The following is a 51,347-nucleotide window of genomic DNA, read 5'->3' on the forward strand; positions in this document are numbered from 1 at the left end:
GACCATGTGCTTCGTCGTCGGTGTGATAGACCGTCACCAGAAGCTTGTCGGCTGGAAGACCGTATTCCTTGGTGATCAGGTTCCAGGCAAATTCAATCGCGTCTTCCTTGAAGTAATCGCCAAACGAGAAGTTACCGAGCATTTCAAAGAAGGTGTGGTGACGTGCGGTACGCCCGACATTTTCAAGGTCATTATGTTTGCCCCCGGCGCGCACGCATTTCTGCGAGGTCGCTGCACGGGAATAGTCACGCTGTTCCTGACCGGTGAAAACGTTCTTGAACTGAACCATCCCGGCATTGGTGAACATCAGGGTAGGGTCATTGCGCGGCACCAGCGGGCTGGAGGAAACGGTTTCATGGCCGTTCTTGCGGAAGAACTCCAGAAATGTGGTGCGGATATCGTTGACGGTCTGCATATCTCTCCAACCCGGAAAACGCGGAACAATAGCATCCGCCTCATTGGCGGACGGACTGCCCTATTTAGCGGCTCGGCCCTGCGCTGTCCAGTCAGGCGAAAGAAGTCCGCGATATTTGCCGCAAGTTTTCCGAAATTAGACGATCAGATGACGCCCTCATGGCTTTGGCCTGCGAGAGATTCCAAACCGGTCAAAGCAAAAAGGTGAATCGGTTTCGGTTCATTGCTTCGACAAACCCGGTCGGTTCAAACCCAAGCCGCAGCAATAATTTCCCGGATGGTACGTTTTGGGGATGGGCAAATGCCGTCAGTTGCCTGATCGCGGTGTTATCACGTGCGTATGCAAGTGCAAACGCAGCCAATTCATGGCCAAATCCCTGCCCCCATGCGACGGGCGCAAAGTAATATCCAAGTTCCGGCCCCCAACCGGGATCGAACGGATCGGTATAAAGCCCGCCCCAGCCGATGATATCACCCGTGCCGCGCACCCGAACCACCCAAGGCGCGAAACCGTCGCGGCGTCTGAACCACTCATGGACCAGAACGCGCTTGCGACAGGCGGCAAAGCTTTCATCACAATGGGTAAACCGCATGGCGTTGCGATCCCCCAAAAAGGCATAAAGTTCGGGGATATCTGCCTGCGTTGAGGCCGCAAGTTCGAGACGATCTGTCTGAAGGGTCACGCCCGGACTAGTCGTTTGCACTGTCCTGGATCGTTTTGCCAAGGTTTTCCATGTCACGCCCAAACCCTTCTGCGGTTTCGCATGCGCCAAGGGTCAAGCCAAAACCAACAACCATCATGACAGCGACAAAACGTTTGATAATCGTTTCCATAGTTCCTGGATGCTCCGTTGACGTCAGACTTTCGGGCATATTACCCGCTATTTGGGACCGTATTTTGACCTGTGGTGAACAGCGGCGCAACTGTTATCCCCCTTGCCCGGCAACGTGATTGAAACCCCATTTTACAGAAAAAAGGACGCCAAACGGCGCCCTTTTAGATAATCGGATTAAGTGATCGGAGCGGTGAACGTGTCATGCTCCGGCCTCTATTGCGTCGCATTACACCGGGGGGCGACGTCCGCGAAAGGCATTGACCAGCAGCGAAACAACGAAAAGCACCAGAAAAACAAAGAACAGTATTTTCGCGATGCCAACGAACGTGCCCGCAAGACCACCAAACCCAAGAACGGCGGCGATCAAGGCCAGCACAAGACAGAAAATTGCCCAACCAATCATTTCTCATCTCCTAGAAGATATTGCTCGTGTCCCGGATTGTTTTTCCGGTCTTTTGCATTCATAGACGGTGTCTGGATCGGCCCGGCTGACAGGCTTTTTGGCCTGTCAGCCGGGGGCGCACAAATCGACAGATACCCATTGGGGAGGAAGTAGGTATCGCGTCGCGCAGCCAATTGCCGATCACATCAACAGCAGGCGTCGTTCAGAGCAGAATATGCTTAGTTAGATTCTTCCTGAATGGCTTCGCCAGCGTCCTCGACATCTTCGCCAAAGCCTTCGGCGGTCTCACAGGCAGCAAGGCCAAGACCCATGCCCGAAATCATCAGAATCGCGAAAATCTTTTTCATCATGTTCGACATATTCATTCTCCAGTTTTCTCGACGGTGAAGTTCGTCACACCAAGTCAAACGGAAGAAACCGAAAGTTGTTCCGCAAAAAGTTTGACAACTTGCTGTTCTGATAGAAACAGGGTGGGCAGAAGCCTTTGTTTTCTGCCCATTCTGGCCGATCGTGACTATTTTGGGGCACGACGGCCAGATAGGGTTTTGGTCGTCACTTTATCCAGCCAGCGACAGAAACCGGACAATTTCATCAATGATATCCTGATGGATTTTGCCACGATCTGTGCCTTCTGGGTCCGAGCAAATCGGGTCATCATCCATTTGCGCCAAAAGTTCTGCTGCACCGGGAACACATTCCGCCAGAAATGTCAGATGATTGGCTGGCGAAAAAACTGCCAGTTGGGCATTGCCAAGCCGTGCGAGGATATTGCTTCCATTGGGGCCAACATCGGCAGCACGCCAGCCGTGTTCGCGACCAAGACGGATAAACAGGATATCTTCATCAATCCCATCAAGGCTTTCGGATTTCACCGCATCAGTCATGCCGGGTTCGATTGCGACAATACTTGAAATCCGCGGATCAGAATGGGTTGTTTCAAAATCATCGGGCAAATGATCCAAACGGACCCCACCTTTGGCAAGGAATGCACAATCCTGGGCATTATCCTGAAATTCCGCGCAATAATCGCCATAGGCATCGCGATCAAACTGCACCCCCGCAAGGTTGAGAACCGTTGTTCCGCCAAGCGAAAAGCCAACTGCCGAAATGCGATCCGTATCGATGTAAGGTGCAAATTCCGGGTTCGAAAGGACCTGATCGAGGGTGGCGGTGATGTCCATCGCCCGCACGCCAAGTTGCACGGTGCGGCGCGGTGATGAATCCCCCGATGTGGTTCCGGGATGATTAACAGCAAGCACAATTGCCCCGCGCAAGGCCAGCGCCGATGACAGCCACCCAATGCCATCCATGTTCCCCCCCGAACCATGCGACAGCAAGACCAGCGGGTATTTACCCGGCGCAATTGCCGCACCGATATAGGCATCGACACTTTGCCAAATCGCACTTTTGCCCACTGGTGCGCGATAAATATGCGTGCCCGCCGGATACCAGATCGATGCGGCAAGCGGTCTAGAACGATGCGCGGCACTGACATCAAACCGGTCATATCCGGCCCATTGTTTGGGGGCGTTGTCACCTGCATGTGCCGATACCGGCACGAGACTTGCGAAAAGGCCAAGGGCAACGATCATCGCAGAAGTTACGTGTTTCATGATTTCAATCCTTGTTTTAGGGTTAACCAGATTGAAATTGCTGCTGTTTTTGCGATGTGGCGTCCTCGAACCGGTTTAAGGACGTGCAAAACCGGTTTTTGAACCTGCCATGTCACCAGAAAACATCCGGCAACCACAGGAACCCACCCGACATGATCGCATTACCCGTCCCGATGATTGTTGCACTGTTGCTGGGTTTCGTGTTTGTGCGCGCAGTGATCTCGGATCGAATGCCCGGAATGCTCGCGGCCCTGCTGCTGACATGTGCGGTGCAAAGTTTGCTGGTTTCACTGGTGCACTATTACGGGATGAGCGAACTTCGCATGATCCAGCCAATCACCGCGGCGATCATCCCGGCCCTGACATGGGTTGCCTTTCTTGACAGCAGCATTCGTGCACACTTCCGGCGCATGGATTGTATCCATTTTGGCGTGCCCGTGATCATGGCTGTTGTGGTGACACTCGCGCCTGTATTGATTGACCCCCTGTTGGCGGGAATCTTTGCCGGATATGGAAGTGCGATCTTGCTTGCCTTGCATCGTCAGGGCGATGACCTTGCCAATACACCGCTTGGCGCGGGACATGTTCCGGCCCTGATCTGGCGGGTAATTGCCGTTGCGCTGATCATTTCGGCCATCAGTGACGCCCTGATCACGGCAACGCTCAATTATGGTCTTCCCGATGCGCCGGGCATTATCCTGAGCGTGTTCTCGTCACTTGCGCTTTTGACGATCGGGTTTCTCGCCCTGTCACCCGACATTGCGATGCGACGGCCTGAAAATTCTGGAACGCCCGCCGCAGAAACCAGCGACACCAGCCCTGCCCCCAGCCCTGCCCCCAGCCCTGCCCAAAGTAACATTCCGGTACAAACGATCATGGCTGAACTTGAGACACTGGTCGTAGAGCGGCAATTATATCTTGATGCGGATTTGACCCTGGCCCGTCTGGCCCGGCGGCTTGGCTATCCGTTAAAACAGGTCTCAACAGCCATCAACGCCGTCACGGGTGAAAATGTTTCGCGTTACATCAACAAGTTCCGGGTTGACCATGCGTGCGGCGAACTTGCCAAAGGCGAAACCGTCACCACCGCCATGCTGGCAAGCGGATTTAACACCAAGTCCAACTTCAATCGCGAATTTTTGCGCATTACCGGCGAAACACCAAGCCAGTGGCTGCTTAAGACCCGGCAACACTAATTCAGATCCACCGACTGCCCACCATCGCCAAGGGAAACACCCAGGGCCTTTTGCAGGCAATGCGCAGACATGAAAAAACGGGCGCACAAGGCGCCCGTTCTGTTGATTTGGTCCGGTCTGACCTATGCGTCGTCATTCACCGGATTGTCTTCGTTCATATTGGTCATGGCCTCGGCGATCAGACCGGCACTTTCGCGGATGCTGGTTTCGATCTCGTGGGTCATTTCCGGATTTTCGCGCAAAAAATTCTTGGCGTTTTCACGGCCCTGACCGATCCGGGTCGAGTTGTAAGAGAACCACGATCCTGATTTTTCAACGATGCCCGCCTTCACGCCAAGATCGAGGATTTCCCCCATCTTGGAGACACCTTCGCCATACATGATGTCGAATTCGACCTGCTTGAAGGGCGGTGCCATCTTGTTCTTGACGACCTTCACACGCGTCTGGTTGCCAACGACCTCGTCACGGTCCTTGATCTGGCCGATACGGCGAATATCAAGACGGACAGAAGCATAGAATTTAAGCGCGTTACCACCGGTGGTGGTTTCCGGGCTGCCAAACATCACGCCGATCTTCATACGGATCTGGTTGATGAAGATCACCATGCAGTTCGACCGCGAGACCGAACTGGTCAGCTTGCGCAGCGCCTGACTCATCAAACGCGCCTGCAGACCGACATGGGTGTCGCCCATTTCACCTTCAAGTTCGGCACGCGGCACAAGGGCCGCGACCGAATCGACAACCAGAACATCAATCGCGCCAGAACGCACCAGCGTATCGGCGATTTCAAGCGCCTGTTCACCGGCATCGGGCTGCGAAATCAGAAGATCGTCGGTATTTACGCCCAGTTTGCGGGCATATCCCGGATCAAGCGCATGTTCCGCATCGACAAATGCGCAAGTCCCGCCAAGCTTCTGGGCTTCGGCGACCGTGTGCAGGGCCAATGTGGTTTTACCCGAACTTTCCGGACCATAAATTTCAACAATACGGCCCCGTGGCAGACCACCGATGCCAAGCCCGATATCAAGACCAAGCGAACCGGTTGAAATTGCGGAGATATCAACGGCGCTTTCCCGCTGACCCAGCTTCATAATCGAACCTTTGCCAAATGCCCGTTCGATCTGCCCAAGGGCGGCTTCGAGTGCCTTCTGCTTATCCATAGTATCCTTATCCACCAAATGCAGCGCGGTCTGAATCATTGCTCGAACTCTCTTATTCCACAGGGCCGGGTCGGATGCAACGCAGGCGGTTCCCCGGACCTAGATGCGGAACGCCACCGCTAGAATGTCTTGCCTGTTGCCGCAGACTGCACCTGCGTTCTTTTTGACAACACAAATGAGAACATAATGCGAACAATCTCATAGAATTTCAGATGTTGCAAGTTTGTTCTCATCTCCAAGCGCGTAAAATGCGTTTGGCAACCTTCGGTGAAAAATCCCCTGGCACCGCAGTCCATGCACCCGATTTTACAATCAGGCTGTACGGCCATGCTGATCACGCCAAAGGGCATGTGCATCAAGATCAGTTGAATGCGGAATTTTGGACGTATTGCATATTTATATGGACCGCCTGCACATGGTGCTTGGCCCGACAATGTGTATGGTAAATCTATCGCGTCCCAACGCGTATCCTTCAGGGGATGGGAGGTGATGCTATCAAGGGCTTTGCGGTTTTGAGAGCCGCCGCAAGGTAAATTGAACGGCACCCTCCCGACACCTGTTTTAAATCCACAATCCCGTTTACATCTGTAACATATCCGGTCAAATCCAATGAGCTGCCCACCGCAACCGGGTATGACGCAGGTATCATCACGTTGTGATTTTCAGGTGCTCGTGCTTGTGGGCCTGTCCATGCGGATCATCCCCGTGAGGATGGGATTCAACATGCAACTCGCCGGGAACAGAATAAAGCTGCCCGTGACGCACCCCCGGCTGGGCCAGAACCTTGTCGGCAAACGCCCGAATTTCCGAAAGCTTGCCACGCAGCGTCACACTTTCAAGACAGGTGTCATGATCAATGTGGAAATGCACGGTCGAGACGGTCAGGTTGTGATGTTCGTGCTGGGTGCTCATCAAACGTGATGCCAGCATGCGTTCTTCATGATCATAAACATAGTTCAGCACCGCAATGCCCACACCATCGGCATTTTCTTCAAGCTTGGTATTCTGAAGCTTTTCACGGATCAGATCCCGAAACCCTTCTGACCGGTTGGTATAACCGCGACTGTCGAGAAAGGCGTCAAAGGCCTCCATCAAGTCATCTTCAATGGATACGGTTATACGGGTCATGGCGCTGTCCTGATCTTCTTGTGCGGCGTTGGGCAAACTCTATCCGATTGACGCTAAAGTCAAAAGAGGCAGTTGAGCGTTTTCATCCTAATTGGCAAACAACAGGGCCACCCCGGCAAAGGCCAGACAGGTTCCCGCGACCGCCTGCCAACCGACAGGTTTGCGCAAAACGGCCCCTTCATAGACAATCAGCAAAACCGGCGGCAAAGCCATCAGCGTCGATGCAATGCCGACGTTGGCATTCTGCACGGCCAACATCGAAAGCCACACCCCCACGGCTGGCCCGATCAAAGCGCCCAGAAACAACCATTTGCCCACATCGGGAGCAATGCATGCGGTAACAGTCCGTCGAACACGGCCCAGAACCAAAGCAACACCCCACATCGCCAAAACTGCAACCAGCGTTCTGATCCAGGTCGCCGACAGCGCGGAATAGCCATCAATCAATGCATATTTCGCCGTAATCAGATTGGCAACCTGCCCAACCGCCCCACCAAAACCAAACAGAATCCCGACAACATACTGACGCCCGCCGAGCCCCAGCGGACGGCCCTTTTTGCCCAGAATGACCAAAAGAACACCGCCGACCCCACAGGCAATGCCAGTGATTTCAATCGGGCGCAGGGTTTCACCAAACAAAAGCCAGGCCAGAAGTGCCCCCATGATCGGGACTGTCGACATCAACAACATCGACAGCCGCGCGCCAATCATGACGAAGGCCTGAAACAGCATGGCATCGCCGATCACAAGCCCCAGAATGGATGACAACGACAACCAGCCCATCTGTTCCCAGCTAACACTGCTTGGCCAAGGATGCCCTTCAAGAATCCAGTGCAGAACTGTCAAACACACAATCGAACAGGCCAGCCGCCCGCGATTGACTGTTTGCGCGCCAGCCTTTCCACCGATATTGGAAAAGATCATGCTTGATGTCGCCCAACAGAGCGCAGCGGTAAAGGCGGCAGCTTCGCCAAACAAAGGGATCATGGGGCGCGTTTCCGAGTTTTGTTCTATTGCCGGTTTTTCACCGGATTGGTCGCGGGGCACAACCGGTTATCCATAAGCGTGATTTTGCTGGTGTTTGCAATTGCGATTTTTCCTGCGCACCGTATGTTCATGAAAACATCCCACCAAGGATACAATGATGAGCAAGGCGCAGCAGGACGACAGCACCGGAAAACCGTTCAAGGGCATTCGTCGTCATCTTCAGGACGGCGAAGTGGTGATCATGGATTTGCCGATTTCACCGGTGTCGGTTCTGATCCCCGGACTGATCAAAATCATCTGGATCGCGGTCCTGATCTACGCATCGTATCACTGGCGCGAAATCTATGATTTTCTGATGCCGGAATTCAAAAGCCTTCTGACCGGCCCCGAAGCGTTTGCCGCCCTTGATCAGATTTGGGAAGACTATCAGTTCGTCTTTTCCTTTGCCCTGATCGGTCTGATCCTGGCGGGCATCATGATTGTGTGGAAAATCATGCGCCGTGCTCTTGGGGTCTCAACCCAGGCAGCGATGGACAGCATTCTGCTGCCACTCACCGCCATTCGCGATCTGTTTTTCTTTGAACGGGTGATCACCAACAACCGGATCGTGACGCGCAGTGGCGTCCTGCGCAAAGATCAGGATGACCGTGGGTTTGAAGCCATCAAATCTACAAAGATCAGCAAAAGTGTCGTTGGCAATATTTTTGACTATGGCGATCTGCATATCACCGACCGCCTCGGGCACAGCTTTACACTTCATCAGGTCACCCGCCCCGAAGATGTTGCCAAAACCCTGTCGGATTTCTTTGGCCGGGTACACGCCAAACGCGATCAGACAGCCCCCATCGACATCACCCATCGAGGCCGCGATGATTTGATCGAGGACACTCAATCAAATTCGCTTTCAGGCCCGCAAGGGTGACGTGTTAGGATACACCTTCACAATATTGCGGTTATGCTGCCACGCCTATTGCTGCATTGCATTAATGTAAAATTGCGGTCCGTTCCGATGATAGGCCGCAACGGCCTGATCTAGTGAAGACAATTGGCCGGATTTTTCGCGGCTAATCCACATATAAAATTTCTCGATACCTTGCTCATGCACAAATTCTGGCGGTATCTGGCTTTCATATAAATTGAAAGTGGCGCCATCCATCAGGATAGCATCAAGCCGTTCATTCAACAGCATGGCAACCATGACATCGAAACTGGGCAATCGAACCCGGTTGGTAACATTCTTTGAAAACTGGTTGTGCCATATTGCGCCAAGCAAGATGCCCAGACTGGTATCTTTTAAATCAGCAAGGGTCCTGATGTCATCATGACGGCTGATAAGGAGCCGTTGCGTTCCGCCGATTGCAGTCGGAATACGGATAAAATCGCCGTCCTTACCCGGATTGTATTGCGCAATCCGCAAAATTTCCCCGTCTATTCCTCCGCTCAGGAGGGTTTCTGTCGACCGTTTGTTCGGCAAATATTTTATCGAAGCGCATATGTCGTGATATGCCATCACCAGCATGAACATTTGACCGGCATTTCGACCTGTCACGTCATCCGGAGCACCGAAGCGCAAACATTCCTCAGCCTTTGTTGCCTGGCCCGGCATCATCACATACAGAAACCACAAGACTATTCCAAAGAATAGCTTCATCAAATATCTCTCACTCTGGTATTTCCTTTTTACTACCCGGGCGAAAATATGATGCTGCAAGAATGCACTCAGGGGTGCGAATTGTCATATCTACGCGTTCTGATGTGCTGTTTTTTTATCACTCCTTTATAAACACTTATACGGAATGATAGGAACCCAAGAAGAAATTTTTACAACAAGTTATTTCCGCACCATTAATGAAAAATAGCTGGCCACAGCGAGCCGCACACTGACAGTTCTCAGGTTCACTCATTCACGCTTGGGTACCCGAAGTCATCTTCCGGAACGGAGTACTGACAATTGCGTTAAATACCCGAATTTATGTTCGCGATGGCTGCTTCACCGTGTGATGGATAAACACGGTAATATTTGCATTCCAAATGCACATTTTGGTGTGTAGAATAGCATCATGCAGCTTTCACGTTTCACAGACTATGCCTTGCGGGTCACGATGCACCTGGCGGTTGCCAACGGGCGCTTGATGTCGACCCGCGAAATTGCCGCAATCCATGACGCCAAATACAATCATTTGGCCAAGGTCACACAATGGCTGGCGACTGAGGGATATATCGAAACCATCCGGGGACGTTCGGGGGGCATCACCCTGGCCAAGCGGCCCGAGGATATTTACGTTGGCACGCTTGTGCGCAAGCTTGAAAGTCAGTCATCGCTGGTGGAATGCATGCGCGAGGATGGCGGCGACTGTCGTTTATCCCCGGCCTGTGGTCTTGCAAGTATTCTGAAAGACGCCGAAGAGTCGTTTTTCAAGACCCTTGATCAGTTCACACTGGCAGATGTTTTGAAGCGGCAAAGCGGTCTTTTTGACCTTCTTCTTGGCATGAACACAGAAAAACCATCTTAAAATCAATGAATTAACCCCAACATTTCCAGCAGAAACAAAACCGTCTTAAAATAAGTATTTACAATGCATGTTTTAATTAATATACGCATTTTAGATGCTTATTAAGAGGCTGCCATGACCCACGCCAATGATCTTGACCCAGAACAAATCACGACCCTGCTGTCTGTTTTTTATGGACGCGTGCGCAAGGATCCCGAAATTGGTCCGGTCTTTAACCGGATCGTCGATGACTGGGATGAACACCTGACGCGGCTCGAGGACTTCTGGTCATCCCTGATGCTTGCATCCGGGCGTTACAAGGGTAATCCGCTTGCCATGCATGCCCTTCATGGCGATCTCATCACCCCGACCATGTTTGACAGCTGGCTTGCAATCTGGGCCCGAACCACAGATGAACTTCTGCCCCCTGATATCGCCAGCATCATGCAAACCAAGGCGCACCGAATTGCCGAACGGCTGAAAACCGTGATGTATGAACCGTCCCACGGGGAGGCAACGGTCACCCCCTGCCCGCACAATGTTGTCGATGCATCCCCGGACGCCCCACCGGGATAGGTCACGGCTGCCAATACAGTTTGCGCTGATTGAAAACGCCCCTCACGCCCCCTCTTGCCACCCTGTTGCAACTCCTCCCTCCCCGGCGCGCATTGGAGTGCCGGAACCCTTCCCCGTTGCTTCACCACGACTTCAAGGAGACATTAGCCATGTCAAAGCCCCTTTCACCGCGCACCATCGAACTGGTCAAATCGACAGTGCCTGCACTTTCTGCACGCGGGACGGACATCACCACAGTAATGTACGAAAAACTGTTTCGTGATGCGCACATCCGTGCCCTGTTCAACCATTCCAATCAGGGTGAAAACGGATCACAGGTTCATGCCCTTGCTACGGCGATCCTTGCCTATGCGCGCAATATCGACAATCTTGATGCGCTGGTTCCTGTGGTCGAACGGATCGCGCACAAACATATCGGCTATCACATCCTGCCAGAGCATTACGACTATGTCGTCCGTGCCCTCATTGGCGCAATTGCCGATGTTCTGGGAGATGCCGTAAATGACGAAATTCTTCAAGCATGGGGTGAGGCCTACTGGTTCCTTGCCAATATCCTGATCGACCGGGAAGCCAATATCCGCAACGACCTTGAAAGCCGCAAGGGTGGCTGGAACGGATGGCGCAACTTTGCAATTTCTGGCAAACAGCGCGAAAGCGATGTTATCACGTCATTCACCCTGTCGCCGGTTGACGGCATGCCGGTTCTGGCCCACAGACCGGGTCAGTATCTTACGCTGCGCCTGAAGCTTGGCGATGGTCGCACGATCAAGCGTAACTATTCAATTTCCTGTGCACCGAACAACGATCAATATCGGATTTCGGTAAAACTTGAAGCCAATGGTCTTGGCGGCTCACGCTTCTTGCATGAAGAGGCACAGCTTGGCGATATCATTCAACTTACCCCGCCTGCTGGTGACTTTTTCCTGCCTGATGAACCAGAGCGCCCTGTTGTTTTGCTATCGGCCGGTGTTGGCCTGACACCGATGGTCAGCATGGTCGAAACCATCGGCGCGCATTACCCGGATATCGAAGTGCATTATGTCCATGGTGCGCTCAACAGCAGCACCCATGCCATGGATAAACATGTTCGCACCATCGCCCGCCAACACGGCAAAATGTCGGTCATGACTTTTTACAGCAACCCCACACCCCAGGATGTTTGCGGCAAAACCCATGATCAGGACGGTTATATTTCCCCGGACTGGTTGGCCGAAAACACGCCGCTTGGCAATGCGGATGTCTTTCTGTGCGGCCCCAAACCGTTTCTGCGCGGGATGGTCGCAGCACTCGGGTCACGTGGTGTGCGTTCTGAACGTATCCATTACGAATTTTTCGGCCCTACGGACGAAGACATTGCAGCTTGACCAACAAGAAAAGGTGCCCGGACCCGGGCCCCTTTTCCTGTCCTTGCAACCAACGCGGTTCGGCGTGGTTCGAAAATCTTATGATTTGATTTCAAAAAGATCGTCTCGTTCGGCACGGAAAATATAAGTCCCGCGATTGAACTGCGGCAACAGCGGTTCAAACTCTTTGCGAAGCCAGCTATAGGTCGTGAGTGTCTCAAGCTCGATCATGCGATATCCATCCGGGACGCCGTCAGACTGATTAAGCGAGAAATCATCAATCAACAGACCATCCAGACGGCCCATACGCAACATCCGAAGCATCATGTTCGCCCCACCGGGGACTGTAACGATCTCGGCATGGCCAGTCAGTTCTTCCATGCCCCAGTCATCGCCAAGCCAGACACCAATTTCCTGATTCTTGAGATCGCTTAAGGCATTTACGGTTTGGTCTGCTGTAATCAGGACGCTTTTGGGACGCCCGACGACAACGCCACCCGTGACAAGCGGGATGCCCGCAGTCGTGCGGATGCTGTCCACACTGGAAAACACACCGTCAATCTCACCTCGTTTTAACGAGATTTTCGTGCGCTTGTTGGGCAACCAAACCGGTTGCACACACAGCCCTGCCTTGGCCATTGCCGCACGATAGAGTTCGCCAGAACGCACATGATCGGCCATCTCCGGCAAGGCGATTTTCAAACAGATGTCTTCATTCGCCTTTGCCGTTGGCAATAATTCAAATGACAGGAAAAGCGCTGTCAGAAAAATGACAGCAAACACGCACGAACGTACAATCGCATTTTGTTTGCGAAATAACATTTACCACCCCCAAGGCAGCCTCAAACCCGGTCGTTTGCAGGATGGGCTGCTTTGCATTTATCAATGCCCGCCGTCATTTGTTGCGGTCAGGTCATCTTTTTACGTCTTTTTGCACGGCGTTTTGCCGCGAAGGCAGAACTATAAGGTCAGCGACGGGGCCGTGGCAAGCGCAAGCAAAACCGGGGGCGGCAGCAGATAACCCTTAGTCATAGTGCAGCATTTTATACTGCAGACTAAGCCAATGAAATGATTTGGGGTTTGCAAAATCATGTCGCACCGCACACTGGCGCCATATCTGATTTTATTCGCAAGCAGTGCGGTCAATCTGGCGACAGGGCGCGTTTTTACGCCGTGACCTGATCTTGCGGAGGAATTCCGTGGTGCCTGCATTGAACTGCGCCAACACGTCGGCATGTTCAGCATCCAACCAGCTATGCACGATCAGTTTCCTGACCCGAATGGATGTATAACCGTCCGGCACACCGCCAACCAGCTGCAACGAGGAACTGTTGATCAGCAATCCGTCGACACGGCCGTGTTCAAGCATATCAATCATCATTGGCGGCCCACCCGGACACTCCACCAAATGGGGGTAGTCCCTAAGCATCTGTTCAGACCAGGTTACCCCAAGCCAAACACCAATTCTTTCGCTGGTAAGGTCTTTGAGCGTGGTAACGGTCCCCTCCGGGACAACAAGCAGCCCATCCGGGTTTCCCACCTGTACCCCGCGCACGACAGGAACACCAACTTGCTCAGCAAAGATGTCGAGGCCTGCGAAAACACCATCGATATCGCCAGAGGGAATTGAACGAATTGCCCTGGCATTGGGCATGCGCACCGGATCGACACATACACCTGCCCCGTGCATGACTGCGCGGTACATATCAAATGGAATTGAATCCTTTGATGCCTCGGGAAAGGCGATCCGCAAACAATCATCGTTCCCGGTATTTGCCTGCGCGCTTGGTAGTAGCTGCAAAGACAGGAAAATGGCCAAAACAATAATGATGACCGTGACACAATTGCGCACAGTTTTCATCTGAGACCTGAAAGCCATTCAATTCCCCTGCGACGGTATTTGTTTTTTAATTATTCCGCCCCAACCCCATCTACCGGCCACGCCTTAGCACCCCCTAAGCAAACCGATAGACCGTATTTCCCAGACCTTGTCCCGATCTGTTTGGCACAGAGCTTAGGCTCAGAACAGGCAGTTGACCAGCATTTGCCGCCGTCATAGGGAAAATATTGCAAGGCGTTGCAAACACTTGATCTTGCCTATCATGCCAAGCTTCCATGACCACCGCGCATTGGCTTTGCACGGGCCCTTGGGGAACAACCATGCCGCTCATCAGTTACATTATCAAAGCGTGTTGCGCCAAACGCCAACATCCGGGACCGGACCCCATACCCCTTTGATCGTGGAACACCCTTTATGCCCTTTCACCTCGCTGATCAGTCTCTTGGCCTGATCTTTGTTATCTTTGCCATTTGTACGCTGGTGATTGGCGTTGCCGGAACGCGGCTGGCCGGCATTGCGGTCAAGCTTGCCGAACGCACCGGCATGGGACAAATCATCGCAGGTGCCCTGTTTGTTGGCATGTCAACCAGCCTTCCGGGCAGTGTTTTATCCGTGACCACCGCGTGGCAAGGGCATACCGACCTTGCCATTGGCAATGCGCTTGGCGGGATTGCAGCCCAGACGACGTTTCTGGCAATTGCCGATCTGGTCTATCGCAAAGGTAATCTTGAACATGCCGCAGCCAGTGCAACGGGTTTGGCCCAGACCACCTTGCTTGTCAGTATGCTTTCCGTGCCGATACTGGCCTATGCCGGGCCGGAATGGATGATCTTTCACATTCACCCGGCTTCCATCCTGTTGTTTGTGATTTACGGGTTTGGTCTAAGCTTACTGTCGGAAATTCGTGATGAACCGATGTGGCATCCCAAGAAAACCGACCTGACCCAAGAAGACGCCAAACAGGATGCACAGGACCACCACCCGGAAACCAGCACCCGTCTTTGGACTGAATTTCTTGCCTTTGCCCTTTTAACCGCACTTGCCGGTCATGTGATTGGTCAAGCCGGTCTGGCAATTGTTGATAAGACCGGCATCAGTGAAACCGCTGTCGGCACCTTCCTGACGGCGATATCCACATCCTTCCCGGAATTTGTTTCGGCCATTGCCGCTGTGCGTATGGGGGCAGTCAATCTGGCTGTTGGCGACATCATCGGCGGCAATGCCTTTGATGTGCTGTTTCTGGCCGCATCCGACTTTGCCTATCGCGAAGGATCCATCTATGCGGCGTTTACCAACCAGCACCTGTTTACCATCGCGCTGGTCATTCTGATGAGTGGGGTTTTGCTGTTGGGCATGCTCAACCGCGAACGACGCGGCATTGGCAATATCGGCTGGGAAAGTGTCGCGATGCTTACGCTTTATGGCGGATCGATATTTTATCTGGCGGGGTAAACCGCATCCGTTCAGCCCAAGCCGCTGCTTCTCGCCGTTTAGAGAACTTCCTTAACCTTGCTCGCAAGGTCATTTACCAAGAGCTTAAAAAGGAGGAATCGTCCTTCACTAAGTTGATCATGACTGGATCCTCTGGTCTCGTCGAAACAAATATCACTTTTATATCCAGCGATACGTAATGCCAAACCCATCACAATCAACAAATTAATCACAATAAAAACATTATATTAATCGAATAATACGTTATATATTTCAATAGTCGTGATTGATTTATAAATAAATACAATAAATATTAAATTGTATATTTATATAAACAGGCGCATGATGGATTTTCTGATCCATTATTTTTTTGCGTCTACCGCAAAATTCTAACAAATCACAGACAATAACTTGATGTCCTGTGCATTCTTCTCGTTCAGCTTAATCCAACAACCCGACGGTTAAAAAGCTTTTGCGGTGCATTGATACATCGCGACGCGCTTACCAGCGGGCACTCCGCAAATTCAAACTTCATTAATATTGGCCTTTGCATGACCACGCAAAAGACGACGAGGCAGGAAAATCCATGCCGCGACGGCGTACCAATGTTCAGTCACGGAAACCTATATGACCACCACATTGCCCACTTCATCAAAAGCCGAAAACATCATCCATTTACCTGTCAGTTCTTCCATCGCGACACCTTCTGATCGCAGAAGCCCGCGCTCAAAAGACCTTCACACGCCGACAGCGCTTATTTATTGCGAAGGCAACTTTGGTTTGCCCGATGGGAAGACAGCAAACGGCCTGGTGCGTCATTCCGAAAAATACGAAATTATGTCGGTTATCGATAGCACACACGCAGGCCGCGATGCCGGTGAAATTCTTGATGGACACTCGAACACAATCCCTATTTTCCGAGACCTGGACGCAGCACTTGCAAGCCATCAGTCAACACCTGACTATTTTATCTATGGCATGGCACCTGCAACAGGGATGCTGTCCACCGCAGAACGTCAAATTGTTCTTGGTGCGTTGAAAAATGGGATGAATGTCGTCAATGGGCTTCATGAATTTCTAAATGATGACCCCGAATTCGTCGCCGCAGCCCGCGCCCAAAATGTTGAAATCATCGATATCCGAAAACCACGCCCGAAAAACGATCTGCGTTTATTCACCGGCAATATCAATAAGGTTACCTGCCCCCGGATTGCGGTTCTTGGCACTGACTGCGCGATTGGCAAACGCACAACGGCAAGCATCTTGACCCATACCTTGATTGCACGCGGTATCAATGCTGTCATGATACCGACTGGCCAGATCGGCATCATGCAGGGGTCGCGATATGGTGTCGCCCTTGATGCCGTGCCGTCACAGTTTTGCTGTGGCGAACTCGAAGCAACCATTATCGATGCCTTCAATGGCGAAGATCCTGACATCATTATTGTCGAAGGACAGGGTGCATTGAGCCATCCGGCCTTTTGTACCTCGGCCTTTATTTTGCGCGGCAGTGTGCCGGACGGCGTTATTTTGCAACACGCCCCAAAGCGCAAACATCGTTGCGATTTTGATCAAATGCCAATGCCAGAACCGAAATCGGAAATCAGCCTGATAGAGGCGTTTTCAGACACCAAAGTCATCGGACTGACCATCAATCATGAGAACATGACCGACAACGAGATTTCCAACAGCATCCTGTACTATCAGGAACAACTTGGTATTCCTGTGACAGATGCGCTTGTCCGTCCTGTCGAAGAACTTGCTCAAATGATCTTGTCTTCGTTTCCTGCACTACAAAGGAAGCTGTCCCTCAGCGCTCAATGAGTTCGCCGAGAATTGAGATTGATCTCGACAAGATTTTTTACAATGCAAAGACATTGGTCACACGCCTGAAGGCGCATGGTATTTCTGTTACCGGGGTTACTAAAGCCTGTTGCGGTGCGCCGCAACTGGCAAAGGTGCTACTACGCGCAGGCATCATCCTTATGGTCGAACTCGGAGACCTGCGCGAGGGGCTTATGCCTTGCGACGTTGGGAAAACCATTCATATCTTATCGGGTTTGCCAAACATCACCTTCATGGGCCTTGGTGCAAACCTTGCCTGTAGAAACGGTATATCCCCTGATAATGACAAGATGGGAAAGCTATCTGCTTTGGCAAACCGTATAGACGGCACTGCAGATACTGCCATCCATCCTATGTCTATCGTGTCTGGGGGCAATTCCAGCAATCTCGACTGGGTGTTCTCGGGCGGAAACACTCGCCGGATCAACAATCTGCGACTGGGGGAGGCAGTATTACTGGGGTGTGATCCCCTGCACCGCAAACCTATCCATGGCCTTCACGTCGATGCAGTCCGTTTGACCGCCGAGGTCATCGAAAGCAAAACAAAACCGTCAAAACCGTGGGGCACAATCGCCCAAACCACATTTGGCACACCGCCTATTGCACAAGACGTTGGCGACGTTTTCCAAGCCATTCTTGCCATCGGGCAGCAGGACGTTGATCCATCTGGCCTATGCCCGCCAGACGGCATTAAAGTTCTTGGAGGCAGCAGCGACCACCTTCTTCTCAACACCGGCACCAATCAAGCGCAGGTTGGGTCGGAAATCACTTTCTTGCCAGACTATTCAGCACTCTTGCGCAGCATGACATCTCCCTATGTCGAAAAGACCTATATTGGAGAAGTCGAGACATCCTGTCTCATACCGCAAGCTGTCCCTGATTTTGCGAGCTAGACAATGCAGAAGGCGCAAGTCGCTCACTCGGGGCTTGCGTGCATTGCAAATCTGCGCTGTTACAGAACCTCTTTGACCTTGGTCGCCAGATCCTTGAGTGAGAACGGCTTGGGCAGGAAGTGCACGCCGTTTTCTTCGTCAAGCTCGTCGCGATAGGTATCTTCGGCGTAGCCTGAAATAAAGATGACTTTCAGTTCCGGCTTTTGTTCGCGCAGCATGCGGATCAGGGTCGGGCCATCAATGCCCGGCATCACCACGTCCGAAATCACCAGATCAATTGTCTTGTCGGTGTTATTGAGCACCTCAAGCGCGTTGTCGCCATTATTGGCTTCAAGCACGTCATAGCCCTTGCTGCGCAGTGCCCTTGCACCGAATGTCCGTACCGCGTCCTCATCCTCGACCAGAAGGATCGCGCCGGTCCCGGTCAGATCGCGTGACGGAGTTTCCTCAATCACGGCCTGGGTTTCGGCAAGCTCTTCTTCAGACGCCTCATAGCGCGGCAGATAGATGGTAAAGGTCGTGCCTTTGCCCTCTTCGCTGTTAACCGCGATGAAGCCACCGGTCTGTTTGACGATGCCATAAACGGTCGACAGACCAAGACCTGTCCCCTCGCCACGTTGTTTGGTCGAAAAGAACGGCTCAAAGATACGGGTCAGATTATCCTTGGGAATGCCGATGCCGGTATCGGTCACCATGATGCCGATATAATCGCCGGGCGGGATCACTTCGGTTCCTGTTGCGGTCGGCTCATCAATGATTTCTGTGCTGGTCTGCACCGTCAGCGTGCCACCTTCGCCTGCCATGGCATCACGGGCATTAACGACAAGGTTAATGATCACCTGATCAAGCTGGCCCGGATCGACCTTGACCAGACCAACATCACGCCCATGCGTCACCTTAAGATCGATCTTCTCGCCGATCAGGCGGCGCAGAAGGTTCGACATTTCCGCAAGTGCATCGGTGATATTGATGATTTTCGGCTGCAAGGTCTGACGGCGTGAGAACGCCAAAAGCTGCCGGACAAGGTTGGCAGCACGGTTGGCGTTCTGTTTGATCTGCATGATGTCAGCAAAGCTCGGATCACCCGGCCCATGGCGCGACAGCAAAAGGTCACAGAAGCCAATCATCGCCGTCAGAAGATTGTTGAAATCATGCGCCACCCCACCGGCAAGCTGACCAACAGCCTGCATTTTCTGGGACTGGGCAAATTGTTCCTCAAGGTTCTTCTGTTCGGTCGTATCAAGGAAGTTCAGAAGCAAGGCACCGGCTTCACCTGACCTGCCGGCAACCCGTTGCAGATAAATTTGTGCGGCAACGCCCCGTGCACCGGCAAGGCGGGCTTCGATCTGACCACCTTTGCCCATGCCCATGACGGCCTTGGACAGATAACGCGCCACTTCGTCGCGGTCTTCCGGGACAATCAGCTCAAGGATCGAGCGCCCGACAACCTTGTCATGGGTCTGCCCCGCAGTAACGATGAAGGACCGGTTGGCATCGGTCACTGTGCCCGACATATCGGCCAAAACGATCGACAGCGGACTTTCATCAAAGAACCACCGCACCCGGCGTTCGGTTTCAGCCAGCGCATGTTCCCATTCGTGGGCAGGCATCGGATCAGGGAAGATCACGGCCTGGCTGCGCACAGGCCCTGTGCCCGGCGCATTGATTGAATGGGTCACAAAGCAACGAATGGGTTCCCCACCGGCAACCTTGAATTTGACCTCGCCATTGACGCCATCGCCCACAATCAGATCGGCAAGTTCGACCGTGCCATCGTTAAATTCTTCGGGCTCCCCGCCAAGCCAGCTTGCCAAGCGCCGATTGAGATAAAGAATACGACCTTCTTCATCCAGACCACACACCCCGACCGGCAGACGTTCAATCATCTGATCGGCATGTTCAAACCCGCCTGCGGCCTGTGCGACCGGAAGATTGGCCGCCATGTCAGATGCGTGCGGCGCGGCCAGGGCAAAGCCGGACTGTGGGCTTTCATCGGGCAACAACAATGACGAGGCACCATCGGCCATAACAGCGGCATCAACACCATCCACGGTCCAAAGCATCTGGCCCGCACGCGCATTTGCCGCTGTCACGGAAATGCGCAGACAAACACTGCTTGATCTTGATGGGGCTTCTGCAGGGGCTTTGCTGTCTTCGTCCGCAACGGCCATATCCGTCGTCACGTCATCCGAGTCTGAGCGATCATCGGGTACGTTTTTTGCATCTTCGAACTTTTCCGAACGCGACAAATCGACAAACAATTGCCCCCCGTCACCGCGCATGGCGCGCGTGCGCAGTTCGGCAAGTTCGTCACCGCCAATCCCCAGAAAAGACAGGCGCGCCTCCAGCGCAGACAGCATGTCCGAACCGGGCTCAATACCGAGTTTATGTGAGAAGGCCGGATTGGCATAGATCGTGCGGCCATAGGCATCGATCAGGGCAACACCAATATCGGATTTGGCAAACCCGGCAATCAACGGTGCCAGCGCATCATGCCCGCCGTTGCGCAGCTTTGCCGAAAGTGACAGTGACGCAACCGCAACCACCGCAACACCGGTGACCATTGCACCGATAATCCACATCAGGCGCGCATCAAGACCTGCCTTTGCCAGAACATCCATCAGGACAAATACAAACGCAACAAATGCGACACTTACAGTAAGGATGAGCCCCCGAAACAGCACGCGACCGCCTTTAACGACAATAACTTAACAATATAGTCTATACTTTTAGCTGCTTATCGCCCAACTGGCTACCGACAAGTTTCCAATGGCGAATTGGTTGCGCCAAATCCACCCTATCCGAGCTTCTTGCCTTTTTGGCGGAAGACAAACGAGATGATCTCGGCAACGGCCTTGTAGTGTTCGGGCGGGATTTCCTGATCAATTTCGACCGTCGCAAACAGGGCACGGGCGACCGGCGGATTTTCCATGATGGTGATGTCGTGTTCTTCGGCGACCTCACGGATTTTAAGCGCGACATTATCCTGCCCCTTGGCAATACACATCGGCGCGCCCATGGAATCGATATCGTATTCCAGCGCGACGGCAAAGTGCGTCGGGTTGGTGATCACCACATCGGCCTTTGGCACATTTGACATCATGCGCTGCTGGGCGCGTTCCATCCTGATCTGGCGCACCTTGGCCTTGATTTCCGGACTACCTTCGGTCTGTTTGAATTCGTCCTTGATTTCCTGCTTGGACATTTTCATCTGTTGATTGAACTCGTACCTTTGATAGGCAAAGTCGAGCCCGGCGATCACAGCAGTCAGTGAAATCGTCGCGATTAGCAAGATCAGGATCATGTCGTAAAGACGTTCCAGCGTCAGGCCGAGTGACAATTGCGGATAGAGTTCGACATCAACCAGTTCAGGCACAATCACCAGACCAAGAACCACACCTACAAGGATGATCTTGCTGACGTTCTTGGCGAACTCTACCATGCTTTTCATTGAAAACAGGTTCTTGAGCCCCTTAAGCGGATTGAGCTTTTCAGGCTTGGGTTCAATCCGGTCAACCGCAACAACGATCCCGTTCTGCACGATGTGACCGGCGGCAGCAAAAAACACCAACAGCACAAACGGGATGCCCATCACCGACAACATGCCAAGGATAACATCCTCGAACAGATCGGGGATACCGGCCATGGTGACGTCAACCCTGTGGGGATACTGGATAAAGCCAACAGCCAGATCACGCACGCCTTCGGCCATGGCAGGACCAAGCATGGTCATGACAAGACCACCGCCAAACAGGATCATGAAGTTACCGACTTCCTTGGAAACCGGCACCTGACCCTTTTTTCGCGCGTCCTCAAGCTTTTTACTTGTGGGGTCTTCTGTCTTTTGGCTGTCGTCTTCTTCTGCCATTGGCAAACCCATGTTTGGCGGTCGCGGGAATCACTACGCCCAAAATCGCGCCTTACGGATTAAGAAAGGCCTCAAGCCCGTTTTCGAAATATGCAAGATAAACCATCATCATGGATGGCAGGGCCAAGGTCAACAATACCAGCGCAAGCGCAATCTGCACAGGCATCGCCACAAAGAACACCGGCAATTGCGGCATCAGCTTGTTGAGCAAGCCAAGCGCAATCTGCAAACAAATCGCCACCACCAGAAACGGTGCAGACATCTGCATTGCGATCACGAAGCTTTCGTTGAGCGCGCGGGCAAAAAATTCGCTCATATCGCCGACGGGCAACACACCGCCCGGCGGAAACAGCGTATAGCTTTCAAACACTGCCTGGATCATCAAATGATCCATCCCGGTGGCAAACAGCAAGACAAGCCCGATCTGCAACAGAAGGTTCCCCGTTACCGCACTTTGCGCACCCGAAAGCGGATCTGCGGTGAAGGCATTCGCCATCGAGGACAAATAGGCAATAATTGACCCGGCAGTCTGCAACCCCGCCATCATCACCTGTGCAAACAGGGCAAAGAACAGCCCAACCGTAATTTCATAGGCGATTGCCACCAACAAGGACGGCGCATCGGCAGGCTGTGGCGGGAACAATGGTCCGGCAAGCGGGGAAATCACAACCGCGACCCAAAAGGCAAACAAAAGGCGCGCCCGGGCCGGAACGGCGCGTGATCCGATCCCCGGCATAAAGGCAAAGGCCGACCCCACCCTGGCGAAAGTCATCAGGACGACATAAACATTCAGGGTAAGTAGTTCTTGAAGATCCATATCGTCTTCGACTGCCTTACAAAGCCATGCTTTTGCGCACCGGTATCGACGCTAATTTGGCAAACCGATGAAATGGTCAACCATGCGGCCCATGAATTCGATCATCTCGGTCATCATCCAGGGCAGCAAAACCAGAAGTGCGATAAAGATGACCAGAATTTTCGGCACGAAGGTCAGGGTCATTTCCTGAATCTGCGTTAAGGCCTGAAACAGCGCAATGATCAGACCAACGCCCAGCGCAATCAACATCAGGGGTGTGGTTACCTTCAGCAGTGTCCACACTGCATCATAGGCCACGTCCATGATTTCTGCTTGATCCATCGGGTCTTCCTGTTTCGCCGTCTCGTCGTGCGGAACCGCATTTGGGCTCCTTTGTCCTTCATACAGGATTCATAACCGGCTTTGCCATGATTTCCTGTTTTCGGGCCTGATCTAAAGTTCTGATCAAATTGTTCTTTATGCAGTGCGGCCAAAGAACAAAAAAACCGCACGAAGGATCGCGCGGTTTTGGCATTGATGTCGGCAAAAATCGATCAGACCGGCATGTTCAAAATACTTTGATAGGCCTGAACCGCCTTGTCGCGGACCTGTACCACGGTACGCAGGGTAACTTCTGCTGCCGACACCGCGGTGACCACTTCGTGAAGTTCAGCATCGCCAGTGATGGCCTTTTGGGTCATTTCTTCACTGACCTGCATGGTGTCGCGGGCATCATGTGCCACGCTGCGCACTGCATCGGCAAAACTTTCCCCCGGGTTCACAGCATCACCGGTGCCAGTTACGGTTTCCCGAACGGTATTCGTATTGCCCGCAGCCGCATTGCGGTAGGCAGAAATGGCATCGTTGAAGCTTCCGACCATGGGTCTCAATCCTTAAAGATGTTCTTATCCTTTGATATCGATTGCCTACTGCAGGATATCAAGGGTCTTGAGCAACATGCTGCGCGATGACTGGATCACATTGAGGTTGGCCTCATAGGATCGCTGTGCTTCGCGCATGTCCATCATTTCAACCAGCGTCTCAACATTCGGGGTCTGAACATAGCCCTGATCGTTTGCCGCCGGATGGCTTGGTTCGTACTTCATACCAAAATCGGAACGATCGGGCATCACCTTATTGACCTTGACCATCTCGACCCCGACTTCGCGGTCCATGACATTCTTGAAAGTCAAAAGCTTGCGGCGATACGGATCCTGGTTCGGTGCGGTCGGCAGGCTGTCTGCGTTGGCAACGTTTTCCGCTGCAATCCGAAGACGGGTCCCCTGTGCACGCATGCCCGCAGCTGAGATTTTAAAAGCTTTGTATAGTTCCATAATCTAAATCTCCAGCGTCGGGTTATGCACGGCCAAGGGCCGAAATGAACATTGATTTCTGCTTGGCGTACAAACGCGTCATGGTCTGATAATCGACCTGATTTTCGTTCATCTTGACCATCTGTTCTTCAAGGATCACGGCGTTTTTGCCCGGTGCGACCTCGTAGTTCTTGCGCACTTCCTCATCCTTGAAGTTCTGCGGTTTGTTAAGACCCTGACTATGGCCTGGCGTGGTCGCTTCCATCGCAAGGATGAACTGGCGGTCGCGGCCGATATTTTTCGGGTCGAATTCCTTGAGATCGTTGGCACGGTAGTTTGGCGTATCGGAGTTGGCAATATTCTGCGCGATGACTTCCTGACGCTGTGTCAGCCAGTCCATCTTTTCTTTCATGTTGGCGAACATGCCAAGTTTGCCGATATCCATTTCCTGCTCCTTGTCTGCGCATCGACGAGTATTGTGCGCGCGGGTAAAGCCGAAGTTAACATCACGCCCTTATCGGGCCCGGTTTCTTCCGACGGACGATTTTACCGCCCGGATAAATCCTGCAAATGGAAATGCATGAAGCGTGCCAGAATTAAAAAGCATATTGATATCACCCATGTTTCATTCAAATGATCGCGGGTACTAGACCGCGGGTTTGAAACCGGGCATATTGGCTTGGCCTGACAATTTAATTGTCATTTACCTATCGAAACCGGGACACTGCATGCTCTATCTCACACGAAAAGTCGGCGACTCCGTTGTCATTGATGACAATATTGAAGTCACTGTCGTTGAGGTCCGTGGCAAGACCGTCAAACTCGGCTTCACCTTCCCCGAAGATGTTCAAGTCTTGCGCCGTGAACTTTATGACCGCATTCAGGAAGAAAACCGGTCGGCAGCGGTCAGCGAAGATATCATTCGCCAGCTTGGTGGTTCCAGCAGTGCCGCAAAAGACAGTGCCGACGCCGAAACGACCGCGGATGACAAGCCTGACAACGACTAAGACGCGACTGCGTCTGACGGTTCGCCACGCACTCATTCCCGCCATCTTCTAAATTTCAAAGCCTGCCTTGGGCCTGTTCATTTAAATGCTGTTTTCAGTATGCCTGCGTCGACAACGATTTGTTGACCATCTTTGTTCTATGGTCGACCCTGATCAGGGTAACGACCCTACAACAGGCTAGGCAACCGTCCTGAATTGAAGGACCTTATGAGCGGGAAAAAGCCCACCTATGACATTACCGATACCCCGGCAAGCAAGACGGAAAATCTTGCCGCACCGGGTACGCACGACCAAAAGGCGGTTGCGCTTCGGTATAAGCATGGCAAGGACAATGCCCCGACACTAAGCGCCAAGGGCGAAGGCAGCGTTGCGGAACAGATCTTGCAAGTTGCTTTTGCCAATGGCGTCAAGGTCCGCAAAGACAGTGACCTTGCCGAAATTTTGATGGCTGTTGAGGTCGAAAGCGAAATTCCGCTGGAGGCTTTTGCAGCAGTCGCCGAGATTTTGAACTATATATATCGGATCAATCGCATTTATGGCGGTTCGACGCGCAGTCAGTCTGATCCCGAAGATCAGATCATATCTGCGCCAACAACTGACCGAAACGGGGAAGGCGCATCATGAGCCCAGAACAATTCAAGCCCGATCAGTTCAAGAACGACCTGAAGCGCGTCCTGTCCCTGATCCGGACCGGTCAGCGATACCTTGAAGATGGCAAGGTGGTCGAGCTTTCCGCGCTCGAAACCAAGATTGCCGACCTGTGCGAACAGGCCCGCACCATGGCCCCTGACCAGCGCGATGAAATTGCCCCGCTGCTTGCGGCACTCACCGACGAACTTGGTCAGTTCGAAACCAAGATGCAGCAGGAATATAGCGACATCCAGCGCCAGTTGCGCGGCATCAGCAGCACGACACAGGCAACAAATGCCTACGCACAGGCCGCACGCACCAAATAGGACGGGCAGCTTAAGACGCTGATGTAAAAGCTGTCATTGCGACGCCCCACGTGCGGGGTGCATTGCCTGGTTGTACCTTGCTTGGTCGTGACGGGCGCGTTAAACAGAAATACACATGCAGGGACATGCCTGCGAACTGATCGTCACAGGGTGTTGACGGGGAAGCTACCTGATGGAACTAAGCGCCTATTTCCGGTTTGTTGCCGCCCTGCTTTTTGTGCTGGGAATTATTGGCGTGTTTGCGTTGTTGGCACGCCGCTTTGTGCCGGGCGCACGCAACATCAACCGCCGTGGCGTCAAACGCCGCTTGGCCGTTGTTGAAGTTGTTCCTGTCGATACCAAACGCCGTCTGGTTTTGCTCAAACGCGATGATACCGAACATCTTGTAATGCTGGGTCCGAATGGCGACATCGTTGTCGAACGCAATATCGGCACCCACTTTAGCGAAATCCTTGATCAGCAGACGGTCGATGCTGAAAACGCACCGCTTACAGGTGCGCACGAAAAGAACACCGTCCCCGAAACGACAACCGGGGCAGAGCAGATTGACAGGAATGCGCCTGCATGAACCGCGATACGTCTTCTCCATCATGCACTTCTGAAGCGAAACCGGCCAAAGCAGGCTGGCGGGCACCGCGCTGGTTAACACTGTGCGCAATCTGGTCGTTGCTGCCACTCATTGCGATTATGGCCGGTGGCGATACGGTTCAGGCGCAGTCATTCAATTTTGACCTTGGTGATGGGCCGGGAGTGACGTCTTCAGGTCGGTTGATCCAGTTGATCGGTCTGATCACGGTCTTAAGCATCGCGCCAGCGATCCTGATGATGGTGACGTCCTTTACCCGTATCATCGTCGTCCTCAGCCTGCTTAGAACTGCCCTTGGCATTCAGCAGTCCCCGCCAAATCAGGTTCTGATCAGTCTGGCGATGTTCCTGACACTGTTTATCATGATGCCAACGCTTGAGCGTGTCTGGGACGAAGGCCTGGAACCGATGATCAACGGCAACATCGACGAGTTCGAAGGCTTTGAACGTTCGGTTCAGCCCGTACATGACTTCATGATGACCCAGGTTCGCGAACGCGATCTGCAATTGTTTGTCAATCTGGCAGGCATCGAAGAGGTCACATCCCCTGAAGACATCCCGCTGCGCTCGTTGATCCCGGCCTTTATGATCAGTGAATTGCGCCGGGCGTTTGAAATCGGCTTCCTGTTGTTTATTCCGTTCTTGATCATCGACATGGTGGTCGCCAGCATTCTGATGTCGATGGGTATGATGATGCTGCCCCCGGTCATCATTTCCCTGCCATTCAAGCTGATCTTCTTTGTGATGGTGGATGGCTGGTACCTGATTGCCGGATCGCTGGTCGAAAGTTTCGGCGGATAGGCCGGCGGGCCGACAACGCAGCAATCCCAAACACCGAACACTGTTTTACAGACACGAACACATACACGACAAAACAAAAGCCGCCTGCACAACAGAGCGGCTTTTTTGCGTTTACATCAAAGCAGGCGTTGGCGTCTGATTCTATGCCTTCCTGGAGCGTCCGGACTTGAAAACATCCTTTTCAAGCGGTTTCAGGCCAAAGCTGCCCCGGCGCGGACCGGGATTGTCGGAAACATATTTTTCCGCAACCTTGCGTTCCTGTTCGCTCATGCGGGCATGGATCGCCCCCATTTCGCGTTGCGCCTGACTGCCTTCGGTCGGGGCCGACATCTTAAGCCAGTAATAGGCCAGAACATTATCCTGATCGACGCCACTGCCAATCGCATAAAGGCGACCAAGCGCAGCCTGACCGTTTGCCGATCCTTTGCGCGCGGCACGTTCATACCAGGTTGCCGCACGGATCATGTCGACAGGCACACCAAGGCCATGTTCATACATCACGCCAATCAGGTGATAGCCCCCCGGATGCCCCAGTTCGGCAAGATCCATGGCAAGATCAAGCGCATTGGCGTAATCGGGTTCACGATGAGGTACACCGAAAATCTGGATCTGGGTCATCTGATATTTGGCAGACGCATCCCCCTGATCAACAGCATGGCTTAACATCGTCCAGCCACGGTTAAACAGTTTCAGATCCGATGAATGGCAGAAATACATCGCAAGGTTTGCCTGGGCATAGGCATCCCCCTCGCTCGCGGCGAGTTCGAACCAACTGATGCTTTCGGCAATATTGCGTTCTGCACCAAGTCCAACGCCCAGCGCATAGCCAAGGGCGGATGCGGCTTCGACACTGCCCGCACGGGCTGCACGCATATTGAATTCGAATGACTTCGACGGATCGCGGTTTACGCCACGGCCTTCGAGGTAAAGATAGGCCAACACACTGACAGCAGACGGGTCATTAAGATCACTGGCGCGCTCGAAATAGCCAACGGCCTTTTCATCATCCTGCGGCACGCCCCACCCATTAAGGTAACACACACCAAGATTATACAGCGCTGCGACAGATCCGAACTCAATGGCTTCTTCAAACCAGTGGGCGGCGGTTTCGGCATTTTCCTGAACGCCAAGCCCCTTGGCATAGAGATAACCCAGATTGTTGGCCGAAACAGGCCCGCCACCGGTGGCTTCTTCGTTAAACCAGTAGGCGGCTTCGCGATACCATTGCTGACCTTCACCAAGATCCTCGGCAACACCGAGTCCCTTGCTGCGCATATAGCCATAGCAAACTGCGGCAAATGCCCGGCTTTGACGGTGAATCTGGTCAAGAATACGACGGGTCGCGGACTCATCTCGCGGCATTCCATCGCCCAGAAAATGCTTTTGGGCAAGTGAAAGCTGGGCGAAAATGTCCTTTTCGACATTCGCCTCATCGTAATAGACCATTTTAAGTGCACGATCCATCACAGTACCGCAACCCATCACCGTTCAAAAACCCAGCAATATCATGGCACTTCTGTTCATTCGGGATGAAACCGGCGCCACGATATATTTATCGAACGTTAATTTATAGCACTAAGCTGAGACTTTTCCAACTGGTCTCGATAGGTTGCCAGGAAACCTTGGAATTCTTCGACCTCATCAACCCGGTCAGCAAGCGTGCGGTAATCGATCAATCCTTGGGTCGGGGACGAGGTGATCAGGCTAAAGGCTTCTGCATACGGGCTTTCGGCCATGATTTCGCCGTAGCGACGCTTGAGCATGTTAAGTGTGCGTTCCTGCCCGGCCATCGCCAGATTGACCGCCCAGTTCAACAGATAGCGCCCCCGTTCATCCGAGACACCTTCGATGTCAAATGGTTCATCGCCAACCAGACGCTGGAAGGTTTCAGCAGCCGACATGTAATCACGCGTTTCGCGGTATTCGTCGATCCGCAACAGTTCGGCATTGCGCGAATAGTCCCCTTCAAGGGTGCTGAGCGCTTCTGCGCCGCGATCGGTATCAAGCAGGGCACGTGCTTTAAGATGGCGGCGCTGGGTTGCCAGTTCTTCTGACAGACCGGGAACCTCGGTACTATCGATCACGCGGATTGTTTCGTCTGGCTTGCCATCAAGCAAGTAAACCAGCGCCAAACGCGCGCCCACACGGGCCTCTTCCACACCGTCAAGACGGAACTCGACCTGATGTTCAAGAAGCTCTTCGGCGCGATCGAACAATTCGACATCGACCATCCGGTCTGCCAGACGCCGGATAAGTTCATCGCCCTTCTCGCCCGCCGGGGTCAACTCACGGAATTCGTCATACAGGGCAACCGCCTTGATCGCAGAGATATTATTGATCTCATCGCCCAGATACAGGTTTTCAAACGTATCGTGCATCATATCGGTGGCTTCTTTTGCCACCGGCCGGTTTGGGAAGAAGATTGCCACCTGTCGCAGGGTATTCAAGCCGTCGCGGAAATCCTTGTTTTCGATCTGCAATTCACCGATCCGCTTGAGCAAGGCCATCTCAAACGCATCACCGCGCCAAGCGAACCGAAGCTTTTGCAGCTGTTCGATTGCATCTTCGACCGTCAGGCGCTCCAGACGCATCAGAAGTTCGGTACGATCAAAGATCGCGTGCGCACGCGCCTTGCGGTTATCGCCTTCTGCCACCTGATCCCAGGTGGCCACGGCCTGTTCCAGTTCGCCTGCTTCTTCTTCAAAGATGCCCTTGAGGTACTGAATATCCATGACCTTGCTTTCGCTAAGGCCCGGTGTCAGGAGCATTTTATCAATTAAATCCATCCCCGCTTCGGGATTACCGACAATCAAGGCCTGTTCGGTCGCCAGCGGTGCAATCCGCCCCAAAAGTTCCGGCGGATAGAAATCAAGGATATGAACACTTTCAAGCAGGTTCCGCGCCCCTTCGTTCGGACGCCCCTGTGCCGCAAGGGTCACGGCCCGCCAAAGCTGCATCTCGGGAATGGCCTGCAGACGTTCATCTTCAAGCAACCTTTCTGCTTCGCCATAGTCACGATTAAGGAACTTGACTGCGGCCTTCAACGCACGGAATTGCAATTTCTGCGCAATCAGTGGATCGTCCCCCTCCATAGCAGAAACCACGGCATTTGCCTCAGGACCAAGACCGTTGGCCAGATAATATTGCGCAAGGTCAAGACGTGCCTTGTTGCGGTGCTCATCACCACTTTCTGCGATCTGAGCGCGCAATCTGCGGATTGTCCTGCTGAAATTATCAAGCCCGCCACGACGCCAATCATCCAACTCAAAGATCAATCCTTCGCGGCCATCGCCGGTTCTTGCGCGCACACCCGTTGCAGAGGCCAGCAAACGCGCACCTTCAGGTGAAATATTCAAACCTTCTTCTGCGGTGACAATTACCGCACTTCCGTCATCACGCCCGGCGACTTGCACGCTGTCATTCATTGGCGCAACAACAACACCCTGTACCGATGGCAGGACTTCAAATTCCGGATAGCTCAGCGCAACTTCGATACCATAACCACTTTGGGTGGTCGTGGTCACACGCAGGGTATCGCCAACTTCCGGGTCATCAATCGGGATGATCGGACCGACGTCATCAAGTGGCACGATCAGACGCGCACGGGTTTGGTCATCAAGCTCAATCGACGGGCCAAGCTTTTCAATTGGCTGCATCACCCCTTGCTGCATGGTGATACGCCAGTCGCCATTATCGGCCTGAGTTGTGTAAAGCCCTACCCCGTCGGGGATGGTCATGCGCAGAATTGTTGCATAGGGGCTTTCGACCTGTTCGATAACACCAATGATCTGGGCTGCTTCCTGACGCACTGTATCCAGATCAAGATTGGCCCGAACATCAAACGCCACCCACAAGAACCCAGCACGCGACCAAACCGCGGCACCACCTGCCTGACCAAACGGGAAGCCAAGCGATAGCTCTGTCGTGGTTTGTTCTACTGTTACCGCAAGATCGCCAATACTTTCGCGTTCCACTGGCGCATCACCAATGCCCGTAACGGCCCCCGGCCCCGCGTCTTCGCTGTTTTGAGCGGCCTGTGCCAGTGCCTCGGGCGAGTTTGGATCGATATCCTGGTTTGCCGTGTCTGGCTGATCTTCTGCCTGCGCGGCCCCTGCTTGTGCTGGCGCGGGTGCCGCCGGCGCATCAGGTGCAGAAGCGGTCTCTGGCGGTATTGGCGCCGCACTGGTAGCGCTTGGCGGTGTGGTTGGGCGTGTCTGGGCGGTTGTCGATGCGGGCGCACGTTGCGCGCCCATAATGTCGACGACGACCTTGTTGCCGGACCGGAAATGGCGCAACTGGCGTGCGGGGGTGGTTTCGACAACCACATCAAGCGGGTTTGTCGCGCTTTGCCGAATACGAACACCTCGGGGCAGTCGCCGTGAAACATCTGTGGCGTTTATTTGTGCTGGCGCCTCAAACGCGATGGTTTGCGATCCTTGCGCACCCTCAAGGGCATACTCAGTTCTGTTGGGCCAATCAAAAACCAGCCGATAAAATGTCGGATGCCGTCCAACACGGACATCAAGTGTGGCAACGTCCTGATTTTCCTGGGCACTTTCGACAGCTTCGACCGGTGTGATTGGCGCCGGGGTTATTTGCGGGTTTTGATCATCTTGTGCCGGTCGCGTCGGCGGCGTCGGCACCGCATTTGGAGTTGGCGCTGGTTCCGGTGCAGGTGCCGCATCGGGTTTATCGAGAATATCAAGGACGACATTACTGCCGACATTAAATGCCCGGACCTCGAAATCATCGCTCAGCACAAACGCAACCGTCTGGCCATCAGGATCAAAGAAGGCGTCGGAAACATAATCGGAGATCGGTGCAAGAACGCCCCGCAAAGACGAAACCAACGGCTGATCAAACCGCACAACTAACTGGTCACCGATTATTTCAGCGGTGTAATTGACCGGTTCGTTCCATTGCAGAACAATTCGTCCATAACCGTTATGCAGGCCCGAGCGGATAATTACTGGGTCCGCCACCTGGGCCACTGCTGGGCGCATTCCGCTGATGGGCAAAAACATTGCCGTGGTGGTCGCAATCACGACCGCCAGCAGGATGCGCACGGCAAGTTTCGCCATACTTACGTGCCTCCGATCCCGCTTCCCGCATGAGGCTCGATTACAATGTCGACCCGGCGCGCCATTGCAAATCGCGCCTCCTCACTCAACAATTCGGGAAGCTGGTCGTATCTTGATGCCGCAAATCCGTAAATATTTATGTAATCTGTGTAACCGGATCTTTTGAGCTCGTTGGCGACGGCCCCTGCGCGTGCCAGCGAAAGTTCCCAGTTTGACGCATATTGCCCCCGTCCGCTAAGCGGTCGCGGGTCGGTGTGGCCCTGCACGCCGATACGGTTACCAATGTTTCGCAACACCCCGCCCAAAACAAACAAGGCCTGCCGGGCCTGTGGCGTCATGTCCGAACTGCCCGCGACAAAAAGAATATCGCCGGGCAAGGAAATCACCAGTTTGTCTGCATCGCGCGACATGCTGGCATCGCCCAGAACCGGATTGTCATCAATGGCGTCATCAATCACCGCACTGAGATAATCAAGGTTCATCGCCGGCTTGCGATAAACACGCGGGATGTTCAGGCTTGCCATCGGCTCGTCGTTTTCTTCCTCTGGCGAGGGCTTGATACTTTGCGAAAGGGAATCAACCACCTCGTCCCAGCGGTCGATCTTGACCTTGGACATGGCAAACAACATCACAAAGAACGTCAGCAGCAGCGAAATCAGATCCGCAAGGCTAAGCATCCACGGCGGCGGCCCCTTTGGACCTTCATCGCGTTTGACTTCATCACTCATCAGCCACCTCCCCCGGCTTGTGGTCCAAGCGGAATTGGCTGACTGACCCCGGGCTGCGTCGCACCGGGCAGCGGAAGAATCATTCTTTGCGGTGCCACGTCACCACCTGACGCTGCGTCCGCATCTGACGGCAATGGTATCGTGCCCGGATCTGTATCGTCTACAGCGCCATTTTCACGTTCAATCGGTGTGGGCGGCTCTTTCGGGCCAAGATCCCAGAAGAAACGGAAGGTCGCAATGAACGGATCGGCACCGGGATCAATGCCAACAAACACGTGGTCTTCCGGGGCACCAACATTGATCAGCTCACGGGCAAATGACCCGGCCCGGGCGATCTGAAGGTTGTTTTCGATTTCAATCGTACCCTTGGAGCCAAGCTCGCTGCCCATCACCATTTCCATTTCATAGGACGCATAGCCTTCTTCCTCAGCCAGAACTTCGGCAAGCTGGTTCATGAAATCGGCTTGGCGTTCACGGATCAGGATGGAATTTGGATCAAATAGCTGATCGACATGCATGATGACTTCCATCAGCTTGCCTGGCTGGATCACCTCGACCCGAACAACCTTGATTGCAGTGTCGAACAGGTGGCCGAGTTTTTCCTGCATGTCTTCTGCTGCAACAACCGGCCCTTCAATCGAGGTCACGGTTTGCAAACTGGTCGTGGGCGGAAGAATGGCTGCGAACGCAGAGGAAAGGCTTTCCTGCACTTCGCGGGTCTTGACCTCTTCAAAGGTCGAAATGGTATTTAGCAGAATGAAAAAGGCCAGGAGCAGAAGATAGAGCGCAAGAAACAACGCCACGGCCCCGTTCGCAGGGGGTGTTGGTGGTGTGGGTCCGTCGTCCTCTATCTCCGCCATGATAACGCCACTTAGTTAAACATCGCGTCGATGTCGGCCTGCGAAACGCCTTTTCCTTCAAGCTGCGGACCGTTGAGCAAGGCGTCCTCGCCTTCGGCTTCCTTCTTCTGTCGCGGGTTGGCGGCAGCATATTTGGCAATTTCATCGCCAAATGCTGTCACAAGCCCTTCAACTCGTTCTTCGATGGATTTCAGCGCCTTGATTACCTTGGTCGTACGTTGCCCGGTAATATCCTGGAAATTACAGGCCTCATAAACACGCATGGTTGCACCGGTAACAATTTCGGCCTGTTCCGGCGGCAAGGTCGTGGCAAATTCTTCAAGTGCGTCCATCGCATCAAGGATTTCATGGGTCGCCCCGGCCGTTGCATCAACAATGGCGTCAAGTTCGTCTGTCGCATTGGGGATGTATTCGGCCTTGATGTCGTCCGGGCGAAGCGAGGCAATCTCCGACTTCATCTTGCGGATGATGCCGGAAAGTTCGTCAAGCTCACCAAACAGCCGTTGCTGATCATCGGTCGGTTTGTCACCCATAAAGCGTGACAACTGATCCATCAGGTCAGACAGTTGTTCAACCTTCAGGTCATCACCATCAAGGCGCGCCCGAAGGTCGTTCAACAGCTTGCGGAGTTCTTCCTTGGACGCCTTAGACATAGCGGTATCGCGGGACACTTGCCCCGCGCTCCTGATCAGAAATCACCAATTACAGTCTTCATTTTGCCCTTCAACGTCTCTGCGTTGAATGGCTTGACGATGTAATTGGATACGCCTGCCTTTTTCGCCATAACGACGTTTTCGGTCTTGGCTTCGGCAGTAATCATAATGAAGGGCATATCCTTCAATTTGGCGTCTGCACGAACTTCCTTCAAGAGCTGAAGACCGGTCATCGGCTCCATATTCCAGTCCGAAATCACAAGACTGAACGGCGCCTCACGCAGTTTGCGAAGCGCCATGCTACCATCGGTCGCTTCTTCGATATTCGTAAAGTTGAGCTGCCGCAGAAGATTCCGGATGATACGCAACATGGTTTTGTAATCATCCACAATCAGGATCGGCATATTCGGATCGACGGCCATTCACAACTCCATCAGCTATCTGATCTCCCACCCCTGCCCACCATACTTCCGCATAGTGACAAGGCCCCTAATAATCGTGATGTACCTATTTAATATTGGTTAATCAAGATGTTTAACCCCAATTTAAATACGCCATCACCCTGGAAATTCTCAAAAAACCAACCATACCAATTCTGCACGGTCAATTCTTTGGCATCATGCCCCCTATTGAAGCGGCAGCATATTGATGTCTTGCTTGTAGGCCAGTTCAGAGGTCAAAGCCCGCGCCCGGTCCGGTGTCATTTCTGACAGAACGGCAGCAGTATTGGCCTCGCGCATGCCAAGAGCAACCTGCAACAGAATGTCCATATCAAGGTCATTCCAGATGCGCGCAGCATCTTTTGGCTTCATCTTCTCGTAAACACTGATCAGCTTTTTGATGCGATCATCTTCCTGTGCTTCCTTGGTCTCGACCAAACGTTCGATGGCCGTCTGCAAGGATTTCATTTCCTCGATCTTGGCATCAATCCGTGCTTCAGCTGCCGCAATCAGGCTTTCGCGCTCATCAAGGCGCTGTTCCTTACGGTCAAGCTCACCACGGCGTACCGAAAGGTTCTGCAACAGGTCGATTTCTTCCTGGGTAAACAGGGTCGGATCGCCGCCGAGCATCGGGGGCACATCCGTATCACCATCAATCGGGTCGCCTTCCATGGTCAACCCGGCCGGATTATCCAGCCCCGGATCACCGTTTTCCGGCGTTGCTGCCTGTTCGGCAGCAGGATCGGGCACCTCTGCTTCTGGTGCTTGCGCCTGGGCAATCTGCACCATGCTCACACCGGTCTTCTCGACGGTTTCCGCATCATCGGAACCGAATGAAAACAGGTTGACCACCCGCATTGACAGCACCATCAGGCCGACCAGGACGACCAAAGGCAGTATACGCACACCCGACATTCACTACACCCAGCATCACGGCACGCTGTACCGGTGCTCCTCTCTCTTGATTTCAATCTACCCTAACAGAACAGGCTCCTGTGCCATTAGATAAAAAGAAAACTCATAATCTCAAGACCGAAGACGACACCAAAGGCGCCATCTGGTTTCTTATCTTACCGACCGCAGGGCTGCGAGCAATTCACGCTCTGCCTCGGAACGCCCGGCATCTTCATCCTGATCATAGGGATCAGATACATCTGCACGGTTGTTATAAGATGCCCCCACCGCCCCATGATCATCACGACCATAGTCATCAGCGACCGGCCCCTTCGAGCCACGCTCGATCTCGCCGACCATGCGGGCAGCAAGTTCTTCGGCACGGGTTTCAACACCGATGTCATTGCGATCATCAATGACATCACCCCGGTTCGCACCGCCCATCATGCGGCCCAAACCAGCATTGCTGTTGCCCGACGATTTGCCCGCCCCGTCACCCGACGCCTGCGCAGCCTCGGCAGCACCTGCCCCGCTACGGCGCACGGCATTCACGTCACGCGCAGCCTTTTCCAGACGGTTCGCGATGCTTTCTCCGCGATCGACCATGAAGGTCAGGTCTTCGTTCAGGGCACTGGCTTTTTCGATATCCTCACGCAGCTTTTCACCGGACTGCTCTGCCATATCCCGAAGTGCTGTGATCGAGCTTTCTGCACGTTCGTTCGCGGCATTGAATGCAGTCAGAAAGTTTTGCATGTCTTCGCGGCTACGCCGAAAGGCCGCCAACTTGCGGTTCAGTATGATCGCGTAGACAATCGTTGCCGCCAGCAAAACGATCATCAAAAGATCCAGATAGAACGCGAAGTCCATCAACTCTCTTCCTCGGTTATGCGCGCACGGTCACGAACCTGAATCGCAATCCTGTCACCCTTACGCCCCATCATACCCTTGAACAACGGCACATCACCACAACGCACTTCGACTGGCGATGTCGGACTGGTATTAAGGACCAGACGATTGCCGACTTCAAGGTTGATCACATCTCCAAGTGCCATCACTTGCTCGTCAAGGACAGCCAATAAATTAACATGGGTTTGCCACAGCTCATTTGCGAGGTGGTTTTCCCAAATGGAGTCACGACCAAACTTCTCGCCCATGAACATCTGAAGCAGGAGCTCGCGAACCGGCTCCAGCGTTGCATAGGGGATCAAAAGTTCAAGACGTCCACCGCGGTCTTCCATGTCGATGCGCAGCTTGGCCACAATGGCCGCGTTGGCATGGCGGGCAATGGTTGCAAAACGCGGGTTGGTTTCAAGGCGCTCAAACCGGAAGGTCACCGGGCTAAGCGGATCAAACGCCGCAGACAAATCGCCCAGAACCACATGGATCATGCGTTCAACAAGGTTGCGTTCAATCGTCGTATAGGGACGGCCTTCAATACGCATGGCCGCCGTACCGCGACGCCCGCCCAGCAGAACGTCCACGATGGAATAAATCAGCGCTGAATCAACAGTCAGCAGCCCGTAGTTATCCCATTCCTCGGCCTTGAACACGCCAAGCATCGCTGGCAACGGGATCGAGTTCAGATAATCACCAAACCGCAAGGACAAGATGTTATCGAGCGACACTTCCACGTTGTCAGAGGTAAAGTTACGCAAAGACGTCGACATCATACGCACAAGGCGGTCAAACACGACTTCAAGCATCGGAAGTCGTTCATAGGCCACCATCGACGAGTTGATGATGGCCTGAATACCGGATTGGTCACCCGCACCTGACCCGTCATCAAAGCCAAGAAGACTGTCGATCTCGTCCTGATTCAGAACACGCGCAGAAGGCCCACTGCCCATGGCTTCGGCCATGTCATCGCCGCCATCGCCAGCATCTTCATCCTCGTCACCGAGCATGGATTCCCATTCGGCGGCCATATCCTCGCCGCCGTCGTCTCCACCATCTTCATCGCCGCCGGCCATGGCTTCCCATTCCGCGGCGAGAGCATCATCATCTTCTTCATCAGCCATCAGCGATTGCTTCCTGAATTTGGCATTCGGGCCGCTACAACATTATTGTACCAGCATTTCCTTGAACAGAACGTCGTTAATTTTCGCGGGCTTTGCCGCAGCACTGACCCGGATCAGAAGTTCTTCACGCAACCTGAACATCCCTTCGGACCCTGACAGATCCTCGGGGCGCAATTCGCGAAGATAAACCTGAAAGTTGTCAACAATGCGCGGCATCATCTGTTCGACCTGCGGCAGCATGCCCTGATCGGCAACTTCCAGACTGACACGAATTTTAAGATAGCTTTGCTTTCCGGCGCCTGAGTTCAGATTGACCAGAATTTCCGGCAAATCCACAAACCCGACATTTTCCGGAACCCCCGGGGCTTCTTCGATGGAGTCCTCGGTGATGACTTCTTCGGTTTGCGCGCTATCGCCGCCGGTCAACATATCAATCACAGGCTGCAGCAAGCCGGTGAAATAGGCTGCCGCCGCCCCACCCAGCAAAAGCAGCACAAGAAGGATGACCACGATCAGCATTTTCTTGCTGCGACCGCCGCCACCGCCTTCGTCCATTTCTATTTCGTCGACGTCGTCACCCATCGCTTCGCGAATTCCTGCTTTTGAAGTTCTGTCTTCCTCATCCAGCAAACACTGTGCCGGATTAAAAGCCATAACGCTATCACGTTAAAAATCTATTGCATTTCCGTCCACTGACGATTTGCCAAGATCAAATTTTTATCTGCAGGGCAGACTCCCCACCCTGCAATTTGATCAAGCCCCCCAAAGCACCTTACCGGAAGAAATTACCGCCCAAGCTTTATTTGCAAAGCTATCGGCCAAACCAACGTCACGAAAGGCCACATGAACTTCTTTTTCCAACGGGCAATTTGATAGGTGAACCACCCAACCCGGCAAACCTTTTCCGGTCTTCCTGCCTGTTTGGGGCAGTTTCTGCCAGAATTGGACTAAATCGACCCGGCAACAAATGCCGAAATCATATTTTATTATTAATTTTCAATACAATAACAGAACTGGCACGCAGATCGCATCCCATTGGGTCAAGCACTGATCCTGAAAGGGAAATTCGACCGATGGAAAATGTATCCTATATTGCGCTGTCCCGTCAGAAGACGCTTCGCAGCATGATGAATAACCTGTCGCAGAACATGGCAAACATGAACACGACCGGTTACAAAGAACAGCGGATGATGTTCACCGACTGGATCGCAAAGAACAAGGATGCACCGTTCCGGGGTGAACGTGAGATTTCTCTGGTTCAGGATATTTCCCAATATCGCAACACATCCGTTGGTAATATTGAACATACCAACCGGCCACTTGATGTCGCACTAAGCCAGCCAGACATGTTCTTTGCCGTCGAAACCCCGGCAGGTGTTCAATACACCCGGGCAGGTAACTTCACGCTTGATCCGGGCGGGCAACTGATCACCAACGATGGCTATCCGGTGCTTAGTGATGCTGATCAGCCAATGTTCTTTAACGAAGCTGACGGACAGATCGAAATCAAGGGCGACGGCACGGTTTCAACCGACATCGGTCAGATCGGCAAACTGCAGGTTGTCACAGTTGATAACGTGCAGGAAATGATCGTTACCGGCAACACCCTGTATCGCGCACCAACAGAAGCCGAAGCTGCCGAGGATGCCCCTGAAGTCGACGTCGAGATTGTCGAAAACCCCGGCATTGTGCAGGGCGCGCTTGAGAAATCCAACGTAAACCCGATTGGCGCAATGACCCAGATGATTGATGTGCTTCGCTCCTATCAATCCGTCACCCGTTCGCTCGAAAGCGAGAACGAACGCATGCGCAATATGATTAACAAACTCGGTGATGTCCGCGCCTGATAGGCCGCAGGACCCCGACATTACAGAATGAAGCGCAAAATCTGCGCAACCGAAGGAGAAGACAAATGCGGTCACTTGATATCGGCGCTTTGGGCATGCAGGCCCAGTCCACCAACGTGGATGTCACCTCGCACAACATCGCCAACATGACAACGACGGGCTACAAACGTCAGCGTGCGGAATTTCAGGATCTTCTGTATCAGGATTTGCGTCGTGCGGGTTCACCGTCTTCGGATACCGGCACAATCGTTCCGACCGGCGTTCAGGTTGGCCTGGGTGTGAAAACCGCGGCAATTGGACGTTACATGGGTCAGGGGTCATTGACCATGACCGAAAACGAACTGGACATCGCCATCCAGGGCCGTGGCTATTTGCAGATTGATCTGCCAAGTGGTGAAACCGCTTACAGCCGCGATGGTACCCTTAAACTTGATGCCGATGGCGCATTGGTTACCAAGGATGGCTTTGCGGTTCAGCCGGGCATTACAATTCCGGATAATGCGCGCTCAGTGACGATCAATGCAAACGGTGAAGTTTTTGCCGAGATCGATGGTCAGGTTGCCCTGCAGAACCTTGGCCAGATCCAGCTTGCGACCTTTATCAACCCACCGGGCCTCAATGCCCTGGGCGACAACCTGTTCCTTGAAACCGAGGCATCCGGTCAGGCCAATGTCGGCGCGCCGGGCGATGTTGGTTTCGGCACGGTTCAGCAAGGTTATCTTGAATCATCGAACGTTAACGTAGTTCAGGAAATTACAAACCTGATCAAGGCCCAGCGTGCGTATGAAATGAACTCCAAGTCGATCTCGACCACGGACGAAATGATGAGCGCAGTCAGCAACCTGCGTTAATCCTGCACTCTGAAAACAGCTTTTCGTTTGCGCAAGTCGCGGGCCTTGACGTTCGTGAACTTGCGCAAACTGTATTTACGCCATGTATACCGTTCCGTGGTAGAGTAGATGGATGAAGATAAAGAACATAATCCTCTCGCTCGTGATTTTTTCCGCCCTCACGTCATTTGATGCGCTGACGAAGGGGGCTGCTGCGCAATCCTCACAGGGGAATACCCTGCGCAACAGCCAAGAGATGAATTCTTCTATCTTCCTGAAACCCGATGCACTGGTCGAAGGGCAGTATGTAACCCTTGGCGATCTGTTTTCCGGGATTGATCCGCAGCAGGCCGATATTGCCGTGGCCCATGCACCGCAGCCCGGCAAACAAACCATCCTTGATTATCGCTGGCTTTACGGCATCGCGCAGCGCCACAACGTCAGTTGGCGGCCACGTACCACCGCCGATCAGGTTCTTGTTACCCGTGCAAGTCAGGTCATCACGATTGATGAAATCCGTGATGCGATTGAAGACGCCCTGAAAGACCAAGGGGTTCAGACACCATTCATTGTCGATCTTTCCAGTGAAAACCTGCAGATCCACCTGCCTGTTGATGCGCTGAACAATGTCGATATCAGCGCACTGGACATCAATTCGCGTACGCAGCGCTTTGTCGCCAGCGTAACCACCGGGGCACGAACCGCCCAGCAGCGCACTTATCGAATCAGCGGCAAATATTACCCGCTTTCAAGTGTGCCGGTTTTGGTGGAACCCATTTCACGTGGCAGCGTTGTTCGCCCCGATCAGGTAGAATATCGCAATTTCCGCAGTGAACGTGTACCTTCCGGTGCAATCCGTGACATCAATGATGTCATTGGCAAGGAAATCATTCGCCCGACCAACCCCAACGAACCATTGATGTTCCGTGATTTCACCAACCCGATCCTTGTGCGCCGCGGGTCGCTTGTCACCATCCGGCTGGTGACGGCCAACATGTCCTTGACCGCACGGGGAAAGGCACTTGAAAACGGCTCATTGGGCGATGTTATTCGCGTGATCAATCAGTCCAGCAACAATACGATTCAGGTTGAAGTCGTTGCCGAAAACGAAGTCCGGGCCTTGCCCGCGATGTCGCAATAATGGCGATATTTCCCCAAATATAACCCGGCAAGCTTTGCCTCCGCCCACCGCCCGGAACTGGCACGATCCATGCATAGTTCTGCGCAGGAACCCAGGAGGAACGAATGCCCGGTAAAAATGCACATATTTCATGGCGGCGTATTGCCCTTGTTGGCGGATTGATTGGCGCGACTGCGCTTCTGTCTGGCTGCAATGCGATGAAACGTCTGTCCGAAGTTGGTGAACCACCGAAATTGTCGTCCATCGACAACCCGACCCAGTCAGAAGCTTACCACCCGGTAAGTCTGCCGATGCCTGCACCGCAGGTCGCCGAACGCAACCCGAACTCCCTTTGGCGTTCAGGCGCCCGTTCCTTCTTCAAGGATCAGCGCGCCAATCAGGTGGGTGATATTCTGACCGTTGTCGTTGAAATCGAAGATAACGCCAACCTGTCCAACAACACCTTGCGTTCACGCACCAACAGCGAAGACCTTGGCGTGCCGAACCTGTTTGGCCTTGAAGCCGAATTGACCGGTGTTCTGCCAGAGGCAATCGACCCGTCCAACGCCTTTAACATGTCGAGCAACACGTCCAACCGCGGCAATGGCACACTTGACCGAACAGAAGCAATCAACCTGCGTGTTGCCGCCATCGTTATTCAGGTTTTGCCAAATGGAAACTATGTCATTCACGGGCGTCAGGAAATCCGCGTAAACAGCGAAATCCGCGAAGTTCAGATCGCCGGTGTGATCCGGGCTGCGGATATTTCCTCGGCCAATGAGGTCGGGTACGACAAGATCGCAGAAGCCCGTATTTCCTATGGCGGGCGTGGTACGATTTCCGATGTCCAGCAGCCGCGCTACGGCAGCGAAGTGCTTGATATCATTCTGCCGTTCTAACTTTATCAATCTTTCCTGACTGATCCCGCCCCGGGTTCCTGTCAGTCAGGTCAGCACATGGAAAAGCCACCTATGGGTGGTCTTTTCTTATTCTCCAAGCCCGATAAAAATGGAAAAAGCCCGGCCATAAGACCGGGCTTTTTTGATTTTGGTTATCCCTAACCAGTAATCTCCCACCATGTCACGTCGTTGCATGACCAGACCCGGCAGTACCGGGCCTTTGTATTTTTTTCCACCCGGCGCGATCAATCGTCGCGACGTGTGCGCTCCATCCGTTCGTGGCGCTCCTGGGCTTCGATGCTCAGGGTTGCAATCGGACGAGCTTCAAGTCTTTTCAAGCTGATCGGCTCGTCGGTTTCTTCGCAGTAACCATATGATCCGTCTTCAATTCGACGCAAAGCAGCATCAATTTTTGAAATTAGCTTGCGCGCCCTATCACGAGTGCGAAGTTCAAGTGCCCGGTCAGTTTCGGCCGACGCACGGTCGGTCAGATCCGGTTCCTGAAGCCCGCCATCTTGCAGGTTCGCTAATGTTTCCGAAGATTCGTGCAGAAGCTCTGCCCGCCAGGTCAGAAGTTTCTGCCGGAAATATTCCCGCTGGCGCGGGTTCATGAACTCTTCGTCCTCAGCAGGACGATAGTCAGGTGGTAAAGTGATAGTCATGTATGCCCTCTATACAGGACTCATCGATCGCGCGGCAATATAGATGGCACACGTCGACGGTGCAAGCTGATTGAACAAATAAATGTTAATAAGCTCGCAAACACGCAGTTTTCTGCGGTTTTCAACATAAATTTACCGTGGATTTACCGTGGATTTACCAGCTAGGTCAGTCCGGAAACTTCCAGTTTCGCAAGCTCCACACGGGCCCGCAAATCGATCTCGTCGAGAACTGCTGAAAGCTCCGGGTCATCAATCGTTTCACGCTGCTGATCAAGCAGTCCAACCAGTTGCTGCAAACGCGCACCGGACAATTGCCCGCTCAGCAGCCCGTCACGGACAGCTTCAAGCTGCTCAAGCATGCTTTTGGCCCGCAGCATGGCTGCTTTTTTGGGCGAATCAAGCGCATCCCCGCTTTGCTGAAGGGCCAGCAACGCATCAAGCGCACTGACAGAACCGCTGCTGGCGACACCTGCGGCACCGCTTGCACCACCGGAAGAGTCGAGCGAACGCATGGTATCGGCAAAGCCGCTACCACCCGAAGACGTGCCGGTCGATTTTTTGCGCGACGCTGCACCCGCGCCGGTCGCCTTGGAACCGTTAATCTTCATGACCCGTTTCCGCTCTGTTGTTGTAAACCCGTCCAATGATCATATGCAGGACACGCCATGTGTTTCGGCGTTTGGGCAAAATGGCATTATCTTTGCGCCATTTTCATACCTGCAAGGAACAGAGTCTCCCTCAATCCCGGCCCGTACGCAACGGGAAAAAAATGCCGAGTGGGCACCAAAACACGATCAGCCCCCGCCGAAAAGTCGGCAAACATGAATTTTTGCCCGAAAATCTGGGCATACGCGACCACCACGGGCAGAAAGCCTGACTTGGCACAGTTTTCGCTACAGGTTTGGCAAATGAGTTTGCAAACGCGATTAAACAGATCGATTGCCTCATCTGCCGGATGCATCGCATCCCACGTAAAATCGGAAGTAAGAGTATGATCACAGGTCTTGGCAAAATAGCACGCAAAGCGGCACTCAGCGCCGCGTTGGGAATGTTCGCCCTGACGCAGCTTACCCCGGCCCATGCGCAGTCACGCATCAAGGACATCGCCGATTTCGAAGGCGTACGTGACAACATGCTGGTTGGTTACGGCCTTGTGGTTGGCTTGAACGGCACGGGCGATGATCTTGGCGACGCAGAATTTACCCGCCAAAGCATGGTCGCAATGCTTGAGCGCCTTGGTATTAACGTCCGCGATCAGATCGAAGACCTTGAATCAGACAACATTGCTGCCGTCATGGCAACTGCCACCCTGCCGCCGTTTTCCCGTCAGGGGTCGCGTATTGACGTCAACATCAGCGCGATTGGCACGTCCGAAAGCCTTCAGGGCGGTACGCTGCTGGTCACCCCGATGGTGGGTGCTGATGGCGAAGTATATGCCGTAGCCCAGGGCAATCTGGCAGTTGGCGGTTTTTCTGCCGGCGGTGAAGCTGAGACCATTGTTAAGGGCGTTCCAACCTCGGCCCGCATTGCCAACGGCGGGATCGTTGAACGCGAAATCGACTTTAACCTGAATTCAATGCAGGACATGTCAGTTGTCCTGCGCAACCCTGATTTCACGACGGCACGCCGTGTTTCCGAAGCAATTAATGCCTACCTTGGCGAAGTTGCCGCACGCGCAAGTGATCCGGGGACGGTACGCCTTAATATTCCGGACCGCTATAACCAGAACATCGTCGCGCTTCTGACCGATATTGAACAGCTCCGCGTTGAACCCGATCAGATTGCCCGCGTGGTCATCGATGAAAACACCGGTACGATTGTGATGGGCGAAAATGTCCGGATCAACCGGGTCGCAATTGCCCAGGGCAATCTGACCATCCGTGTGACCGAAACACCGCAGGTTTCCCAGCCCTCCCCCTTCTCCCAGACTGGCACGACCGAAGTTGTCGACCGAACCAACATCGATGTTGATGAAGGCGAAGATAATCAGTTGGGTATCATGGATGGCGGTGTGAGCCTGCAGGAGCTAGTCAATGGCCTTAACAGCCTTGGTGTTGGCCCGCGTGACATGATCACCATTCTTCAGGCGATCAAGACATCGGGCGCACTGCAGGCCGAAATCGAGGTGATGTGATGATGACCGACGGATCTGCCGCACTCATGGCGCAGGCACAGGCCAGCGCGCAATACGGCACTCAAAACAATATGACCGCCCGTATGAACACCCTTACCGACGGGCACATCAAAACCGAAGAACAAGCCCGCAAAGCCGGCGAGGAATTTGAATCCATGTTCCTTGGTCAGATGCTCAGCCACATGTTTGCCGGTATCGAAACCAACGAAACTTTTGGCGGTGGGCATGGCGAGACAATGATGCGCTCCATGCTTGTTGATGAATACGCCAAGGAAATGACCCGCGCCGGTGGCATCGGAATTGCAGATGCTGTCACACGCGAAATCCTTAAAGTCCAGGAGGGATGAAAATGACCACCGAAGAGCTGGTTACCGAACTCAAAAGCGTCACATATGACCTTATGTCCCTGCTGGAACGTGAAACCACGGGCCTGCGGTCCCTGACATCTGCAGAGTATGATCAATTCCTGTCGGAAAAATCTGCCCTGTCGATGCAGTATGAACAGCTTGTTGTCAAATTGCGCAGTCGCGGCGAAGAACTTCGCGCTTTGTCAGAAGACGAACGCGCCGAACTGCGCGAACTGCAGGCCGAATTCCAGAACGCTGCACGGCGCAACATGGCGACCCTTCAGGCCGCCAAGGAAACCAACGAACGTGTGGTTCAGGCGATTGTACGCGCGGTCAACGACAAGTCCAAGGAAGAATGCACCACCTATAACCGGTCAGCCAAAGCCAGCAAGGCGTCGCTGGGCGGCTATGGCCGTACGATGAACAAATCCGGTGGCGCATACAGCGTCAATGAAACGCTTTAAGGGTAAAGGCAAAAGTCATGTCACTTACTCAGGCACTCAATACAGCGATCTCCGGCCTTAACACCGCACAGGCCCGTATTGCGATCACGTCCTCGAACATTTCGAACGTGAACACCGAAGGGTATTCCAAAAAGATCGCCGGTCAGGAAACCCTGACGCTTGACGGTATTGGCGCAGGCTCCCAGGTTGCTGATATTTATCGCAACGTCAACGAAGGCTTGGTCCGTGAGGTTCGCGGCGAACTCGGCAAAGCCGGTCGCGAGGAAGTTCGTTATGAATTCTTTCAGCGCGTTCAGACCCTGTTTGGCACCACCCAGTCCGACGCGGCAATCAGCCAGCGCATTAACGATCTAGCGGATGCCTTTGAACAGCTTGGCGTGACGCCTGACCAGAATTCGCCAAGGATCGAGGCCATCGAAAGCGCAATTCAGGTCATGGAGTCTTTTGAAAGGCTCTCCAGCCAGCTTCAGGACATGCGCGATGATATCGATGACCAGATCACCGATGAGATCAACACAGCCAATACGCTGCTCACGCAGATCTCTGAGCTCAATACCGGCATCATTCGCCTGAACAACCTTGAACAGCCAACCACCGAGCTTGAAGATCAACGCGACCAGAAGCTCAATCAGCTCTCGAAAATTATCGACATCACGACCTTTAGCCGCAGCGATGGCTCAATCGTTGTTTATTCGGCTGCTGGCGCGAACACACTTCTGGATCGCTCTCCCAATACGCTTAGCTTCACCCAAACCGCCGGTTTCGAACCGGGCACGGGTGGTTCTGGCGTGGAATTGGACGGCGAGGATATAACAGCCACATTGCGCACCGGCACGCTCAAAGGCCTGTTTGAAATGCGCGATTCAGAAATTCCGGCCCTAAACGACCAGATCAACGAACTGGCAGGCGAACTTCGCGATGCCATCAATGAAGAACACAACAAGGGAACGGCATTTCCACCCCCGGCCAACCTTTCGGGGAACCGTACCGTGGCTGCCAGCGACCCCCTGACTGCAAGTGGCGCCTTTCGCGTTGCAGCACTTGATGAAAATGGCGACCTTGTGGCTACAGACAGTTGGGCCGATATATCGCTACCAACAACCCCGGCAACCGTTCAGGGCATCATTGATGAAATCAATGGTTCGGATGCGGGCACCTATCTGACCGCTTCACTGGTTGACAACCGATTGGTGATTGAAGGCCAGGACGGAAATCGTGTTGCCATTAACGAGATGGACAGTCAGATCACCACCAGTGACGGTCGCGAACATGGTATGTCGCATTATTTCGGCCTCAATGATTTTATCGCAACGTCAAAAAGTGCCAACAAAATCACCTCTGCGCCGCAAAGCAGCTCGACAGATGCGCTTGGTGTGACAGCAAGCTCCTTCACGATTAGCGCGGGCAGTGGCGTTCTTGTCGGCGGCATCACCGTGAACTATACGGCAACCGATACGCTTGAAGACGTTCGCGACAATATCCGCACAGCCCTTCAGGGTGCTGGCATGACGGCGGCGGCCTCTGAAGAAACCGCATTCCTTGTCGAGGATGGGGATCGATACCGTCTGGTGATTGACTATGCTTCCAATATGACAATCACTGATTCTGGAACAATGGCAGCAACCATCGGCTTTAGCGAAGATCAGCCGACACTTTCGGGCAGCATGCGCGTCGACTCCGCCATCCGAAATGATCCGTCAAGGATCGTGCGCGGGCAGATGAATGCCGACACTTACGCAACATCAACTGCCGTCGTCGATCAGGATGCCGCCATTCCCGGCCTCGGCCCGCTGGTGCCGCCACCTGTGAACTATACTCTAACTGTAGGCGGCGACTTCACCGATGTTGATATCGACTATGACACCAACACAACACTGCAAGACCTTGCAGATGCAATTAACAACAGCGCAACCCTGACCGATAACAACATCACCGCTGATATTGTGTTCGACAGTCAACTTGGCGGCTACAAGCTGCAAGTATTAGATGCCGATGGCGACCCGTTCTATTTTAGTGATGACGGACTGCCTAATGCTGATGCTTTAACAACCATTCTGGATTTTGGGATCAAATTTGGTGTCCGAGAAGGTGACAACAGCTCTGCTAGCGCGATCAGCAACAGTTTTGAGCGCAGCGACATTGACTTTGAAGCTGCCGGCGGCCTTTCAGGAGAGCGCACATCGCTTACCGATTTCGCGGCCGGTATTGTTGCAACGGCTGCAACAAAAACAAAGGTCGCGGAAAGTTCATTCGAATTCCAGTCCAGTCTGGTGACAGACCTTTCCACCCGCATTCAAAACGAAGCAGGTGTGAACCTGGACGAAGAAATGTCTGATTTGGTTATTTTTCAACGTGCTTACACAGCATCAGCGCAGGTCATCACGACGGTTGATGAAATGTTTGATGCATTGCTCAGAGCAGTTTAAACTGCATGCACGTTAAAGTGAGGCTGTCATGGTAACTCGTGTCGCGACATATACAAACCATACCCTGCTGTCGGATTTGGCGCTCCGAAATGCAGCGCGTGTGACTGATCTTCAGAATCAAGCATCAAGCGGATACAAATCGCGTGACTATGCTGGTATTGCCGATAGCACGCAGCGCTTGCTTAACCTTGAGGGTGAGTACACCCGTGCCGAACAATTCCTCCACAATACAACGCAGGCAAAGCTGCGCCTCCAAAGCATGGAGACTGCTGTAGACAGCATGATCACCATTGCAACAGAGATGAAAACACTCCTAATTCAGGCAACTTCCGCTCAGCAAGCTGACGACGTAAACGTAATGTCACAGGGCGACAAAGCCTTGGAACAAATAGCCAATCTGCTAAACACCAATTTGGATGGACGCTATTTGTTCGCCGGGGGACGCTCAGAAGAATCCGCCGTCGATCTCGAAAAAATGTCTGCCCCTGATAACTATATCAGCTCAAACGATAATGACCTGACCACCGCTACAACATTGGCTGCCTTGGGCGTTACGACCGGCCAGCTTGAAATCGTTAGTACCGATCTAAACGGTAACAGCGTGACCTCGAACGTTAATTATAATGCTGCAACCGATGATATTGACGATATCCTGACAGCCATAAACAGTGTCACAACAAATGGTGCGATCGCTTCACTACGCCAATTAGGCGACTCAGGAGCAACACGCCTTAACATTGAAAATGTTGGCAACGGGTCCATTACTATTTCGGAAAGCGGCACAGGTACCCTTTTGTCGGTTCTGGGGATGGAAAAAATCCCAAATCCGCGCGAAGATGTTGATTATTATAACGGCGACCAACAGATCATGGATGTCCGTGTCGACACAAGCTACAACGTTTCTTACGGTATTCTGGCTGACAATCCAGCTTTCCAGAAACTCATTCAGGGCATCAGTATGGTGGCGACCACCGAAGATCTGGACGCCCTTAATGTGGCCCTTGGCTTCATAGGGGATGCCATCAATGACCTGCCTAACGTTCAGGGGCAGATCGGTCTGGACATCGCAAACATCGAACGCTTTGAAGGTCAACATGAAGACTTCAAGATTTTTGCATCACAAGCCATAAGCGACATTGAGACCGTCGATGTGCCTCTGACATTGGCAGAACTCTCACAATACGAAACAGCTCTGCAAGCAAGCTTTATTACCATATCGCGAGCTGCCGATTTATCTTTGGCTAACTATTTGCGTTGATGGTTTACTACAGTGAATTGTCGCTTTAACCGTTTTGTCTGCTTGTCTGCCTGACTGCTACAAGCACTCTTTTAAGATAAAACTTCGACTGTCGGAGAATTACGGGCATGGAAACCGAAAACGTCGCCGAGAATGAAACAGCTGAATCAGTTGTTGTTGAAACGCGCTTTGGCGACATCGAATTCAGTTGGGACAAAGGCATTTACATGCCTGTCGGCCTTCTTGGATTTCCAGAGCATCATGTCTTTGGGCTGGCCAACATTCCGAACTCATCGCTTGATCAGTTCAAACTATACCAAAGCCTAACAGATGCAAATCTGTCGTTTATCGTTGCACCATACAACATGGAAAGCGCGGTTTACGCAGCAAAAGACCTCGACCTTGCCCAGAAAAGCCTCGCGATATCGAGCGAGGACATGGCGATCCTGATGGTGGTCACAATTCGCAGCGGACAAGGCGGACAAGGCATTACAATGTCGACAAACTTGCGTGCACCGATTTTGGTCGACACCAACCGTCAAGTCGCATGGCAGCACATTTTGCCGAATGACAAATACTCTGTACAACATGACCTGTAAATTTTACCTAGCAAAACTGGCATAGCTTTTGCTCCTTGTGCCAGCATCGCGATGGTGCCAAAGCGATAGAATTGCTTGGGCCAAGCGCACGATCCTTATAGGAGAAACACAATGGCTCTCAATATCATTTCCAACTATGCTGCCAACGTTGCCCACCGCAACCTTAGCAATTCTGACGAAATGGCGACCCGTTCGCTGTCGAAACTTACGTGACGATGCCGCCTCCATGGCTATCGGCGCCCGCCTGAATTCTGAAGTCCAGTCGCTTAAAACTGCCACGGTTAACGTTGGCCAGGCTAACGCGATGCTTCAGATTGCTGATGGCGGCATGGCAACCATCGATGACATTCTGGTTCGCATGAAAACCCTGAGCGTACAGGCATCCTCTGAGAACCTCTCTGCTGTCGAACGTGGTTTTGCTTTCAGCGAATTCGATACGCTGCGCACTGAACTCGACCGTGTCGCAGACTCAACCAAATTCAACGGCGTACAGCTTCTGGCCGGTCAGGACATTCTCGGCATTGACCCGACCGTCTTTGCTGCTGGCGCGGCAGATATTGGCGCGGCAGACGGTTTCGTTTCCTTTGATATCGCAGCCGACGCAACGGGCGTTGCCGACACCGAC

General features: G+C 53.1%; 55 protein-coding genes (1 of these 55 running past the window's edge). 24 read left to right on the top strand and 31 right to left on the bottom strand.

Annotated features, from left to right (window positions below; all coding sequences use genetic code 11):
• From alaS to JF44_RS0110455, 6 genes are all read right to left on the bottom strand, one after another.
• On the bottom strand, positions 1–415 hold the start of the coding sequence (gene alaS / locus JF44_RS0110430) for an alanine--tRNA ligase (protein ID WP_033068881.1). Its footprint begins 2,240 nt before the window's first position; 415 of the gene's 2,655 nt are visible here — the first part of the coding sequence; the start codon lies at positions 413–415; its stop codon lies off the left edge, out of view.
• A gap of 190 nt (positions 416–605) precedes the next feature.
• Positions 606–1,118 carry a GNAT family N-acetyltransferase gene (locus tag JF44_RS0110435; RefSeq protein WP_033068882.1) on the bottom strand — a complete coding sequence of 171 codons (513 nt, stop codon included), beginning with the start codon at positions 1,116–1,118 and terminating at the stop codon, positions 606–608.
• On the bottom strand, positions 1,105–1,248 hold the full coding sequence (locus JF44_RS0110440) for an entericidin A/B family lipoprotein (RefSeq protein WP_033068883.1): 144 nt from the start codon (positions 1,246–1,248) through the stop codon (positions 1,105–1,107). Before JF44_RS0110440 ends, JF44_RS0110435 begins: the two co-directional genes overlap by 14 nt.
• 228 nt (positions 1,249–1,476) lie before the next feature.
• A complete protein-coding gene (locus JF44_RS20170; protein ID WP_033068884.1) occupies positions 1,477–1,653 on the bottom strand; it encodes a DUF1328 domain-containing protein in 177 nt (58 codons plus the stop codon).
• A 218-nt stretch (positions 1,654–1,871) separates the two neighbouring features.
• Positions 1,872–2,012: an entericidin A/B family lipoprotein gene (locus tag JF44_RS0110450; RefSeq protein ID WP_033068985.1), complete on the bottom strand. Its 141-nt coding sequence runs from the start codon at positions 2,010–2,012 to the stop codon at positions 1,872–1,874.
• A 198-nt stretch (positions 2,013–2,210) separates the two neighbouring features.
• Entirely contained in the window at positions 2,211–3,266 is a 1,056-nt protein-coding gene (locus JF44_RS0110455; RefSeq protein ID WP_033068885.1) for an alpha/beta hydrolase family protein, read from the bottom strand.
• A gap of 152 nt (positions 3,267–3,418) precedes the next feature.
• On the opposite strand from JF44_RS0110455, the gene JF44_RS0110460 reads away from it, so the two are divergent.
• Positions 3,419–4,462 carry a helix-turn-helix domain-containing protein gene (locus JF44_RS0110460; RefSeq protein ID WP_033068886.1) on the top strand — a complete coding sequence of 348 codons (1,044 nt, stop codon included), beginning with the start codon at positions 3,419–3,421 and terminating at the stop codon, positions 4,460–4,462.
• A 122-nt stretch (positions 4,463–4,584) separates the two neighbouring features.
• On the opposite strand, the gene recA is transcribed toward JF44_RS0110460, so the two are convergent.
• The 3 genes from recA to JF44_RS0110480 form a co-directional block, all read right to left on the bottom strand.
• Positions 4,585–5,661: a recombinase RecA gene (gene recA / locus JF44_RS0110465; protein WP_033068887.1), complete on the bottom strand. Its 1,077-nt coding sequence runs from the start codon at positions 5,659–5,661 to the stop codon at positions 4,585–4,587.
• Positions 5,662–6,270: 609 nt separating this feature from the next.
• The gene (gene nikR, locus JF44_RS0110475; RefSeq protein WP_033068986.1) at positions 6,271–6,750 is read right to left on the bottom strand and encodes a nickel-responsive transcriptional regulator NikR; all 480 of its coding nucleotides are present in this window, start codon (positions 6,748–6,750) and stop codon (positions 6,271–6,273) included.
• Between the two features lie 87 nt (positions 6,751–6,837).
• Positions 6,838–7,737, bottom strand: coding sequence for a DMT family transporter (locus JF44_RS0110480; RefSeq protein ID WP_033068987.1), 900 nt, complete (start codon positions 7,735–7,737; stop codon positions 6,838–6,840).
• Between the two features lie 157 nt (positions 7,738–7,894).
• On the opposite strand from JF44_RS0110480, the gene JF44_RS0110485 reads away from it, so the two are divergent.
• Positions 7,895–8,659: a PH domain-containing protein gene (locus JF44_RS0110485; RefSeq protein WP_033068889.1), complete on the top strand. Its 765-nt coding sequence runs from the start codon at positions 7,895–7,897 to the stop codon at positions 8,657–8,659.
• A gap of 45 nt (positions 8,660–8,704) precedes the next feature.
• Here the strand turns inward: JF44_RS0110485 and JF44_RS0110490 are convergent, their stop codons facing one another.
• Positions 8,705–9,388, bottom strand: coding sequence for a type 2 periplasmic-binding domain-containing protein (locus JF44_RS0110490; protein ID WP_156111655.1), 684 nt, complete (start codon positions 9,386–9,388; stop codon positions 8,705–8,707).
• Between the two features lie 409 nt (positions 9,389–9,797).
• Between JF44_RS0110490 and JF44_RS0110495 the strand changes: the two genes are divergently transcribed.
• The 3 genes from JF44_RS0110495 (at position 9,798) to hmpA (ending at position 12,169) form a co-directional block, all read left to right on the top strand.
• The gene (locus JF44_RS0110495) at positions 9,798–10,250 is read left to right on the top strand and encodes an RrF2 family transcriptional regulator (RefSeq protein WP_033068891.1); all 453 of its coding nucleotides are present in this window, start codon (positions 9,798–9,800) and stop codon (positions 10,248–10,250) included.
• A 114-nt stretch (positions 10,251–10,364) separates the two neighbouring features.
• The gene (locus JF44_RS0110500; protein WP_202901500.1) at positions 10,365–10,805 is read left to right on the top strand and encodes a group III truncated hemoglobin; all 441 of its coding nucleotides are present in this window, start codon (positions 10,365–10,367) and stop codon (positions 10,803–10,805) included.
• Positions 10,806–10,954: 149 nt separating this feature from the next.
• Positions 10,955–12,169 (top strand): NO-inducible flavohemoprotein, encoded by a 1,215-nt coding sequence (gene hmpA, locus JF44_RS0110505; RefSeq protein ID WP_033068892.1) that lies wholly within the window; start codon positions 10,955–10,957, stop codon positions 12,167–12,169.
• 78 nt (positions 12,170–12,247) lie between these two features.
• Here hmpA and JF44_RS0110510 read toward each other — a convergent pair whose 3' ends face one another.
• Positions 12,248–12,970: a type 2 periplasmic-binding domain-containing protein gene (locus JF44_RS0110510; protein ID WP_033068893.1), complete on the bottom strand. Its 723-nt coding sequence runs from the start codon at positions 12,968–12,970 to the stop codon at positions 12,248–12,250.
• A gap of 301 nt (positions 12,971–13,271) precedes the next feature.
• Positions 13,272–14,027, bottom strand: a complete 756-nt coding sequence (locus tag JF44_RS0110515) for a substrate-binding periplasmic protein (RefSeq protein ID WP_156111656.1) — start codon at positions 14,025–14,027, stop codon at positions 13,272–13,274.
• 375 nt (positions 14,028–14,402) lie between these two features.
• Here JF44_RS0110515 and JF44_RS0110520 point away from each other — a divergent pair, with 375 nt between their 5' ends.
• The 3 genes from JF44_RS0110520 (at position 14,403) to JF44_RS0110530 (ending at position 18,157) form a co-directional block, all read left to right on the top strand.
• Positions 14,403–15,440, top strand: coding sequence for a sodium:calcium antiporter (locus JF44_RS0110520; RefSeq protein ID WP_033068895.1), 1,038 nt, complete (start codon positions 14,403–14,405; stop codon positions 15,438–15,440).
• 606 nt (positions 15,441–16,046) lie between these two features.
• Positions 16,047–17,243 carry an N-acetyltransferase DgcN family protein gene (locus JF44_RS0110525; protein WP_052065722.1) on the top strand — a complete coding sequence of 399 codons (1,197 nt, stop codon included), beginning with the start codon at positions 16,047–16,049 and terminating at the stop codon, positions 17,241–17,243.
• Between the two features lie 53 nt (positions 17,244–17,296).
• On the top strand, positions 17,297–18,157 hold the full coding sequence (locus tag JF44_RS0110530) for a type III PLP-dependent enzyme domain-containing protein (protein ID WP_202901501.1): 861 nt from the start codon (positions 17,297–17,299) through the stop codon (positions 18,155–18,157).
• Between the two features lie 59 nt (positions 18,158–18,216).
• On the opposite strand, the gene JF44_RS0110535 is transcribed toward JF44_RS0110530, so the two are convergent.
• The 7 genes from JF44_RS0110535 to JF44_RS0110565 form a co-directional block, all read right to left on the bottom strand.
• Entirely contained in the window at positions 18,217–20,841 is a 2,625-nt protein-coding gene (locus JF44_RS0110535; RefSeq protein ID WP_033068897.1) for a hybrid sensor histidine kinase/response regulator, read from the bottom strand.
• A gap of 113 nt (positions 20,842–20,954) precedes the next feature.
• Positions 20,955–22,025, bottom strand: coding sequence for a flagellar biosynthesis protein FlhB (gene flhB / locus JF44_RS0110540; RefSeq protein WP_033068990.1), 1,071 nt, complete (start codon positions 22,023–22,025; stop codon positions 20,955–20,957).
• Positions 22,026–22,077: 52 nt separating this feature from the next.
• Positions 22,078–22,842, bottom strand: coding sequence for a flagellar biosynthetic protein FliR (gene fliR / locus JF44_RS0110545; protein WP_033068898.1), 765 nt, complete (start codon positions 22,840–22,842; stop codon positions 22,078–22,080).
• Positions 22,843–22,893: 51 nt separating this feature from the next.
• A complete protein-coding gene (gene fliQ / locus JF44_RS0110550) occupies positions 22,894–23,163 on the bottom strand; it encodes a flagellar biosynthesis protein FliQ (protein ID WP_033068899.1) in 270 nt (89 codons plus the stop codon).
• Positions 23,164–23,375: 212 nt separating this feature from the next.
• Complete coding sequence (gene fliE, locus JF44_RS0110555) at positions 23,376–23,702, bottom strand: flagellar hook-basal body complex protein FliE (RefSeq protein WP_033068900.1); 327 nt, start codon at positions 23,700–23,702, stop codon at positions 23,376–23,378.
• Positions 23,703–23,747: 45 nt separating this feature from the next.
• Positions 23,748–24,155, bottom strand: a complete 408-nt coding sequence (gene flgC, locus JF44_RS0110560; protein ID WP_033068901.1) for a flagellar basal body rod protein FlgC — start codon at positions 24,153–24,155, stop codon at positions 23,748–23,750.
• Between the two features lie 22 nt (positions 24,156–24,177).
• Positions 24,178–24,579: a flagellar basal body protein gene (locus JF44_RS0110565; RefSeq protein ID WP_033068902.1), complete on the bottom strand. Its 402-nt coding sequence runs from the start codon at positions 24,577–24,579 to the stop codon at positions 24,178–24,180.
• Between the two features lie 283 nt (positions 24,580–24,862).
• On the opposite strand from JF44_RS0110565, the gene csrA reads away from it, so the two are divergent.
• From csrA to fliP, 5 genes are all read left to right on the top strand, one after another.
• A complete protein-coding gene (gene csrA / locus JF44_RS0110570; protein WP_033068903.1) occupies positions 24,863–25,141 on the top strand; it encodes a carbon storage regulator CsrA in 279 nt (92 codons plus the stop codon).
• Positions 25,142–25,348: 207 nt separating this feature from the next.
• A complete protein-coding gene (locus JF44_RS0110575) occupies positions 25,349–25,765 on the top strand; it encodes an EscU/YscU/HrcU family type III secretion system export apparatus switch protein (RefSeq protein WP_033068904.1) in 417 nt (138 codons plus the stop codon).
• Positions 25,762–26,097 carry a hypothetical protein gene (locus tag JF44_RS0110580; RefSeq protein ID WP_033068905.1) on the top strand — a complete coding sequence of 112 codons (336 nt, stop codon included), beginning with the start codon at positions 25,762–25,764 and terminating at the stop codon, positions 26,095–26,097. Before JF44_RS0110575 ends, JF44_RS0110580 begins: the two co-directional genes overlap by 4 nt.
• A 172-nt stretch (positions 26,098–26,269) precedes the next feature.
• On the top strand, positions 26,270–26,665 hold the full coding sequence (locus tag JF44_RS0110585; RefSeq protein ID WP_033068906.1) for a FliO/MopB family protein: 396 nt from the start codon (positions 26,270–26,272) through the stop codon (positions 26,663–26,665).
• Positions 26,662–27,483, top strand: a complete 822-nt coding sequence (gene fliP / locus JF44_RS0110590) for a flagellar type III secretion system pore protein FliP (protein WP_202901502.1) — start codon at positions 26,662–26,664, stop codon at positions 27,481–27,483. The genes JF44_RS0110585 and fliP overlap by 4 nt, the downstream gene beginning before the upstream one ends.
• A gap of 141 nt (positions 27,484–27,624) precedes the next feature.
• Here fliP and JF44_RS0110595 read toward each other — a convergent pair whose 3' ends face one another.
• From JF44_RS0110595 to JF44_RS0110640, 10 genes are all read right to left on the bottom strand, one after another.
• Entirely contained in the window at positions 27,625–28,947 is a 1,323-nt protein-coding gene (locus JF44_RS0110595) for a tetratricopeptide repeat protein (protein ID WP_033068907.1), read from the bottom strand.
• A 98-nt stretch (positions 28,948–29,045) separates the two neighbouring features.
• On the bottom strand, positions 29,046–32,564 hold the full coding sequence (locus JF44_RS0110600) for a tetratricopeptide repeat protein (protein ID WP_033068908.1): 3,519 nt from the start codon (positions 32,562–32,564) through the stop codon (positions 29,046–29,048).
• Positions 32,565–32,566: 2 nt separating this feature from the next.
• Positions 32,567–33,292, bottom strand: a complete 726-nt coding sequence (locus JF44_RS0110605; protein ID WP_033068909.1) for an OmpA/MotB family protein — start codon at positions 33,290–33,292, stop codon at positions 32,567–32,569.
• Positions 33,292–34,152 carry a flagellar motor protein MotB gene (locus tag JF44_RS0110610; protein ID WP_238318424.1) on the bottom strand — a complete coding sequence of 287 codons (861 nt, stop codon included), beginning with the start codon at positions 34,150–34,152 and terminating at the stop codon, positions 33,292–33,294. The genes JF44_RS0110605 and JF44_RS0110610 overlap by 1 nt, the downstream gene beginning before the upstream one ends.
• An 11-nt stretch (positions 34,153–34,163) precedes the next feature.
• The gene (locus tag JF44_RS0110615; RefSeq protein WP_033068910.1) at positions 34,164–34,805 is read right to left on the bottom strand and encodes a protein phosphatase CheZ; all 642 of its coding nucleotides are present in this window, start codon (positions 34,803–34,805) and stop codon (positions 34,164–34,166) included.
• 35 nt (positions 34,806–34,840) lie between these two features.
• Entirely contained in the window at positions 34,841–35,227 is a 387-nt protein-coding gene (locus JF44_RS0110620; RefSeq protein ID WP_008890394.1) for a response regulator, read from the bottom strand.
• A 204-nt stretch (positions 35,228–35,431) separates the two neighbouring features.
• Entirely contained in the window at positions 35,432–36,160 is a 729-nt protein-coding gene (locus JF44_RS0110625; protein ID WP_033068911.1) for a MotE family protein, read from the bottom strand.
• 150 nt (positions 36,161–36,310) lie between these two features.
• Positions 36,311–37,006, bottom strand: a complete 696-nt coding sequence (locus JF44_RS0110630; protein WP_033068912.1) for a DUF6468 domain-containing protein — start codon at positions 37,004–37,006, stop codon at positions 36,311–36,313.
• Complete coding sequence (fliM, locus tag JF44_RS0110635; protein ID WP_033068913.1) at positions 37,006–38,157, bottom strand: flagellar motor switch protein FliM; 1,152 nt, start codon at positions 38,155–38,157, stop codon at positions 37,006–37,008. Before fliM ends, JF44_RS0110630 begins: the two co-directional genes overlap by 1 nt.
• Positions 38,158–38,199: 42 nt before the next feature.
• On the bottom strand, positions 38,200–38,739 hold the full coding sequence (locus JF44_RS0110640; protein ID WP_052065753.1) for a flagellar basal body-associated FliL family protein: 540 nt from the start codon (positions 38,737–38,739) through the stop codon (positions 38,200–38,202).
• A gap of 491 nt (positions 38,740–39,230) precedes the next feature.
• Between JF44_RS0110640 and JF44_RS0110645 the strand changes: the two genes are divergently transcribed.
• The 4 genes from JF44_RS0110645 to flgH all read left to right on the top strand — a co-directional run bounded on the left by JF44_RS0110645 (position 39,231) and on the right by flgH (position 42,853).
• A complete protein-coding gene (locus JF44_RS0110645) occupies positions 39,231–40,004 on the top strand; it encodes a flagellar hook-basal body complex protein (RefSeq protein ID WP_033068914.1) in 774 nt (257 codons plus the stop codon).
• Between the two features lie 65 nt (positions 40,005–40,069).
• Positions 40,070–40,855, top strand: coding sequence for a flagellar basal-body rod protein FlgG (gene flgG / locus JF44_RS0110650; protein WP_033068915.1), 786 nt, complete (start codon positions 40,070–40,072; stop codon positions 40,853–40,855).
• 235 nt (positions 40,856–41,090) lie between these two features.
• A complete protein-coding gene (flgA, locus tag JF44_RS0110655) occupies positions 41,091–41,975 on the top strand; it encodes a flagellar basal body P-ring formation chaperone FlgA (RefSeq protein ID WP_052065755.1) in 885 nt (294 codons plus the stop codon).
• Positions 41,976–42,079: 104 nt separating this feature from the next.
• The gene (gene flgH, locus JF44_RS0110660; protein WP_033068916.1) at positions 42,080–42,853 is read left to right on the top strand and encodes a flagellar basal body L-ring protein FlgH; all 774 of its coding nucleotides are present in this window, start codon (positions 42,080–42,082) and stop codon (positions 42,851–42,853) included.
• 245 nt (positions 42,854–43,098) lie between these two features.
• On the opposite strand, the gene dksA is transcribed toward flgH, so the two are convergent.
• Positions 43,099–43,515, bottom strand: a complete 417-nt coding sequence (gene dksA, locus JF44_RS0110665; RefSeq protein WP_008890403.1) for an RNA polymerase-binding protein DksA — start codon at positions 43,513–43,515, stop codon at positions 43,099–43,101.
• Positions 43,516–43,676: 161 nt separating this feature from the next.
• Positions 43,677–44,123 carry a flagellar assembly protein FliX gene (locus tag JF44_RS0110670; protein WP_033068917.1) on the bottom strand — a complete coding sequence of 149 codons (447 nt, stop codon included), beginning with the start codon at positions 44,121–44,123 and terminating at the stop codon, positions 43,677–43,679.
• A 383-nt stretch (positions 44,124–44,506) separates the two neighbouring features.
• Here JF44_RS0110670 and JF44_RS0110680 point away from each other — a divergent pair, with 383 nt between their 5' ends.
• The 7 genes from JF44_RS0110680 to JF44_RS19765 all read left to right on the top strand — a co-directional run.
• Positions 44,507–45,649 (top strand): flagellar basal body P-ring protein FlgI, encoded by a 1,143-nt coding sequence (locus tag JF44_RS0110680; RefSeq protein WP_033068919.1) that lies wholly within the window; start codon positions 44,507–44,509, stop codon positions 45,647–45,649.
• Positions 45,650–45,651: 2 nt separating this feature from the next.
• Positions 45,652–45,996 (top strand): rod-binding protein, encoded by a 345-nt coding sequence (locus JF44_RS0110685; RefSeq protein ID WP_238318425.1) that lies wholly within the window; start codon positions 45,652–45,654, stop codon positions 45,994–45,996.
• 2 nt (positions 45,997–45,998) lie between these two features.
• Entirely contained in the window at positions 45,999–46,460 is a 462-nt protein-coding gene (locus JF44_RS0110690) for a hypothetical protein (RefSeq protein WP_156111657.1), read from the top strand.
• 17 nt (positions 46,461–46,477) lie between these two features.
• Positions 46,478–48,886 (top strand): flagellar hook-associated protein FlgK, encoded by a 2,409-nt coding sequence (flgK, locus tag JF44_RS0110695; protein ID WP_033068922.1) that lies wholly within the window; start codon positions 46,478–46,480, stop codon positions 48,884–48,886.
• A gap of 28 nt (positions 48,887–48,914) precedes the next feature.
• Complete coding sequence (locus tag JF44_RS0110700; RefSeq protein ID WP_033068923.1) at positions 48,915–50,144, top strand: flagellin N-terminal helical domain-containing protein; 1,230 nt, start codon at positions 48,915–48,917, stop codon at positions 50,142–50,144.
• Positions 50,145–50,251: 107 nt separating this feature from the next.
• Positions 50,252–50,722: a flagellar assembly protein FliW gene (gene fliW / locus JF44_RS0110705; protein ID WP_033068924.1), complete on the top strand. Its 471-nt coding sequence runs from the start codon at positions 50,252–50,254 to the stop codon at positions 50,720–50,722.
• 226 nt (positions 50,723–50,948) lie between these two features.
• Positions 50,949–51,347: flagellin (locus JF44_RS19765; protein WP_238318426.1), on the top strand; the 399-nt coding region annotated here is incomplete at its 3' end.

Source organism: Thalassospira australica (genome assembly GCF_000763295.1).
In the GTDB taxonomy this organism is placed as follows: domain Bacteria; phylum Pseudomonadota; class Alphaproteobacteria; order Rhodospirillales; family Thalassospiraceae; genus Thalassospira; species Thalassospira australica.

Excerpts from the sequence above, each read along its gene's own strand:
- flgH (WP_033068916.1), top strand. The coding sequence starts at position 42,080 with ATGCCCGGTAAAAATGCACATATTTCATGGCGGCGTATTGCCCTTGTT.
- JF44_RS0110605 (WP_033068909.1), bottom strand. The coding sequence starts at position 33,292 with ATGAGTGATGAAGTCAAACGCGATGAAGGTCCAAAGGGGCCGCCGCCG.
- JF44_RS0110575 (WP_033068904.1), top strand. The coding sequence starts at position 25,349 with ATGAGCGGGAAAAAGCCCACCTATGACATTACCGATACCCCGGCAAGC.
- csrA (WP_033068903.1), top strand. The coding sequence starts at position 24,863 with ATGCTCTATCTCACACGAAAAGTCGGCGACTCCGTTGTCATTGATGAC.
- JF44_RS0110595 (WP_033068907.1), bottom strand. The coding sequence starts at position 28,947 with ATGGATCGTGCACTTAAAATGGTCTATTACGATGAGGCGAATGTCGAA.
- fliM (WP_033068913.1), bottom strand. The coding sequence starts at position 38,157 with ATGGCTGATGAAGAAGATGATGATGCTCTCGCCGCGGAATGGGAAGCC.
- JF44_RS0110680 (WP_033068919.1), top strand. The coding sequence starts at position 44,507 with ATGATCACAGGTCTTGGCAAAATAGCACGCAAAGCGGCACTCAGCGCC.
- JF44_RS0110630 (WP_033068912.1), bottom strand. The coding sequence starts at position 37,006 with ATGGACTTCGCGTTCTATCTGGATCTTTTGATGATCGTTTTGCTGGCG.
- JF44_RS0110460 (WP_033068886.1), top strand. The coding sequence starts at position 3,419 with ATGATCGCATTACCCGTCCCGATGATTGTTGCACTGTTGCTGGGTTTC.
- JF44_RS0110480 (WP_033068987.1), bottom strand. The coding sequence starts at position 7,737 with ATGATCCCTTTGTTTGGCGAAGCTGCCGCCTTTACCGCTGCGCTCTGT.
- JF44_RS0110600 (WP_033068908.1), bottom strand. The coding sequence starts at position 32,564 with ATGGCGAAACTTGCCGTGCGCATCCTGCTGGCGGTCGTGATTGCGACC.
- JF44_RS0110500 (WP_202901500.1), top strand. The coding sequence starts at position 10,365 with ATGACCCACGCCAATGATCTTGACCCAGAACAAATCACGACCCTGCTG.
- fliE (WP_033068900.1), bottom strand. The coding sequence starts at position 23,702 with ATGGTCGGAAGCTTCAACGATGCCATTTCTGCCTACCGCAATGCGGCT.
- JF44_RS0110645 (WP_033068914.1), top strand. The coding sequence starts at position 39,231 with ATGGAAAATGTATCCTATATTGCGCTGTCCCGTCAGAAGACGCTTCGC.
- dksA (WP_008890403.1), bottom strand. The coding sequence starts at position 43,515 with ATGACTATCACTTTACCACCTGACTATCGTCCTGCTGAGGACGAAGAG.
- JF44_RS0110515 (WP_156111656.1), bottom strand. The coding sequence starts at position 14,027 with ATGGCTTTCAGGTCTCAGATGAAAACTGTGCGCAATTGTGTCACGGTC.
- flgA (WP_052065755.1), top strand. The coding sequence starts at position 41,091 with ATGAATTCTTCTATCTTCCTGAAACCCGATGCACTGGTCGAAGGGCAG.
- JF44_RS0110510 (WP_033068893.1), bottom strand. The coding sequence starts at position 12,970 with ATGTTATTTCGCAAACAAAATGCGATTGTACGTTCGTGCGTGTTTGCT.
- JF44_RS0110670 (WP_033068917.1), bottom strand. The coding sequence starts at position 44,123 with ATGAAGATTAACGGTTCCAAGGCGACCGGCGCGGGTGCAGCGTCGCGC.
- JF44_RS0110440 (WP_033068883.1), bottom strand. The coding sequence starts at position 1,248 with ATGGAAACGATTATCAAACGTTTTGTCGCTGTCATGATGGTTGTTGGT.
- JF44_RS0110495 (WP_033068891.1), top strand. The coding sequence starts at position 9,798 with ATGCAGCTTTCACGTTTCACAGACTATGCCTTGCGGGTCACGATGCAC.
- JF44_RS0110450 (WP_033068985.1), bottom strand. The coding sequence starts at position 2,012 with ATGTCGAACATGATGAAAAAGATTTTCGCGATTCTGATGATTTCGGGC.
- JF44_RS0110525 (WP_052065722.1), top strand. The coding sequence starts at position 16,047 with ATGACCACCACATTGCCCACTTCATCAAAAGCCGAAAACATCATCCAT.
- flgG (WP_033068915.1), top strand. The coding sequence starts at position 40,070 with ATGCGGTCACTTGATATCGGCGCTTTGGGCATGCAGGCCCAGTCCACC.
- fliW (WP_033068924.1), top strand. The coding sequence starts at position 50,252 with ATGGAAACCGAAAACGTCGCCGAGAATGAAACAGCTGAATCAGTTGTT.
- fliP (WP_202901502.1), top strand. The coding sequence starts at position 26,662 with ATGAACCGCGATACGTCTTCTCCATCATGCACTTCTGAAGCGAAACCG.
- JF44_RS0110640 (WP_052065753.1), bottom strand. The coding sequence starts at position 38,739 with ATGGGTGACGACGTCGACGAAATAGAAATGGACGAAGGCGGTGGCGGC.
- JF44_RS0110485 (WP_033068889.1), top strand. The coding sequence starts at position 7,895 with ATGAGCAAGGCGCAGCAGGACGACAGCACCGGAAAACCGTTCAAGGGC.
- JF44_RS20170 (WP_033068884.1), bottom strand. The coding sequence starts at position 1,653 with ATGATTGGTTGGGCAATTTTCTGTCTTGTGCTGGCCTTGATCGCCGCC.
- JF44_RS0110615 (WP_033068910.1), bottom strand. The coding sequence starts at position 34,805 with ATGTCTAAGGCGTCCAAGGAAGAACTCCGCAAGCTGTTGAACGACCTT.
- nikR (WP_033068986.1), bottom strand. The coding sequence starts at position 6,750 with ATGACCCGTATAACCGTATCCATTGAAGATGACTTGATGGAGGCCTTT.
- hmpA (WP_033068892.1), top strand. The coding sequence starts at position 10,955 with ATGTCAAAGCCCCTTTCACCGCGCACCATCGAACTGGTCAAATCGACA.
- flhB (WP_033068990.1), bottom strand. The coding sequence starts at position 22,025 with ATGGCAGAAGAAGACGACAGCCAAAAGACAGAAGACCCCACAAGTAAA.
- JF44_RS0110585 (WP_033068906.1), top strand. The coding sequence starts at position 26,270 with ATGGAACTAAGCGCCTATTTCCGGTTTGTTGCCGCCCTGCTTTTTGTG.
- fliR (WP_033068898.1), bottom strand. The coding sequence starts at position 22,842 with ATGGATCTTCAAGAACTACTTACCCTGAATGTTTATGTCGTCCTGATG.
- flgK (WP_033068922.1), top strand. The coding sequence starts at position 46,478 with ATGTCACTTACTCAGGCACTCAATACAGCGATCTCCGGCCTTAACACC.
- JF44_RS0110520 (WP_033068895.1), top strand. The coding sequence starts at position 14,403 with ATGCCCTTTCACCTCGCTGATCAGTCTCTTGGCCTGATCTTTGTTATC.
- JF44_RS0110620 (WP_008890394.1), bottom strand. The coding sequence starts at position 35,227 with ATGGCCGTCGATCCGAATATGCCGATCCTGATTGTGGATGATTACAAA.
- JF44_RS0110490 (WP_156111655.1), bottom strand. The coding sequence starts at position 9,388 with ATGAAGCTATTCTTTGGAATAGTCTTGTGGTTTCTGTATGTGATGATG.
- JF44_RS0110580 (WP_033068905.1), top strand. The coding sequence starts at position 25,762 with ATGAGCCCAGAACAATTCAAGCCCGATCAGTTCAAGAACGACCTGAAG.
- JF44_RS0110565 (WP_033068902.1), bottom strand. The coding sequence starts at position 24,579 with ATGGATATCGGCAAACTTGGCATGTTCGCCAACATGAAAGAAAAGATG.
- recA (WP_033068887.1), bottom strand. The coding sequence starts at position 5,661 with ATGATTCAGACCGCGCTGCATTTGGTGGATAAGGATACTATGGATAAG.
- JF44_RS0110685 (WP_238318425.1), top strand. The coding sequence starts at position 45,652 with ATGACCGACGGATCTGCCGCACTCATGGCGCAGGCACAGGCCAGCGCG.
- JF44_RS0110455 (WP_033068885.1), bottom strand. The coding sequence starts at position 3,266 with ATGAAACACGTAACTTCTGCGATGATCGTTGCCCTTGGCCTTTTCGCA.
- JF44_RS0110700 (WP_033068923.1), top strand. The coding sequence starts at position 48,915 with ATGGTAACTCGTGTCGCGACATATACAAACCATACCCTGCTGTCGGAT.
- flgC (WP_033068901.1), bottom strand. The coding sequence starts at position 24,155 with ATGGAACTATACAAAGCTTTTAAAATCTCAGCTGCGGGCATGCGTGCA.
- JF44_RS0110690 (WP_156111657.1), top strand. The coding sequence starts at position 45,999 with ATGACCACCGAAGAGCTGGTTACCGAACTCAAAAGCGTCACATATGAC.
- JF44_RS0110625 (WP_033068911.1), bottom strand. The coding sequence starts at position 36,160 with ATGTCGGGTGTGCGTATACTGCCTTTGGTCGTCCTGGTCGGCCTGATG.
- JF44_RS0110610 (WP_238318424.1), bottom strand. The coding sequence starts at position 34,152 with ATGGCGGAGATAGAGGACGACGGACCCACACCACCAACACCCCCTGCG.
- fliQ (WP_033068899.1), bottom strand. The coding sequence starts at position 23,163 with ATGGATCAAGCAGAAATCATGGACGTGGCCTATGATGCAGTGTGGACA.